The organism is Actinomadura fulvescens (assembly GCF_039533225.1).
Classification (GTDB): Bacteria; Actinomycetota; Actinomycetes; order Streptosporangiales; family Streptosporangiaceae; genus Spirillospora; species Spirillospora fulvescens.
Window position 1 is genome coordinate 280911 of record NZ_BAAATD010000008.1, and the last position, 56137, is coordinate 337047.

A 56137-nucleotide genomic window follows, 5' to 3' on the forward strand; every position below is an offset into this window, starting at 1 on the left:
CCGGCGTTGATCGCCGCCTCCGACCCCGGCCTCGGCGCGCTGGCCCGTGCCGTCGCCCAAGGGGAGATCGACAAGGACGCGTTCGAACCCTCCGGCGAGGCGTTCGAGACCCGGCTGCGCTACCGGACCGCAGACGACCGCTGGCACAAGACCGTCCGCCAGCGGGTCAGGATCAACCACAACGGCCTGTCGTTCGCCCGGCTCCGCTTCGAACACCACGACACGGTCGACCTCTCGCTGGCCATCCCCGGCCGCCCGGCGATCGTGCGGGTCGACTGGATCGAGGCCAAGGTCATCGCCGGCGGCCGACGCCAGGAGCGCGTGCTGCGCTGGGACAAGCCGGAGGACTTCATCGGCCTGCACTACGCCGAGTGCCGTTACCTCGGCGGCAATCTGATGGAGTTCGACTCGCCGCACGCGGCGGTCTGGCTTCCCATCGCCCGTCGCGCCGGAGCACCGGTCGTCTCCTCGGGCCAGGTCAGCATCGCGTTCGCCGTGCTGCCCCAGACGATGACCGGCATGGCCCCGCACCTGCCCGTGGACGCCCGGTCCCGCCGGGTGGCCCGTGCCGTGCTGCTGTCGGACCGGCTCAGAGACCAGTACCGGGCGGCCGGTGTCAAGGGAGTCGCGACCACCGCCGGCCAGATGGCCAGGCGCAAGCTCGGCGGCGGTTCGTGAGTGTCGGCGGCGAGATGACCGGGTCGCGGGAGGATCCCCACGGCCAGAGCCGAGCGGCCCGTGAACTCCCGCTGCTCCTGCACTCGATGTCGCTCTTCCACGAGCTGTTCGAACGGGTCTTCGCCGCCCGGGAGATCGCCACGGTCGTGGAGGTCGGGGTGGAGTCGGGCCAGGTCAGCTCCGTCTACGCCGACCTGGGAGCGGCGGTGCACTGCGTGGAGCCCGCTCCCAGCAACGACCTGCGGGCCTTCGTCGAAGCGGATCCGAGGCTCACCCTGGTGGAGGGCCGCTCCCCCGATGTGCTGGGGAAGCTGCCGGTGGCCGATCTCTACGTGCTCGACGGCGACCACAACTACGCGGTCGTCCGGGCGGAGCTCGACTGGATCATGGAGAACGCTCCGGACGCCGTGGTGGCCCTCCATGACGTCCTGTGGCCCTGTGGCCGCCGCGACTCCTACTACCAGCCGTCGCCGCTGCCGCCGGGGGCCGTCCACCCGACCACGGCCGACGGGCCCACGGTGTGGCACGACGAGGTCTCCCCGGCCGGTTTCGTCGGCGGCGAGGCGTTCACGTTCGCGGTCCAGGCCGGCGGTGAGCGCAACGGCGTGCTCACCGCGGTCGAGGACGCGATGGCCGCGGCCGGTGACGACTGGCGGCTGGAGATCGTGCCCGCCGTCTTCGGCTTCGGGCTGCTGATGCGCGAGAGCACGCCGGGCGCCACGGAGATCTTCGAGGCGCTCCGTCCCTACTCCGGTTCGAAGCTTCTCGCGGCCATGGAGAACAACCGGCTCGCGCTGTACACGCACGTACTCCAGCTCCAGTACGAGGCGGAGGCGGTCACCGACGACGCGGACAGGCTGGCCGACACCATCGCCTCCCAGCGTCAGGAGATCGAGCGGCTGCGGACCGAACTGCAGCGGGCCAACGCTGAGATCGCGGCACGACGCGACGCGCAGCAGCGGCTGCGTGACGAGCTCACGCGGGCCACGGCCGTCCAGACGACGGGTGAGGAGCGGGAGCTCGGCGCGGCGCTGTCGCAGCTGGGCCGGGCCATCAACGCCCGGATCCGGAAGTCCCCGGGTTAGCCCCCGTGGCCGAGGTCTCCATGGTCGCGCCGCGCCGAGCCCGCCTGATCACCATCCTGGCCTTCCTGGGCTTCTTCGGGGTCGGCGCCGGCTGGGCCGTCGCCATGCCGTGGGACGGCGCTCCCGACGAGCAGGCTCACATCACCAGGGCGGTCGGCGTGGTCGGCGGCGGTCTCACGGCACCGCCGGCGAACGTCGTCGTCGACGGCCAGCCGCGTCCGCTGTCCGGTGTCTGGCAGACCGTCCCGGCCGGGGCGTTCCGGACCTCGCCGCCGTGCTTCGCGTTCAAGCCCCGGCAGCCCGCGAACTGCCTGAAGCCGTCTCCCGCGAATCCGGAAAGGCCCGTGCAGCGATTCTCCGCCACGGGCCGGTATCAGCCCACGTACGGTGCCGTGGTCGGATGGCCGCTCAAGTGGTGGCCCAACGAGACCGGGCTGGTGCTCGCCAGGCTGGTGAGCGTCGCGCTGGCGGCGGGATTCCTCACCGCCGCCGTCCGGAGCATCCTCATCTGGTCACGGCGGCCGTTCCTCCTGGCAGGCCTCCTCGTCGCGACGACTCCCATGACGATGCACCTGGCCGGGGCCGTCAACCCGAACGGCCTGGAGATCGCGGCGGCGATCGCCATGTGGACGGCGCTCATACCGCTCGTCCTCGGGGCCGGGCCGCCCGATCGGCGGCTGCTCGTCCTGCTCGCGGTCTCCGCCTCGGTGGTCGCGTGCGTGCGGCCCGCGGGACCCATGTTCGTCGCGCTGGCGGGCGGGGTGCTGCTGGCCACCGCGGGGCGGGAGCGTCTCATCCGGCTGGCCCGCGACAAGAGGGTCTGGATCACGACGGCCGAGGTGGCCCTGGCGGGTCTGGCGTCCGGGATCTGGACGCTGGCCATGAAGGCCACGGAACTCGTTCCGGTCCCGGGCGGAGCCGGGCTCGGGCCTGGCGACGCGCTGCGGGTCGTGCTGATCGAGCGGATCCCGTTCTATCTGAAGTCGATGGTCGGCCTCTTCGGCTGGGTGGACGTCGAGATGCCCGGCGGCTTCTACGCCGTCTGGTTCGCGGCCGTCGGCTTCCTCGCCATCGCCGCGTTCGCGGCGGGCGGCAGGGCGGACCGGTGGCGGCTCGCGCTGACCGTGCTGGTCGCCTTCGGCCTGCCGTTCCAGATGGACATCTTCGGGGCCGAGGAGAACGGGATGATGGCCCAGGGCCGGTACATCCTGCCCTCGGCGGTCGGGGCCGCCCTGCTGGCGGCCTACATCATCGACGAACGGGTCGTTCTCACTCCGGCGCTCGTTCGTTCGTCGACGCGCTGGCTGGCCGTTCTCACGTTGCCCCTGCATCTGATCGCCCTGGGGTACACGATGGTGCGGTACCAGCACGGGCTGAACGCCCAGGACCCGGTGCTGAATCCGTTCAGCGGCATCTGGCGGCCATCGATGGGATCGGGGACGGCGCTGCTCGTGACGACCCTGGGGCTGGTCGCGCTCGGGGGCCTGGTCTGGCTCGTCTCACGGAGTCCACTCGCGCCGAAGGTCCCAGCGGCCATACGTCGTCCCGACACGTCGGCGGCACTGCCAGCACCTTGATCGTCCACGGCATTCCGAGGAGAGGTACCTGGAAATGAGCGACTACATCACCACCGTGGCCATGCATCACGACGCGTGGGGGAAATTTCTCGAACCGGACGCCACGCTGGCCGATGTGGAGAACCCTCATGAGGTCCTCGACATCCCGATCCTGAGCGGCCACCACGCCGACCTGAAGTTCTTCGCCGGCCGTAACACGATCTTCGACCGCATCACGGCCCGGATCGAGAACGCGAGCCCGCCGTACGAGGACCAGTGCAGCGCCCATCACTACTTCGACGTCTTCAACCGCGTGGAGCGCAGTCACCAGGAGCTCTCCAGGATGGTCGACGTGGGCGTCTTCATGGGCGGCTCCTCGGCCGTGCTGGCCGGGTGTGTCGAGCCGATGGGCCTCGAACTCGACCTCGTCGACGCCAACCACGCCTATCTCCAGTTCACCTACGAGCGGCTGCGGCGGATCTTCCCGCGCGCCATCTCGCGGGTCCGGATGTTCTACGGAGACCTGCCGACGTACGTGAAGAACGTCCTGCTGAACGAGCCGCAGACCCACGCTCTCGTCCACCACGACGGGGCCCACGACTTCGGCCAGGTCGTCAAGGACCTGAGCTCGGTGTACTTCGCCCGCGAGCAGGTGCACGCCATCGCGTTGCAGGACACGCACCTGCGCGGCGACATCAAGTACTTCAACTTCGTGGACGCCGCGGTGTACGCGATGTTCGGTGTGGACGTGAAGTACGAGGCGCTCGGAGCCAGGTTCCTCCCCGGCGACCCGGTGACGAGCCCTGACCAGTGGGGCGGGAACTACTTCCTCCCTGGCCAGCCCGAAGGCATGTACATCCGCCTCTCGGACGTCGACTGGAAGTACCCGCACCCCACGATGGAGCTGGAGTCCTTCCTGCCCGTCAAAGCCGACCCTGCGCCCTAATTCTGGACGTTCTGGACAACCGCCGACAGGCGTCACGCGTCCCTAGTTCGTGATCAACTCCACCATGAAACGTCCATGGCCGTCGGCGGGATTCGTCCTGCTGCTGCTCTTGGGGCTCGTCGTACCGGGAGCGTGGTCCCCGGCTACCGCCGGCACCGCATCGCCCGCCGTCGCGGCGGCCCCGCCGCCGCTCCGGGTGATGCCTCTAGGCGACTCGATCACCCAGGGCTACGCCCCCGTCGACACTGCCGATGGTGTGCCGCCCGGCACGAACGGCGGGTATCGCACAGATCTGTGGCAGCTGTTCCGCGCCGACGGACGTGCGGTGGACTTCGTAGGCAATGCTGATCCGGTCGGTCCGGAGCGGCTCGGGGACAAGGACCATCAGGGCCACGGCGGCTTCCGGATCGACCAGATCTCGGGCGGCTTGGACAGGCCTTGCGGGGACATGAACAAGGGCGAGAACGTCAGGAAGTGGGTGACCCTGGCCCAGCCGGACGTGGTGTTGCTGCACATCGGTACCAACGACATCAACCTGCAGTGCAACCTCGGCAGCGGTTCGGCCGCCTTGGCCGATCGGCTGGGAGAGCTGATCGGCCACATCAGCCAGGCCGCTCCGAAGGCGGTGGTGTACGTGGCCACCATCGTGCCGATCAACAACGCCACGCATCCCGGTCCGCCACCGGGCGTCCCGCGGCCGCCGAACAACGACTGGAACGCTCAGGCCCGGGCCTACAACGCGCGGATACCAGCGATCGTGCAGGCCAGGGGCGGCAACGTCCGGCTGGTTGACATGAATTCCGCGGTGCCGGTCGGCGATTTTCACGACGGGCTCCACCCCACGACGGGCGGTTACTCGAAGATGGCGGCTCGCTGGCACGCGGCGATGACGTCGGCGCCGATGAGCCGCTGGGAGGCCGAGTCGGGCGTGCTCGGCGGCCTGACCAAGGTCGTGGACACGATCAACGCTTCCGGGCAGAAGAAGGTCGGCCACTTCGACGCGCCGGGCAGCCAGGTCGATCTCACGGTCACCGCGCCCACCGCCGGGCCTTATCGGATCTACACCAGGGGAGCGAACGGGAGCGGATCCACATGCTCGCTTCAGTTGACGGTCAACGGAGGGGCCGGGCAGCGGCTCTCGTATCCATCGATCAACTGGGACCAGTGGGAGATCAAGGCGGCGGAGGTCTGGCTCAAGGCCGGGACCAACACGGTGCGGCTCGCCCATGACACGTGTCACGTCGAGGTCGACTCGATCGATGTCACACCCGGCCTCGCGATGTACCCGCGGGCGATCAGGCTGTCCAACAACAAGATCCTCGCCAGTCTCAACACCAGCTCGACCGGTGGCCTGACGGACATGAGCCGGTTCTACGAGAGCACTGACAACGGCCAGACGTTCCAGCCGGTGGGCGAGGTACGTGATCCGGAGGCGGCGAACGGCAACGGAGCGTGCTGCGGAAGCCTCTTCGAAATGCCGGACGGCACGGGCACGCTGCTCTGGGGAACGACGGTGGGCATGGAGGTCTCCGGAGTGCGCAGGCCTGCCATCCGTGTGTGGAGGAGTACCGACGGCGGACGCAACTGGTCCTATCTGTCCAGCTGTGCCACTGCCGGGAGCGGGACCAATCCTTGGGAGGGTCTCTGGGAGCCGGAGTTCTCGGTGGACGCTCAGGGGTATCTGAACTGCTTCTTCTCCTACGACACTCGCTACGAGTCCGGGGAGAGCACGCAGGTGATCTCGGTGGTGACGTCGAAGGACGCCGGCCGGACCTGGACGGAAAGGCCCGACGTCGTGAATCTCGGCGCGGATCATCGGCCCGGGATGCCGGTCGTGCGCAAGCTCAAGGACGACTCCTACGTGATGTCGTACGAAGTCTGCGGGAAGAACCAGGGAGCGGCGGCCTGCAAGGTCCACTTCCGGAAGTCCACCAACGGGATTGACTGGGGTGACCCCAAGTCGCCCGGTGAGGTCGCCACGACGCCGGACATCGGCGGCGGCCCCACGAAGGTGCAGTACCACGCGCCGACGGTGGCGTGGGGGCCGAGCGCCAGTGCCCATGGGCGGGTCTTCATGGTCGGCGGGCTGGTGAAGGACCAGAACGGGGCCATTCTCCCTGAGAGCGGCAAGAGGATCTTCGTCAACACCGAGAAGGGGGCCGGTAACTGGTACGAGATCGAGGCGCCCGTCCAGGTGTCCTTCACGGCGGCGCCCGGCACGGAAGAACTGGTCTGCAACAACTACAGTTCCGCCTTGCTGCCGTCGGCGGACGGGACCGGTCTGCTGCAGATCGCCACCAAGCGGATCGGTGATCCGAACACCGGTCGCTGTACGGCGGTCTTCGGGTCGGCGTCGGCCCAGGGCACCGGCGGAGACGACAAGATCACCCACAACGCGACGTACAAGGTGCGGAGCCTTCCCGGCGATGACAAGTGCGTCGAGGTCGGCCTCGGATCGGATGTGAGCGTCCCCAACGTGCAGCAGTGGGCCTGCAACAGGCTGCCCCGGCAGGATTGGAAGGTCGAGAAGGTCGGCGAGTACTTCGAGTTCCACAACGTCGCGAGCGGCAAGTGTCTTGAAGTCGCGGGCGGTGCCACCCAGCAGGGGGCCGTCGTCCAACAGGGCTCCTGCGGGAACACCAACGCGAACCTGTGGAAGTTCGTCAACGTGGGACACGACTACTACACGATCAAGGCGAAGCACAGCGGGCTCTGCCTCGATCTGGACAGGGGCTTGGGCGACAACGGGACGAAGATCCAGCAGTGGACCTGCAACGGTCAGGCGCCGCAGATCTGGCGGACGGAGCTCAAGCCGTAACGCAGCGAGGGTCGGTGGCCGGATCCGGCCACCGATCCCTGTGCGCGGTGTCCGATCTTTGGTGCAGGTGAACCGGGTGACCGAATTGGCGACTCAAGTCGGTCATAGGCCCTCGTGTTCGGTGGAATGTGGCGCGTTGTGCCCGGAACGTCTTTACTCTGTGCGGGTAGGAATCCGACCAACCAGCCCCCAGGCGTTTCTCCCCGTCCCGCGACACCCAGGGGTTTGACCACGTGACGGACATGGCGAGCGGATCCGCGATGGCGCGGCTGACGCAGGCCGATCGCGTCTACGTCGGCTGGCGTTACGCGCAGGTGCATCCGGACCCCGGACCGCCTCCCACCCCACCCGAGTCCGCCGGTCCCGAGCCGGCGCCGGGCGGCGTGGCCGGGCGCATGCCCGCCGAGCACCTCGCCGGGCGGCCGCTGCGCATCACCAGCGTCGGCGCCGGGGTCGGCATGACGCTCTTCCTGTTGTGCGGTCTCGCCGGCGTGCTGCCATGGGCGTTCGCGGTGGTGGCGCTGCTGGCGTGCGGGGTCGTGCTCGGCATCACCGGCTCGGCGCTGTGGCGCGACGAGCGCGCCGTCCGTGAGCGCATCGCGCAGGCACGGGCCCTCGATGACCGCGAACGTGAGGCGTGGCGGCGGGCGCGGGACGCGGCCGAGAAGGAGTACGCGGCCGCGCTGGCCGACTGGGAGCGCCGTCAGCGGGCCTACGACGACCAGCGCGAGTGGTACCCGGTGGCCGTCCCGCCCGGCGTCGACCGGGTCGACGTCGTCGGCGGCACCCTCGCCGGCTGGTCGGCGTCCGTGACGACGATGGGCGCGGCACGGCTCGCGGTGGGCGCCCGGGTGACGGTCATCGACCTCTCCGAGGGCGCGGTCGCGCACGACCTGCTGCGGCTCGCGGCCGACCGCGGCGACGACCCGCTGGTCTGGGTGCTGCCGGCCGACCTGTCGCGGCTGGACGCCACGCGCGGGCTCGGGCCCGAGGCGCTCGCCGACGTGCTGTCGCTGGTGGTCAGCGCGGGCGAGGAGCAGAGCAGCACGCGCGACCTGTCGTTCGACAACTCGATCCTGGAACGGCTCATCGAGCTGCTCGGCGACGACGTGACGATCCCGCGGATCACGGCGGCGCTGCGGGTGCTCGCGCAGGTCGGGGACCCGCGGGACGATCTGCGGCGCGGCCTGCTGACCGACGAGCAGCTCGAACGCATCGCCACGCTGTTCGGGCGCGACGCCACCGACCGCATCGTGGTGCGCCGGGCGTGGGCGCTGGAGGCGCAGTTGCGCAAGCTGGAGCGCCTCGCGACCGAGCCGGTGCGGCTGCCGCCGTCACGGCTGCACGTGGTGTCCATGGACCGGCGGGCCGGCGTCCTGACCAACCGCGTGCTCGGCACGTACGTCACGACGGCCCTCACGCACCGCATCCGGGAGGCGCCGCCCGGCGGCAAGTGGGACCACACCCTGTTCCTGTGCGGCGCGGAGAAGCTGCGTGGCGACGTTCTGGACCGGCTGATCGACGCGTGCGAGGCCACGGGCACCGGGCTCGTGCTGATGTACCGGTCGATCCCGCGGCACGTCCGCGAACGGCTCGGGCGGCGCGGGCACGCGGCGGTGGGCTTCATGCGGCTCGGCAACCCCGAGGACGCCCGGATCGCCGCCGAGCACATCGGCGCCGACCATCGCCTGCTGGTCGCCGAGATCACCGATTCGGCCGGGGAGACCCTGTCCGACGTCGTGGGGGAGACCTACGCCAGCACGGTCGCGTTCGCGCGGCGGCGCGGCGACGAGCTCACCGACCCGGTGTGGTCGGCGCTGCCGGCGCCGGTCGCCGACGACACCGCGCTGGTCGAGGGCATCAGCTCGTCCACGGCCTGGGGACGCAGCATCCCGGCCACCGAGACGCGCCAGCGCTTCCGCGAGCTGCTGATCGAGCCGCCGCAGCTCCAGGAGCTCCCTCCGACCGCGATGGTGTTCACCCACGCGGGCGCGACGGGCCGCAGGATTCTGCTGGTGGACGCCAATCCCGGCATCATCACGCTGCCGACAACGCACTCGGTGGAGTTCGAGGAACACCTGCGCGAGCAGGAACGGCTGCGGCAGACGGAGCTGGAACGCGACAGCGCGGAGACCATGACCGAGACGGCGTCCCCGGACGTGACGTCCGAGACCGTGGCCGATTCGGAGCGGCCCGGCGGGAGAGAACGCGCCGTACCGCCTCTGCCTCTGCCTCCACCACGTACGCCGTCTGGCTCGCGAGCCCGGCACGCACTGCCCAGAGGCACCGGCCCGCGGCCACAGCGCATCGTGCCGCCGCTGAAGCCGAACGGACGGCACGCCGCCGACACCCCGCCAAAACCACCTTCCGAGTAGGTGGCGCGAAGATGCGGCCGGGGGTAAGGATGCTGCAGTGACCCCACCCCCGAGTATGCGTCAGCCCCATGGCGCACAGCACCACCATGCCGGTCATCAAGCGGCGGGCAACCAGGGTGGGGCGGACGGCCCCGTCCTGTCCGGACCCTGGTACCGGATTCAGGCGATCCCCGCTCCCGAGCGGAACGCCTCGGCGGAGTGGGACTTCGTGAGCGTGCTCCCCGCCGCGCTGTCGGCGGCGCGGCGGCAGCGCCCGTTCGTCGTGGGGTGGATCTCGCCGGGCGGCGGCGCGCCGCTGGAGCTCATCACGAACGCGGGTCCCGTGAGCCCCGGCCCGGGAGCCGCTGGGCGTGGCCGGGAAGGCGGGGCACAGGGCCTGCTGTTCCCAAGCGGAGGGCGCGGCGTGCCGATCGGCGACGGCTGGCTGCGGCGTGCCGAGCGGATGGTGTGGACGCGGTGCCCCGGCCGACTCGCGCCGCAGGTGAAGACGGCCGACAGCGGCGGCAGCCTCTTCGAGGCGACGCTCATGACGTTGATGGAACGCCCGTTCGGCTGGTTCGTGGTCGCCGACCCCTGCGACGAACGGCTGCTCGACACCGAGATGCGGGACCTGCACCACGAGCTGCGCATGCTGCGGCGCGGGGAGGACGAGCAGGCGCGGCTCGCGGTCGCGCGTGCCGACCAGCGCCTGGCGGAGCTCGACGCGTTCCGGGAGGCGGGGCTCTGGCGGGTCCGGGTGCTCGCGGGCGCGGCGTCCGAGACCGAGCTGAGCCAGATCGCGCCCGTGCTGGTCGGGTCGATGGAGCTCGGCCACCACCCCTACCGGCTGCGCTCCGGGCACGGCAGCGGCACGTTCAGCGAGATCCTGCGGCCTCCGGCGTCGGCTCCCGCGCTCGCCCGCCAGACGGTGGAGTCGGAGCAGCGCTACCCGTTCACGGCGACGGCGGGCGCGCTGGCGGCACTGGCCGGGCTGCCCCGCCGCGAGGTGCCGGGGCTGCGCGTGCTGGACGCCGGCTACTTCGACGTGACGTCCGAGACCGACGACGACGCGCCCGCGCACGCCGGCGAGCCGCGGATCGAGCTGGGCGCGATCCTCGACGGCCAGGACCGGCAGGTCGGGCGGTTCACCGTGCCGCGCTCGACCATCAACCGGCACGTGTTCGTGACCGGCTCCACCGGCGCGGGCAAGTCGCAGACCGTGCGGCACCTGCTCGAACAGCTGACGCGCGCGGGCATCCCCTGGCTGGCGATCGAGCCCGCCAAGTCGGAGTACGCGGCGATGTCCGGGCGCATCGAGGATCTCGGCGGCCCGGTGACCGTCGTCAACCCGTCCGATCCGGCGTCGGTGCCGCTGTCGGTCAACCCGCTGGCACCCGAGCCCGGCTATCCGGTGCAGGCCCACATCGACATGGTGCGCGCGCTGTTCCAGGCCGCGTTCGACGCCGAGGAGCCGTTCCCGCAGATCATGGCGCAGGCGTTGCAGCGGGTGTACGAGTCGAACGGCTGGGACGTGGTGACGGGCGCCGGGGTGCCGGGCTCGCTCATCGAGCCCGCCGTGCCGACGCTCGAACAGCTCCAGAACGCGGCGCTGCAGGTCATCGGCGACGTCGGGTACGGCCGCGAGCTGATGGCCGACGTCCAGGGGTTCGTGGACGTACGGCTGCGGTCGCTGCGCATCGGCTCGGCCGGGCGGTTCTTCGAGGGCGGCCATCCGGCCGACATCGGCGGCATGCTGCGCGAGAACATCGTGCTCGCCATCGAGGACGTCGCCAACGACGAGGACAAGGCGTTCCTCATGGGCACGCTCATCATCCGGGTGGTCGAGCACCTGCGGATGCGGGCACGGTCGGCCGGGGCCGGATCGTCGCCGGGGCTGCGGCACGTGATCGTGATCGAGGAGGCGCACCGGCTGCTGCGCAACCGCGGTCCCGAGCGCACCAGCTCGCACGCGGTCGAGCTGTTCGCGGGCATGCTCGCCGAGATCCGCGCGTACGGCGAGGGCATCATCGTCGCCGAGCAGATCCCCACCAAGCTCGTGCCCGACGTCATCAAGAACACCGCGCTCAAGGTCGTGCACCGGCTCCCCGCCTACGACGACCGGCACCAGGTCGGCTCCGCGATGAACCTCGACACCGAGCAGTCCCGCGAGGTGGTGTCGCTGCGGCCGGGCGTCGCGGCCGTGTTCGCGGACGGCATGGACCGGCCGCTGCGGGTGCGGGTGCCGCTCGGCGAGGGCCGGGAGGCCGTCCAGCCCGGCCCGCCTCCTCCGGTGGACGGCCGGCGCTCGGCCGCGTGCGGCGCGGAGTGCCGCTCGGGCCGCGCGTGCTCGCTCTACGAGCTGCGCGAGGCCGACCTGCTGGCGGGCAACGCGGAATGGGCATGGCTGCGGCTCTGGACCGACACCCTCGTCCTCGCCCACGTCACCAACCGGCCGCTGCCCGCCGTGCCGCCGGAGCTCGGGCGCGCCTGGTCGCGGCTCGTGCCGCGGCTGCGCGAGTGCACCCTGGCGACGCTGGTCGAACGCGCGGTCACGCGGCGGGCGTGGGCGCTGCGCACCGCGTTCGCGCCGGCCGACCTCACCGCGACCGCGGCGACGTCCGCCCAGCAGCTCCTGAGCGGCGCGTACGGGCCGGCGGGGGCGTTGCCCGGGCCCAACTGGGTGATCCCGCAGCTGCGCTGGCTGCACGAGATGGACCGGCTCTTCCCGCTCGGCTCCGGCGCCCCGGACAAGCACGCGCCCGCGCCGCCGCTGGACTACCAGCTGCCGGGGCTGAAGCAGCCCGCCGAACCCAAGCTCGGCCACCGGCTGCGCGCGCTGCGCCGCCATCCGCTGTCGATGGAGCTGGAACGCAACCGGCCCATCGCGATCACCGCGCTGGCCGGTGACGACCACCACGAGAGCTTCGTCCGCGACCTCGCGGTGGTCGGGATCGGGCTGTCGGACGAGGAGCAGCTCACCCACGTCGCCGAGACGATGCGGGTGGGCTCGTGGCTCGATCCGGTGCTGAGCTGGCCGGAACGGTTCATCGCGCCGTTCGAGGACCCGGCCGCCGGGCTGCCCTTCCCGGCCGAGTGAGGCGCGCGGGTCAGATGGCGTCGGCGGAGCGGGCCGGGAGGCCCGCCTGCTCGGCGATCGGTGTCCAGTGGCGGACGAATTCGGCCTTGGCCTTCGAGGCGCGGCTGTCGGCGTCGGTCGCCTGCGACGGGCAGTCGGGCGCCATGTTCAGGTAGTGCTGATTGGACTCGACCGACGCCTGGAGCGCGCGGACGAGCGCGTCCTTCATCTCGGTGCCGCCCTCCAGCGCGCCGACGTCGAGGGCGCGGGCCTTCTCCAGCTGGTCCTGGCGCTGGGTGCGGATCCGCCGCAGGCCCGAGCTCTCGCACTCGCCGTCCCCGGTGACCGAGCCCAGCTCGGAACGGGTCGCGACCATCTCGGTGAGCAGGGCGTCGATCTTGCCGGCCTGTTCGGTCAGCTCGGGACCCGACGTCGCGGCCGTCGGCGTCTGTTCGCCACCGGCCTGGGTCTGCTGGACGTTCCCGCTCTGCTGCGGCACGGGCGGCCCGGCATCGTCGGACGAGCCGTTCGGCCAGAACACGATCGCGGACGCCACCGCGACGAGCAGCACCACGCCCGCGGCGGCGAGGATGAGGGGAAGCGGCCGCTTCCGCCGCCTGCTGGGCGGCGGCTGCCAGATCTCCGGTTCGTCCCAGGGCTCGCGTGACAGCGAGATCTGAGTCTCGCCCGGCGGGGGTTCGTAGGGCGGAGGCGGCGACCACGGCACCGGCTCCTGAGGACCCGGCGACCAGGGCGTGGGCGGGGGCCGGTCGGAGCCGTGCCCGGAGCCGTACCGCGGCCCGCCCGGGTCAGGGGCGGTCGCGTTGTCGCCGAGAGGCGCATCGCACCGTGGGCATGTCGAGAGCGCCGGATCGGCGTCGCTACCGCATCGCGGGCACCGCATACCAAGCCCTTACGTAGGGGGGACCTTCGGTCACAAGATACCTACACGCCGTTCCAGCGTCGCTGTGAATGCCCCGCCTGCTTGGCGATCGGGTTCCAGAGCCGGACGAGCTGCTTCTTGGCCAGCGTCGCCTTGCGTTCCGCGGCCGCGCGGCCGGGGGCCTGCGCGGCGTCCGGCTTGGGCGTGCCGTCGCAGCCTTGCTGGGCCTGCTGCGCCCACGCCATCAGGGCCTGGTCGGCCTCCAGCGAGCCCTGGAACGACTGGCGAAGGGCCGCGCGCAGTTGCTCCCCGCGCTTCAGCCGGTCGAGCTTGAGGCCGGCCGTGCGGCGCAGCTGGTTTTGCCGGCGCTGGGCCACCCGCTGGAAACCCTCCATGGCGGCGGGCAGGTCCTCGCACTTGCGGGTCTTGCCGATCGCCACCGTGAGGACCCGGCGGGTGTCGGCGCTGGCGTTCAGCAACGCGTGCACGGTCGCGGCCTGCTGTTTGGTGGCCACCGGGAGCGGCTTGTCGTCGGACACCTTCTTGTTGGGCGCGTTGGTGGCGGGCGGCTTGGCGGCCGGCGGGTTCTTCTTCTCACCGTCCGGCCACACCACCAGGCCGACGGTGACCAGCGCGACCACGACGAGGACGGCCACGGTGATGATGAGCGGCTTGCTCACGCCGCCCGAGGACCGCGGCGGTGCCTGGCCGCCGTAGGCGGGATCGACCGGCATGCCGCTGGGGCCCATCGGTCCGCCGGGGCCCTGGAAACCGCCGTTCGCCGGAAACCCGCCGGGCTGCATGCCTCCGGGCTGCATGCCTCCGGGCTGCATGCCTCCGTGCATGGAGCCGGGTTGCATCCCGTTGGGATCCATGCCGGATGGGAACGGGGCGTTCGGATGCGGCATGCCCTGGTCGAGCATGGTGGCGTTGCCATCGAACCGCGTCTGGTCCTGGGGCTGCCCCTGGACCACCATCGTCGCGTTCGCGTCGATCTGCTGCTCGTCCGGCGTGCGCGCCGGGGCGAACCAGGAGTCGGGCACGATCGACTCGGCGGGCGGCTCGGTGCCGTAGGGCGACGGCCCGGCGCCGTTACCGGCCCACGAGGGCGGCGGAGGCGGGGGCGGCGAGGGAGACGAGGCCGCGCCGAAACCGGCCGGCGCGCCACCGGCGCCGGGGACGGGACCGTCGTCGTCCTCATCGGGGTCGAACGTCCACGCGGCCGTCGATTCGGGGTCGGCGGGCGGAAGCGCGCCGGACGCGGCCGGGAAGCCGCCCGAGGACGCCGGAGACGGACCGTCGGACGGTGCGGGCGGCGGCGGCAGGCTGCTGGGCGGAGCGGGCGGCAGACCGCCGGGCGCCGCCGGGGGCGGTGCCCAGGCCGGGGTCGGCGGCGGCACCATCATCGTCTTGTCGCCGATCGCTTCGACGTCCGCGGACACCGGGGCGCTCAGGGGAGTCTCCAGCGGTCCTGCGGGCAGGCGCGCGTCGCAGTTGGAACACCTGCCGAGCGTGGCGGGCGTGTTAGTACCGCACGTCGGACACTGCATCGCTCAGATCCTCGCCTTGTCGCCGCTTTCCCCACGAAACAGCAGGGCCCCCGACAAAGTACTGGGTGGCATCGCTCTCGGGCGCGCCGATGGCGATTTTGCGACTCGTTCATCCGATTTGTCGCCGCCATCCGGGGTTGGCACCGAACCACGGCCCGGCGACAACGGTCAAGATCGAGCCAGGTGGTTTACCTGAGATCATGTGACCCTCGTCGCATTTCGCCCGCGCGCCGGGGAGGGCGGAACGGCGTTCTCCTCACGTTGTGGCGAGATCGCCGCTGGTTCCGGCTAGGCTCGGGGCGACCTTCCGAGGCGCCCCAGATGCCCCCGCTCACCAGAGAAGACGGAGTCCATGAGCGATCTTCCACTGCGTTCGCAGCTGGCCGTCGCGCTCGGTCGTACGGCCGCCAAGATGTCCCGGCTCGCCGGCAAGGGGGACGGGTCGGTGATCGGCGGCAAGGTCGGCCTCAAGCTCGACCCGGAGCTGCTCACCCGGCTCGCCAAGGACCGCAAGCTCGTGCTCGTCAGCGCGACCAACGGCAAGACCACCACGACCCGGCTGATCACGTCGGCGATGACCCCCCTGGGCGAGGTCGCGACCAACGCGTTCGGGGCCAACATGCCCACCGGGCACGTGTCGGCGCTCGCCTCCGCGCCCGGCGCGCGCTACGGCGTCCTTGAGTGCGACGAGAAGTACGTGCCCATGGTGCTGAAGGAGACCGGGGCCAACGTCGTCGCCCTGATGAACCTCAGCCGCGACCAGATGGACCGCGCCGCCGAGATCTGGCTGCTCGCCGGCAAGTGGCGCAAGGCCCTGGAGGCGGCGCCGCAGAGCCACGTCATCGCCAACTGCGACGACCCGCTCGTCACCTGGGGCGCCTCCACCGCCAGGAGCGTGACGTGGGTCGCCGCCGGGCAGCACTGGCGCGAGGACTCCTGGTGCTGCCCCGAGTGCGGTGGCCCGCTGGACCGCCAGGACACCGACGAGGACAGCGACTGGCGCTGCCGCGAGTGCCACTTCGCCCGCCCCCGGCCCGACTGGGTGTTGAAGGGCGACCAGGTCACCGCGCCCGACGGCCGGATGTTCCCGCTGTCGCAGCTGTCGCTGCCCGGCCGGGCCAACCGGTCGAACGCGGTGGTCGCGCTCGCGGTGGTCGCGCAGTTCGGCGTGCCGCCGGAGCAGGCGCTGCCGCTCCTCGGCGAGGTCCGGTCCGTGGCCGGCCGCTACACCACCGTCGAGCACGAGGACCGCCACATCCGCCTGCTGCTCTCCAAGAACCCGGCGGGCTGGCTGGAGGCGTTCGACGTGCTGGAGCCCGCGCCCGGCCCGGTCGCGCTCTCGATCAACGCGCAGGGTCCCGACGGCCGTGACACGTCGTGGTTGTGGGACGTCGACTACCGCATCCTGCGCGGCCGCCCGGTCTGGGTGACCGGAGAACGCCGCGTCGACCTCGCCGCGCGCCTGGAGGCCGCCGAGGTCCCGTTCACCATCGTCGACGACATCGAGCAGGCCGTCATGGCGGTACCGCCGGGCCGGCTCGACGTGATCGCCAACTACACCGCCTTCCAGAACATCCGAACGAGGTACGGCCGTGTCGTCTAACCGTCCACTGAAGCTCGTCTGGATCTACCCGGACCTGCTGTCCACGTACGGCGACCAGGGCAACACGATCGTCCTGGAGCGCCGGGCCGCGCTGCGCGGCATCCCGACCGAGACCGTGCACATGCGCTCGGACGAGCCGGTGCCGACCGACGGCGACATCTACCTGCTCGGCGGCGGCGAGGACCGGCCGCAGATCCTGGCGGCGCAGCGGTTGCGCAACGACGGAGGCCTGCGGGTCGCCGCCGAGGGCGGGGCCGTCATCTTCGGGGTCTGCGCCGGTTTCCAGATCCTCGGCCACGAGTTCGGCGGCGAGGAGGGGCAGCTGGTGCCCGGGCTCGGCCTGCTGGACATCCGCAGCTTCCGCGGCGAGCAGCGCGCCGTCGGCGAGGTCGTCGGCGACGTCGCCACCGAGTTGAACGTGCCGCGCATCACCGGCTTCGAGAACCACCAGGGCGCCACCCAGATCGGTCCGAACGCCCGGCCGCTCGCCCGCGTCGTCGCCGGAATCGGCAACGGCGGCGGCGACGGCACGGAGGGGGCCTACGCGGGGCGGATCCTCGGCACGTACATGCACGGTCCGGCGCTGGTGCGCAATCCGGGCCTGGCCGACCTGCTGCTCCGCTGGGCCGTGGGCGCCGAGCTCCAGCCCATCGACGACTCCTGGGCGGGACGGCTGCGCGAGGAACGGCTCAACGCCGTCCTCACCTCCGGCTGAGGGGGCGGGCCCTAGGCGCGGGCGGATTCCTCTTCCTTGCGCTTGCGCTTGCGCAGGGTGGCGGCGCGCGCGCGTTCCTCCGGATGAGCCCTGGACCGCAGCAGGCTGGCGACGGTGGTGACCACCAGGATCAGCAGGATCACCGCCAGCGAGACCGGGGTCGGGATCTCGGGCACGGACTTGCTGACGTCCTCGTGCGCGAACGCGAGGACCAGCTTGACGCCGATGAGCGCCAGGATCAGCGACAGCCCGATCGACAGGTAGACCAGCCGTAGGAGCAGCCCTTCCACCAGGAAGAACAGCGCCCGCAGACCCAGCAGGGCGAAGGCGTTGGCGGCGAACACGATGAACGGTTCCTTGGTGACGCCGTAGACCGCCGGGATCGAGTCCAGCGCGAACAGCACGTCGGTGCTGCCGATCGCGACGAAGACCAGCAGGAGCGGCGTCATCACCCGGTGCCCGTCCTCGCGCGCGAACATCCGGCCGCCGTGGAAGTCGGTGGTCAATGGCATGATCTTGCGGGCCCGGCGGACGAGGAAGTTGTCGTCGACGTCGGGGTCCTCGTTCCGGTGCCGGATCAGCTGGACGGCCGTCCACAGCAGGACCAGGCCGAAGATCAGGAACGTGAACGAGAACATGCTGATCGCCGCGGCGCCGATCGCGATGAAGATCGCCCGCAGGACCAGCGCGGCGCCGATGCCGAACAGCAGCACCTTCTGCTGGTACTCCTCGGGCACGCTGAACCGCGCCAGGATGATCACGAACACGAAGAGGTTGTCGACCGAGAGGCTCTTCTCCACCACCCAGCCGGCGAAGTACTCGGTGCCGGCGGCCGAACCGGCCAGCGGGACGAGCGCGAGCCCGAACAGCAGTGCGATCGCGACGTAGAAGACCGACCAGAACGTGGCCTCGCGCAGCCCGACCGCATGCGGCTTGCGTACGGCGACCAGCAGATCGAACACGAAGAGCGCCACGATCAGGCCGATCGTCGCGCCCCAGAGCCACACCGGGATCTCGATCACGCGGCCTCCCTCGGAACGGGGTCGTCGAGCCGCTTATGTCCGTTCTGCGGAGGATCAATCGGTGTCGCCGACGCCCCTACCCGGCCGTGGGCCCGGCCGTGGCCCCGGCCGTCCGCGCGACGATCAGGAGGTGATCAGTAGACGAGCGCCTGGGCGCCTTCCGTGGTGGCCTCTTCCACGAACGTCGGCGCACCGGCGATGCGGATGCCCTCGATGACGTCGTCCTGGCCGATGTCGCGCCGGGCCGCGCACTGCGTGCAGATCGTCACCCGGCCGCCCTTCAGCACCACCTGGAGCAGGTCGGCGAGCGGCGTGGCGTGCGGCAGCTCGAACTCCTTGGCCCGGCCGGGCAGCGCGTACCACGCGGACTCGCCGGTCAGCCAGAGGGACACCGGCACACCGGCGGCCACGCCGGCCGCCGCGACCGTGAAGGCCTGATTGCACCGCTCGGCGCCGTCGGCCCCCGCCGTCGCCTTGATCACCAGAGATCTCGCCATACCGGCACCCTAACCCCCGCAGGGGATAGGGTCCCCCTTGTGGGCGGCATGGTGAACGCGGGAATCCTGCTCCTGGTGCTCGGGGTGATGGCGGTCGGCGCCATCGTGCTGGTCGTGCGGCTGTCGAGGCTCCGCTAGCACTACGCTCGGTGCACATGGAGTTTGAGCCGCATCCCGACATCGAACCTCTGGCGTTCCTGCTCGGCAGGTGGGAGGGCGCCGGTGTCGGCGACTACCCCACGATCAAGGAGTTCCGTTTCGGGCAGGAGATCTCGTTCAGCCATATCGGGAAGCCGTTCCTGATCTACTCCAGCCGCAGCTGGCTCATCGAGGACGACGGTTCGCTGGGCCGGCCGCTCGGGACCGAGACCGGCTACTGGCGGCCGCAGCCGGGCAACCAGGTCGAGGTGACGCTGGCGCATCCCACGGGGATCGTCGAGATCTACGTCGGCAACGTCGCGTTCAACCGGGTGGAACTGCTCACCGACGTGGTGGCGCGGACCACGACGGCCAAGGAGGTCACCGGCGGCAAGCGCCTGTACGGCCTGATGCCCGAGAAGGACGGCAAGCGGGACCTCGGCTGGGTGTACGAGATGGCCGCCATGGGACAGCCCCTGCAGTCCCACCTGTCCGCTCAGCTCAAGAAGGTCGCCTGAGGCCGCCTGACAAGGCCCGGACATTGAACGATCCCCGGACCTTCCCACCGGGAGGCGGGGGGTGGACAGGACGGGTCCACCGGTCCGGGGATCGGGTAACTGCCTGGTATTCGCCGGTCACCGTCGCGACCGTGCGTGCCGCCGCCGAGACGGCGGCTCCGAGGCGGAACGGCGACTAACGGACAGCCACCTCGCGAGTCCTGGAACTATGCATTCTCTGGACCACCTCCTTTCGCGCGTACCTGGCAAGTTATGCGACCCGGCCGAGGTCAGGCAAGCGAATTTTCCGCGATCTTCGATGGTGACCTCGGGCACACCGGCGGCACATAGACTCTGGGCATGTCCGAGACGTGGCAGGAGGAGCTGAGGGCGAGGGGCTACCGCGTCACCCCGCAGCGGCAGCTCGTCCTTGAGGCGGTGACCGCGCTGGAGCACGGCACGCCCGAGGAGATCTGCGCCGAGGTGCAGCGCACGGCTCGCGGGGTCAACATCTCCACGATCTACCGCACCCTGGAGCTCCTGGAGGAGCTCGGGCTGGTCAAGCACGCCCACCTGGGACACGGCCCGCCCAACTACCACCTGGCCGAGCACGCCGAGCACATCCATCTGGTCTGCCGCGGCTGCGAGACGGTCACCGACGTCGATCCCGCGGTCGCCGCCGGGCTGGCCGGGGTGCTCGAACGCGACTTCGGGTTCGAGACCGACGTGCATCACCTCACGGTCTTCGGCCGCTGCAAGGAGTGCCGGACCAAATAGTCTGGAGGCCATGGAGAGCCCGCTGCTGAAGCTGCCCGGAGCCGTCGCCGCCGATTCGCCCGACCAGGAGGTCGCCGCGCACTACGGCGAGCCCGCGCACGAACAGCGCGCCCTGGAGGCGGGCCGGGCCTTCGTCGACCGGAGCAACCGCGGCGTCGTCCGGATCGAGGGCGCCGACCGGCTGCGCTGGCTGCACAGCCTGCTGAGCCAGCATCTGGAGGGCCTGCGGCCCGGTGAGCCGACCGAGGCGCTGCTGCTCAGCCCGAACGGGCACATCGAGCACCATCTCCACCTGATCGACGACGGCACGGCCGTCTGGGCGCACGTCGAGCCGGGCGCGGCGCCGTCGCTGGTGGAGTTCCTCGACAAGATGCGCTTCATGATGCGGGTCGAGGTGACGGACGTGGGCGACCGGTACGCCGTCGTCACCGGGCCGAGCGGGTTGGGCGGGACTCTGGTCTGGCCGGACGCCGCCGGGACCGAGACGCGGATCGTGTCCCGCGACGCCGAAGCGGAGGCCAACGCCGAGGCCGACGCCGACGCGGACTCCGACGGTCCGGATCTTGCCGGGCTCTCGCTGGCGGCGTTCGCCGATGGCGAACTGCGGCCCGCCGGCATCTGGGCGTACGAGGCCATGCGCATCGCCGACCACAAGCCGCGCATGGGCCTCGACACCGACCACAAGACGATCCCGCACGAGATGGGCTGGATCGACTCCGCCGTCCACCTCACCAAGGGGTGCTACCGCGGCCAGGAGACGGTCGCCCGGGTGCACAACCTGGGACGGCCGCCGCGCCGCCTGGTCTTCCTGCATCTGGACGGCAGCGTCGACACCCTTCCGGTGCACGGTGACGCGGTGGAGATTCCTGGGGGCCGTACGGTGGGCTTCGTGGGCTCGGCGGTCCGGCACCACGAGCTCGGCCCGATCGCGCTCGCGCTGGTCAAGCGGAACGTTCCGGTGGACGCCGATCTCCTGGCGGGCGGGGTCGCCGCGAGCCAGGAGGTCGTGGTTTCCCCGGACACCGGTGCCAACGCGAACATCGACTTGCGGAGGACCGCAGCAAAACGGGCGTAAAGCGCCTACCGGACGGGGAAATCGTCTGTCGTGGACGATGCCCCGATCGGTCGCCGGGACGAGCGGCCGCCGCCCCCCAAGAAAGGCACGCGGGGCCTGCGCCGCAGGCGCCGCCGGGAGTCGGCGCTGGTCTGGTGGTGCGGGTTCGGCGCGCTGCTCGTCGCCGCCTGGTGGGCGGGCTCCTGGCGGCTGGCGCTGCTCGCGCTCCTGTTGTGGTGCCTCTACCAGTTCGTGCTCGTGCCGACGATCTGCCGGGTCATGACGCGGCAGGGCCTCCCGTGCCGGGAGCCCGCTCGCGGGCGGCTGTTCGCGTGCGGTGCGGCGCACCAGGAGGTCAAGAACGACGCCGTGTGGCGCTTGGTCGGCCTCCGCGACCCGTTCCGCAGGCGTCCCGCCGTCGACGCCCCGCGCGAGACCGGTGTGCTGGTCGTCTCGCCGGAGGTCCGGGGCCGCCTCGCGCAGGCCGACCGGAGCCTGATCGTCCTGGCCGCGCTCGGCACCGTCGTGACGGTCGCCGGCATGGTCTACGGCTTCTGAACGCGGGTCGCGCTCACACCTCGACGATCAGGGTGATCGGTCCGTCGTTGACCAGCCCGACCTTCATGTCGGCACCGAAGACCCCGGTCTCCACCTTGGCGCCGAGCGCCCGCAGCTCGGTCACCACCGCCGCCACCAGCGGCTCGGCCACCGGACCCGGCGCGGCGTCGCTCCACCCGGGGCGCCTGCCCTTGCGGGTGTCCCCGTACAGCGTGAACTGGCTGATCACCAGCAGCGGGGCGTTCAGGTCCGAGGCGGAACGCTCGTTCTCCAGGATGCGCAGCCCCCACAGCTTGGCCGCCAGCTTGCGCGCCTTGGCGGGGGTGTCGTCGTGCGTCACCCCGACCAGGACCATGAGGCCCGGCCCTTCGATCGCCCCCACGACGCGGCCGTCCACGGTCACGTCCGCCTGACTCACCCTCTGCACCACAGCGCGCATGCCTCCTGATTGTGCCGGGTGCCTTCAAGCGTTCTGAAAGTGGTCTCCAAGTGGGCGGGTCCAGGGTGGGGGCATGCGAGAGAACAGGGTGCTGACGGTGCGGCCTCGCCGGCCGACCGACCCGCAGGTGGATCTGCGGCTCTACACGATCGCCCACCGGGCGATCCAGCGCGGCGCCCACGACCTCGCCGAGCTCGCCGGGCGGTTGCGGGCCGAGGAGACGGTGCTGACCGAGCGTCGCGCCAAGGCGCTGGACAGGTTCGTCGAGCTGTTCGTCTCCGACATCCGGCACCACCACCGGTACGAGGACGAGATCGGGTTTCCGGTCGTCCGCGCGTCGGCGCTCGGGGCGGTGGACCTCGAACCGCTGACCGTCGACCACGACCGGCTCGACCCGATCCTCGCCGCACTGTGCGCCGCGACCGCGGGCCTGCGGACCGAGCCGACCGACACGCTGGCCCGCAAGGCGCTGGCGGTCGAGTCCGTGCGGCTGCGCGACCTGCTCGACGAGCACATCACCGAGGAGGAGCGCGACATCTTCCCGGCCATCTCCCGGTACGTGTCGGTGGAGGACTTCGACCGCTGGGAACGGGCCGTCACGAAGGCCTACCCCAAGCGGCGCCTGTGGTTCACCGCGTCGTGGTGGGCGGCGGTCACTCCGGAGGACGACACGGTGGCCTGGTCGAAGACCCCGGTGTCGTTCCGATTGGCACTGCGGCTGTGCAGAGGGAGGTACGAGCGTCTGCACGGGACGCTCTTCGGTTGAGGTTCACGGGTCTCGGCGGCGCAGGCGTCCGAGGGCCGTGGTGGCCTCGTGTTCCCAGCGCGGGGCACGGGCATGGCGGGCCAGGTCGAGCGCGGCGTCCCAGTGGCGGGCGGTCACGGCCGCGGGGAGGCCGAGAAGCTCGGCGAGGCGGGCCAGCCGCGCGGCCACGGGTCCGATGTGCAGTCCCATCGTCTCGCCGCCACAGACGAACGCCTCGTAGGGCAGCAGCCGCTCATACAGCGGCCCGGCCAGTTCGCGGGGGCTGGCCGGGCCGTTGGGTCCCTCCACGTCCGACGCGCCGGCCGAGGCCGCAGCCCCGGCCAAGGCCAGCGCGTCGGCGTGGAAACCCTCAAGGAGCAGCCACAGCTGGTCCTTGGGCGGCTCACCGACCTTCGTCAGCAGCGTGAGCGCGGCCTCACCGTCGCCGCTTGCCGCGAGTGCGCAGGCGTGCAACGGGGCGCCCACCGCCACGTCGAACGAGGCGATGAGCCGCGCGTCCTGCTCGGCGGAGGCGAGCTCGCCGGCCGCCTGCCGCGCGCAGATCCGTCCGATCACGCCCGCGCCGGTGACGTCCCACATCTCCCGGCTCGCCGCGGTCTCGGCGAGGGTGGTGAAGGCCTGCGCGGCCGAGTCCAGATCGCCCTGGACGAGCTCGCGGGCCGCGTCGGCCAGCTGTACCTGCATCCGGAACACCGGCAGCTCGTACCGGTCGGCGAGCTCGGCGACGGCGGCGGTGAGAGAGGCGATCTGGTCGTGTTCGCCGCGCACGCCCAGCTCGACGCAGCGGGCCAGGAGCCCCAGGGCCTCGACCCCGGGCATGCGTTCGTCCCGGCCGAGCCGTTCGAGCTCCAGCGCCACCCGGGTGACCTCCGTGTACCGGCCGGGCCGGCGTTCGGCGAAGTAGAGGGCGTTGAGCGCGGCGGCCAGCACCGCCGTGTCACCGGCGCGGCGCGCCCATTCGACCGCGGCGGTGGCGGCCTCGACCGCCCCGTCCGGATCGTGGTGGAGGCCCGCCTCCAGCGCGTACGTCGTCCGCAGCCCCGCCTTGAGCGCGTCCGGCACCGCCGGCAGCGTGCGCCGGATCAGCTTGATCAGCTCGATGTCGATCTGCCCCCGCGGCCGGCTGTACCAGAGCGTCGGGGTGTCGATCGCGACGATCGCGCGGGCGGTGAGCTCGGGATCACCGATCGCCGCGGCCGCGTGGATCGCCTCACCGCGCAGGTCGTGGGCCCAGCGAGGCCGTCCAGCGAGCTGCGCCGCGCGGGCCCGGCCGATGAGCAGCTCGGTGCGGATCCGCGGGTCGCCCGTCGTGCCGTCCCGGTCGAACGCGGTCAGGGCCCGTTCCCACAGATCGAGGGCCGAAGCGTAGGCGAAGGCCTGCTCAGCGGCCTCGGCGGCGGCCCGGCAGTAGTGCACGGCCTTGTCCGCCTCCCCGAGCACCGACGCCTCGGAGAAGTGGTGGGCCAGCTCGGCCAGCGCGCCCGGGATGATCCGTTCGGCCGCGGCGCCCACGTCCGCGTGCAGGCGGGCCCGCCTCAGCCGCAGCAGATCGCCGTACACCGTGTCGCGCACCAGCACGTGGGCGAAGCGCACCCGTCCAGCCGCGGGCTCCTCCAGCAGGCCGCCGACGACGGCCGCCTCCAGCGCGTCGTAGACGTCGTCGGGGTCCTGCCGCTGTGCCGCCACGACCAGCCGGACGTCCGCCTCGCGGCCGATCACGGCCACCACGCGCAGCACGTTGCGGGTGAGCGCGGGCAGGCGGGCGATGCGCAGCCTGATGACTTCGGCGATGCCCGCGGGGACCTCTTCGGTGTCCGGTTCGGTGCCGCCCGCCGGAGCGGGCGCGGGGGTGGGGACGGGGGCCGCCGGCGGCGGGGTGAACGCGTCGTCCGGGGCGCCGACGGGGAGCCGGGCGAGCTCACGCAGGTAGAACGGGTTGCCGCCGGCACGTTCGACGATGCTCGCGACCGCCCCCGGATCGACCCGGTCCGCAGTGCCCTCCTGGGTCTGGACCGCCCGTACGAGAGCGGCGGCGTCGGCGTCGGGCAGCGGCCCGAGCGGAAGCCGCAGCGCCCCCTGACGAGAGAACACCGCGAGCGTGTCGGCGAGAGCGCCGCTCACCTCGGCCGACCTGTAGGTGCCGATGACCACGACAGGCAGGGCCGGCGGCGGGCCGCCCAGCACGTCCCGCAGGACCGCGAGCGTGCCCTCGTCCGCGCTGTGCAGGTCGTCGAGCAGGACGGCCACCGGCCGGTCGTCGGAGGTGCGGGCGAACCGGTCGCTGATCGCCCGCGAGGTCTGGAACCGGTCGGCGGCGCCCGGCGGCTCGCCGACCAGGGTCGTGATGACCTGATGCCAGGGCCACATCGGCGGGGCGCCGCCCGCCTCCGGGCAGCGGCCCCACGCCACCCGCCAGCCGGCGGTGGCGAGCCCGACCGCGAGGACTTCGAGCAGCGCGGTCTTGCCGATGCCGGGCTCGCCGTGGACGAGCGCCGTGCGCAGGCGCCGGCCCGCTTCGGCGGCCTGCGCCGTCCGCGTCAGCCGTTCCAGCTCGGTCGCGCGGCCGAACAGGCCGGTCTCGGGCACGCGCCCCGGCGGCTGGGCGGTCTCAGGCCGGGCCGCCGCCGGCGGTCTCGGCGGTTCGACGAGCTCCAGCGGCGGCATCTGCGGGACGGCGTCCAGCACCGGGTCCTGCGCGAGGATCGCCGTCTCCACGTCCCGCAGGCCCGGCCCGGGATCGACGCCCAGCTCGTCGGCGAGCATCGTGCGAGCCCGCCGCAGCGCGCCGAGGGCCTCGCCCTGGCGGCCCGTCCGGTAGAGCGCGATGGCCAGCAGCCGCCAGGACTCCTCGCGCAGAGGTTCGGCGGCGAGGAAGGCCTCCAGGTCCCCGGCGGCGACGGCGGGCTGGCCCGTCTCCAGGAGACGGCCGGCGCGCCGTTCGACCGCGTGCGCGCGCAGCTCGCCCAGCCGCAGGATCTCCGGCCGCGCCCACTCCTGGTCGGCGACGTCGGCGTACGCGGGCCCGAGCCAGCGGCCCAGTGCCTGGTCGAGCAGGTGCAGCGCCTCGTCCGGGTCCGGGCTCCGGTCGGCGGCGCGCACCTCCTCCTCGAAGAGCCGCGCGTCGACGACCTCGGCGCGCAGCGCGTACCCGGGCGGCGCGCTCACCAGGAGGGTGGCGGGCGCCCGCGGCGGCCGGTCGGGCTCCAGCGCGCGGCGCAGGTGCGACACGTACGACTGGAGGGTGCCGAGCGCGCGGACCGGCTGGTCGCCCGGCCACAGCTCCTCGATGATGCGTTCGGCCGGGACGACCCCGCCGTCCGCGACCAGCAGGCGGGCCAGCACCATCCGCTGGCGGCGCGGGCCCAGCTCGACGGCGCCCCTGTCGGGGTCTCTCGCCGCCAGCGGGCCCAGCACCTGAAACCTCATCGCCGCCCATGATGTCCCGTACGCCTCACTTGCGGGAGGGGCTTGGCAGGACAGATCATTCGGGCATGGGAGCAATGACGCTCATCACGGTGGCGCCCACGGGCGCCGAGTCGGCGAAGGCGGACGTCCCGGCGCTGCCGGTGACGCTCGACGAGCTGGTGGAGACCGCGAAGAACTGCGAGGCCGCGGGCGCCGCGGTCGTCCATGTCCATATCCGCGACGACGCGGCACGGCCCACGCTCGACCTCGCGCGGCTGCGCGACACGGTCCAGGCGTTGCGGGAGTCGACCGGCCTCATCGTCCAGCTGTCGACCGGCGGGGCGGTCACCGACCCGTACGAGGATCGCCTGCGGGTGCTGGAGGCGGGTCCCGACGGGTGCTCGCTGACCTGCGGCACGGTCAACTTCGGCGACGAGGTCTTCATGAACCCGTGGCCGTTCATGGTGGAGCTCTACCGGCGGACGCAGGAGCTGGAGATCGTTCCGGAGTTCGAGCTCTTCGACCTCGGCCAGATCGCGGCACTGCACCGGCTGCTGGACAAGCACGGCGCGCCGTACGGCGGCCGCGTCCACTGCGACCTGGTCATGGGCGTGCCCGGCGGCATGCCGGGCGACACGCGCACGCTCGTCGCGGCGGCCGGCGCGCTGCCCGAAGGGGCCACCTGGTCGGCGACGGGCGTGGGCCGGACGTCGCTGCCCGTGATGTACGCGGCGCTGTCGGCGGGCGGTCACCTGCGGGTCGGCATGGAGGACACGCTGACCTACGCCAGGGGAGAGCCGGTGGTCTCGAACGCCCAGCTCGTCGAACGGGCGGCGGCCGTCGCGCGCTTCGCCCAGCGGCCGCCGATGGACGTCGACGAGGCGCGCCGGTTCCTCGGCGTCAAACCCCGCTGACCTGCGGTGCGCGTGGTCTGGAGTGTTTCCTTACCAATATCCTGTAAGGAACGTCCGGGCTTTTAGAGGTGAACATGCAGGTCAATCCGGTTCTGGTCGAGGTGGAGCGCTCCGGTTTCGTGGAGTCGTGGCACCGCGGGTCGGCGATCGGGCTCGACGCCGGCGGATCGGCGGCCGTCCGCACGGGAACGCCCGACGCACCGATCTTCCCGCGTTCGGCCAACAAGCCGATGCAGGCGGTCGCGATGCTCCGGTCCGGCCTCGATCTCGCGGGGGAGCTGCTGGCCCTGGCGGCGGGCAGCCACTCCGGGGAGGGCTTCCATGTCGAGGGCGCGGAGAAGATCCTCGCCGGGGCCGGGCTGTCCGCCGACCTTCTGCAGTGCCCGGCGCAATGGCCGCTGGAGCCCGAGGTCGGCTTGGACGTGGCCCGCGGCGGAGGCGGCAGGTCACGGCTGCGGATGAACTGCTCGGGCAAGCACGCCGGGATGCTCGCCGCCTGCGTGGTGGCCGGGTGGCCTACCGATTCCTATCTGAATCCCGAGCATCCCCTCCAACTGGCCGTACGGGCCGTCGTGGAAGAGCTGTCCGGTGAGAAGCCCGTGACGGTCGGCGTGGACGGGTGCGGCGCGCCGCTCTTCGCGATCTCGGCGACCGGGGTGGCCCGGGCGTTCCGGGCCCTGGTGCTGGCCGCTCCCGGTACGCCGGAACGCCGGGTGGCCGACGCGATGCGTGACCATCCGGCGTGGACGTCGGGCACGCGGCGCGAGGAACGACGGCTGATGGACGCCGTCCCGGGACTGCTGGTCAAGTGCGGTGCGGAGGGCGTGGACGCGTTCGCCTACGCGGACGGACGGGCCGGGGTGGTGAAGGTCGACGACGGCTCGATGCGTGCGCGGACGCCGGTGACGGTCGCTCTCGTACGGGCACTCGGCATCGATACCGCGCCGGACGTGGACACCGCCGTTCTGGAAGAGCTCGCCACGGTCCCGCTGCACGGGGGCGACGCGACGGTCGGCGCCATCCGTCCGGCCGAAGGGCTTTTCGGCGCTAGAGGCGCATGAGTCCCATGTCCCGTCGGGGTCGGCGAGCGTTCTCTTCGGGCGAATAGCTGTGGGAGTACATTCCCGGCGTGTAACGGTAGAAGCCGCCACCGACCTCGTGCTCCGCCCCGTGATGCTGCTCCGGCACGTTGATCGGGGTCAGGCCCGTCCTCGACGCCCGCCAGGCGGCGTTGGTCTTCCTGAGCCCGAGCGAGGTCATGCCGACAAAGGTGACCAGGGCCAGCGCGACGACGAGCGGCCCGATGATGAGCAAGGGTCCGTCGCCGATCCTGTTCGCGGCGACGATCGTGAGCTCCGGCCCCATGTGACCAGCCCCCGTTGGTAGATGACCCTTTCAAGGCTACAGAGCCGATATGTATCCGGCTGCGGTCAATAACGCCATTTAGGGCAATTTTGACGTTGAGGGTGCCTCCTTTGCCGTCGGTACGGTGACGGCACGGTCGCGGCCGGCGGCCAGGCCAGGAATCGCCAGCCCGGCAACGACCGCGAGCGTCACCAGGATGGGAACGGTCCAACCATGCGTGGCGTCGTGCAACGCCCCGATGGCCAGCGGCCCTGTCGCCGCGATCACATAGCCCACGCCCTGAGCCATCCCCGACAGTTGCGCCGCCACCTGAGCGTTCTGCGCCCGCAGCCCAATGAACGACAGAGCGGTCGCGAACCCCAGCCCCTGTCCAAGACCGAGCACCACCGACCACACCCACACCGACCCGATCGGAGCCCACGCGATCCCGGCGAACCCGAGCAGGCTCGCCACCACGACGGCGCCGACGAGAGGCCGCTGATCCCGCATCCTCCGTTCGAGCAACGGCACGCACAGCGACCCCACGGCCTGCATCAGGCTCGACAGCGCCAGCACGTACCCGGCCGGAGCCTCGGCCATGCCCCGGTCCTGGCAGATGGTGGGCAGCCAGCCGACCACCACGTACGCCAGCAACGACTGGATGCCCATGAAGGCGGTCACCTGCCACGCCAGCGGAGAACGCCAGACGTGCACGGCCAGCGCACGCGACGCGACCGGCGCCGAACGGGCCGCCCGCCGGGCCCTCGGCAGCCACGCCACCGCCGCCAACCCCGCCGGAATGACCAGCAACCCCAGCGGAACCCGCCACGAACTGTCCAGAGCATGCTCGACCGGCACCGCCAACCCCGACGAGACAGCCGCGCCGACCGTCACGGCCACCGTGTAGACCGCCGTCACCGTGGTGATCGAGTCCGGATGGTCGCGCTTGATGATGGCGGGCATCACGATGTTGCCGATGCTGATGGCGATCCCCGCCACCAAGGACCCGGCGAACAAGGCGACCGGAGCACCCGCCAGCCGCAACACCAGCCCCGCCACCAGCAGGACCATGGCCCCGATCAGCAACGACTCGTTGCGCGGCGCTCTCCGCAAGAAAGCCGCCAGCAGCCCGTACACGCCGAAGAAGACCAGCGGCAGCGTGGTCAGAGCCCCCGCCGCCGTTCCTGACAGCTGGAACTCGCCCCTGATCTCGTTCAGCACCGGCCCGACCGCCACGACCGCCGGCCGCAGATTGACCGCCACCAGAACGATCAGCACCAGCTGCCCGACGAGCACCCGCCGCGTCACGGACGCTCCACCAGCGTCTCCAGAGCCGCCAGACTCGGCTCGATGATCGCCGCAGCCGCCCGCCCCGCGGCGTCCTCGTCCTGCCGCGCGATGGCGTCCACCACGGCCTGATGCGCCTCCTGGCTGGCCTCCGGAACCTCCTGGTCGAGCCGCAGCGTGCCCATGGCCTCACTCAGCCGCCGCAGAAAGAAGCGACAAGCCTCGATCAGCACCGCGTTCCCCGTGGCCTCCACGACCCCCAAATGGAACCGCGCGTCCGCGGCCCCGAACTCCTCCGCCCCACTAGCAGCCGCCCGCGCCGCAAGCAGCTCCCGCAACCGAACGAGATCCCCCTCCGTCCTCCGCCGCGCGGCCAGCCGAGCGGCCTGAACGTCATACGCCAGCTGCACCTCGAAGACGTCCCGCAAACTGGCCCGCTCAACCCGCCGCAACATCGGCCGAGGATCAGCCCCGCTCAGCACATAAGTCCCGTCGCCCCGGCGCACCTCCAGCACGCCGACATGCGACAACGCCCGAATCGCCTCCCGCACCGCAGGCCGGCTCACCCCCAACCGCGAGGCCAGCTCCAACTCCCCGGGAATCCGATCACCAACCCGCCAGGCCCCCGCCGAGACCTCCCCCTGAAGCTGCTCCAACACAGCCTCCACAGCCGACCCACCCGGCACCCGCCGAAGCACTACAAGCCCTCCCTAGACGTAAGATGTCAGACATCTTACCTATCAGAAGATCGCCACCTTGGTGCAACAAGGCCCTCGCTCCGCTCGGACAGCCCCATCGGGGCTCCCGCCCCGAACCCCAGGCTGGGGGCAAGCCCCCAGACCCCCACCCCTTCAGTGGTGCATCCCCTCGGGATAGAAGCCTGTGGAAATAGGTCAGGGAAATGTGGGGGTCATCCTGGACACCCCGTCTCGGGCACAGAACACCGGTTCGACGCTAATGGGTGAGTGCGTCGGGAGGGCAAAATCATGAAAAGATTCGCTACAAGTGATGAGCTGCGGCTCTCGTTCTACTGCAAGGATCCCGACTCGACCACCAAGCAGGATTGCGCGACCTTCTACCGGACCAACCACGGAACATGGGTGGTGCAAGGTGATCGACTCGGCCCGGAGACCGAGACCCAGCTCATCGGCCTGGCCGAGCACGAAACGTACGTCGAGGTCCCTGGGCGCTTGATGGAGAGCATGGTGCGCCAGTACGTCAAGGAGAACCATGGAGTTGATCTCGACGGAGCGGCGTAACGAGCTGATCGACTCGGCGAGCCTCATCCTGAAACTCGAGCTCCGGGACGCCTACGCCGTCGACGCCGTGCTTCTCGACGCGTGGCGGGCTGGAGATCCTCAGGGCGTCGTGTCGTCGTTCGTGGAAAGCTGGGCCGACGGTGTTCGGGAGGACTTTGAGCGGGGTCAGCGCACCCGCAGGATCCGAGTGGTATCCGAACCCCTCTCGGAATACCAGCGCTACCTTTTCGACGTCCAGACGCCGGCAGTCGAAGCGGGTGAGGACATACGGTGGCTTCCCCGACGCTTGACATCGTCACTCCTGCTTCCCGGCAACGACATGTTCGTCCTCGATGGAGACTGCTTGGTCTTCAATGTCCTCGGTGGCGACAATCAACGAGCCGAGATTCAGTTCAGCGACGACCCGGCCATGGTCAAGTCGTGCCGCGACGCCTTCGAAGCCGCATGGTCGGTCTCCATCCGCCACCGCGAGTACCGCCCGACTCCGTAGAGCGTTCCTTTGACCAACGACGCCAAGAACGCATGCAAGTCTTTCGGCCTCCGGCTGCGCGACTACCGCTTGGACGCCGGTCACTCCGGCGTCGAGTTCGCTGCGCTCACGGGTATTCACAACACCAAGATCTCCCGCATCGAACATGGGCACCTGGACCCGAGCGAGGACGAGATCCGCAGGTGGATGACGGCCTGCGGGGTGGCCCGTCACATCCCGGAGATGATCGCGATCCGTCGCGAGGTGCTCCAGATGTGGCAGGAGCACCGCCAGGCGCTCAAAGCCGGGCTGAGGCACGTCCAAGCCGAAGGCGACCTCTACGAACGGACTCGGCTGGTGCGGGCATACGAGTCCTGCAGGCTGCCCGGCATCCTGCAACGGCCGGGCTACGTCGAACCCTTGATGGATCTCGTCTCGAACGTCCACGGCCTGCCCGGCGGTGACGACGCCCACGGGGCCGCGGAAGCCCGTCTCTATCGACAACGCCTCCTGACCCAGCCGACAGGCTTGAACAACTACGTCTTCGTCCTCGAGGTCTCCGCCCTCCATCTCGCGATCGTTCCCGACGAGATCATGAGCTCCCAACTCGACTTTCTCGCCGAGGTCACGCGGTATCCCCACGTCTCGCTCGGCATCATCCCGGCCGGTGCCCCTCGGGCCATCTGGGCAGGAGAGGGCTTCTACGTGTTCGACGACAAGCTCGTCCGCAGCGAACTGTGGACCGTCGAGTACCAGACCGACCGCCCCGACGAGGTCGCCGAGTACGTCCGCCTCTTTGAACTGCTGCGCCGCTCAGCCGTGTTCGGCCAGGATGCCCGGCGTCAGATCGAACTGGCGCGAAGACGCATCGCTGAAAAATAGTGAAAACGTCTGGCCTTCAAAATGCCGCTTCCTTAGCGTTCGATATAGGCGGCATCGGCGCGAGGAGGCCGGGTGTTCATCAAATCCAGTAAGTGCGGCGGTCCGTGCAGCGAAGGCTGTGTGAATGTCGCCATCGTCCGCGAAGCAGTCGTCGTAGCCGACGAGCAGGGAAACATCTCGCGGTTCAGCCACCAGGAGTGGGCCGACTTCATTGGCGGGGCCAAAGCGGGTGAGTTCGACCTTCCCGCTGAGTCACCCGCACTTACGACCGCGAGCTAAGGACAAACCCACACCATAGGCAGGCCCCGCCACTCGGGCGGGACCTGCCCGCTGAGAGGACACCCACGTGGGCTCGGGCTTCGACTACGACAGTTGGAAGAGTTCAACACCAGACCACTGGAGGCAGCTCGGTTTGCATTGGCACTGCCACCACTGGCGAGCCACAGGCAACCAGTACCGAGATGACGGCGCACGCCGAGACGTCAATACTGATCTGGCTCCGCTCGTGCTCCGCGACTGGCTCAAGAAGCCGGCACGACTCATACGGCATATTGCCGAGACGCCCGACGAGGGCGCCGCATGGCTGTCCGAGCAGTGGCGTGCGATCAGAGCACAGGTAACCCTGGGCGACACCGTCGATGACGAAACCCGGCTTGGGCGGGCTCTCTACGAACTACGCCTGGGCCAAGATGTCGTCTGGGGTAACTGGCTGACGGGCGGAACCTACTACGTGAGCCTCAGCCTCGTCGGCACTGAGCAGTCCTGCCACTGAACGACCGATCCCGACGGCCGTGCCGAAACTTCTATTGGACAAGTTCGGTCGTCTCGCTTCACATGGACGACGAGGCCAACGAGCCCGTTCAAGTCCGCGACGTCGACACATGCTTGTCCACGACCGCTCCGGCCAGGGCCCGCGCTACCGCTCGAACGATCTCATTGGCTCTCGTCCCAACGGCCAGGCTGGAAGCAAGCCCCAGCCCTTTCAGCGGTACATCCCTTCAGAGGTCTAGTTCGTCCCGCTTCACGCGGGCAATAAGCTCGGCGAAGCCACCGGCCGACAGGTTCAGGTGTCCAGCATCGGGAGCCTTGCTGTCCCGTACTCCAACGAGTCCGTTCAAGGCCGCGACCTCGATGCAGTCTTGACCACCGTCGCCTCCGCCGCCGCTGTAGCTGGACTTGCGCCACTTAGTCATTCGAGCCGCTCCAATGCTTGCTCTATGAGGTCCTGCGAGGCGCCCCGGGGTAGGGCGCTCGCTCCGATTTGAGCCCAACGTACCCCGAAACGCCGGATCTCTGTGTCGCCCTGGATCAGTCGGCCCCCACCTGGTGCCTCAACGAACGCGAGGTCTCCTTTCTCCATGGTGAGTCCGTTGAAGGAACCATCGAGCCCTCGGTAGAAGCCCGTGGACTGTGGCACGATCTGTAGCGTGACGTTTCGCATCTCGCCAGCGTCCCGCAGCAGTGTGAGTTGCTGCCGCATCACGTGCGGCCCGCCGATTGGTCGGTCGAGAACGCTTTCGTCGAGGAGCACCCAGACCAGCGGAGCGTTCTTCCGGGTCAAGACATCGCGCCGCTTCATGCGCTCCTCGACGGCTGCTTCGACATCTTCGACTATGCGAGCGCCTGTAAGCAGAGCGCGAGCGTACTCGGGTGTCTGGAAGAGGCCTGGAACGAGCGAGAGCCGGTAGAAGCGGATCTCCAGTGCCTTGAGCTCATACTTTGTGTACTCGACGAACCAGTCTGGATCGTGGGCGGTCCGTGCATAGCGCACAAGGCGCGCAAAGTGGCCGTTGAGGCGGAAGTGATCGTCCAGTCGACCGGCGTGGTCTTCGTTCATATTCCAGCCGTCGCGGGCATGCTCGACGTTCGACACAGTGTGCCGACTGGCGCCCATGACCAGGCCGAGCTGGGCAAGAGAATGTCCTTCGCGTTCCCGCCAAAAACGCAGGTCAGATGCTATCCAATGCTTGAAGGACGCGTCCGGGTTGAGTGACTCGATGGTGGCCACTGCTCACGCTCCGGTGTGTCGGATGTGTAATCGACACGCGACAAGTTAGCCCCGTGGGGGCACGCTTGTCAGCAGATCCACCAAAAGCGAAGGACCATCGATGAGCATCACGTGGCCACTCGAACGCAATGAAGATCCATTTATCTTCACTGCGGTGCTGAAGCCGGTGAATAGCGCGATCAAGGAAGCTCGTGACATCGCCGCGTTCGCGTGGTCCTACTGGAAGCTCGGGGACGACTACATCGTGCGGCTGGTCACTTCGGAACTGATCACCAATGCCGTGCGGGCATCGAGCCATGATCAGCTTGTCGTTCTCCGCTGCTATCGAGGAGCTGGAGGATGCGCGGTCATCGAAGTGTGGGACCAATCGGCGGAGCCGGTCGTCATGAAGTCCGCTGATCTCACCTCATCGGGCGGACGTGGAATCTTCATCGTGGATCAATTGGTGGACGAATGGACAGTCGAAAGCCTCGCGGAAGGCGGGAAACTCGTCCGTGTCATGATCAATCCAGAGCGGATCGCAGAACTGTGAGGACGAAATGAATAGTGACCTGGGTGGCCAGGCCTTTCGTGAGGCGTGGATCGCCGGGGTGCGCGAGCATTTTCCCGGTGAGCCCAAGCCTGGTTACGTCTCGCCGTGGGATGACATGCCCGACTGGGAGCGGCAGGCCGCGGGGGCGGTCCATCGGCAGGTGAGCGACTTCATTTCGGTGTCGGGCGGAGCGACGGCCAGGCTCACCAGGGAGCAGAAAGGACGCTTCGTCGCCCTCTGCTGGATCGCTCAGATCTACAAGCACATCCCCGAGCCAAAGCCGTCGTATGTGGCCGATTGGGATGCGCTTCCGCAATGGCAGAGGGAGACTGATGCCGACATCTTCGAGGCGATTGAAGCTCGGTCAAGCGCCTAAGGTCGGCAAGCCCAAGTCCCATCCAGAGGCCGCCCCGTTGCCGCTCGGGAACGGGACGGAGGGGATGCACCACTGAAGGGCGGCGTCTGGGGGCGCGCCCCCATCGCACACCCCTACACCTCAGGTGTTGCGACAACCCATTGAACGCGGGCCAAGCTGGGGGCTCCGCCCTCAGACCCCCATCCCTTCAATGGTTCACCCCACCAGTTCCCGCCATAGGTCATTGGACAGTCGGGCACAGGGTTCAGTGGCACGGTTGCTCAATGCCTATGAGGCTGAGGCTCACGAAGTAAGTCTTGCCCGTTAGCCAGTTGCCCCAGACCAAGGAGACGAGCTGGCCCTCTAGCCAGTCCGCCCCCATGGTTGCGGGGAGTTTGGGCTCTCCCGCGCCCCGGGGGCGGGGTGCTCTCGTGGTGGCCAGGGAGTCGCTGGTGCTCAGTCCAGGGGTGGGGTGATGCGGGGGGCTCGGGACTCGATGGTCTGGGCGACGTCGAGGACGAGTTCTTCGGTGAACCTGCCGCCGATGATCTGGACGCTGACCGGGAGTCCGTCGGTGACGGCGGTGGGTACGGAGACGGCGGGGAAACCGAGGACGGGTACGGAGGTCATCGGCCACTGCGCCGCGAACAGGCCGCGGCCGCGGGCCGGGTCCAGGATGTCGGCGTCGTTCTCGAACGGCGGCTCGGCCGAGACCGGGGTCAGCAGGACCGTGTCGGTGCCGAGCAGCTCCTGCAGCCTGGTGATCAGCGTGGCACGGCGGGCCCAGCCCTGGATGTACGCCGTGGTGTCGGGCTTGTCGCCCCAGAGCTCCGCGGCCGCCTCGTACAAGTAGGTCATGTTGAGGCGGGTCGCCTCGTCGCCCATGTCGCGCATGCCGGGCAGCAGCGGCCGTACGTCCTCTGAAAGGAGCAGCAGCCACAGTCGCGCGGCCTCGCCGAGCAGGGGCAGCTCGATCTCCTCCACGACGTGGCCCGCCTCGGCCAGCCATCCGGCCGCGGTGTCCAGGGCGGCGCTCACTGACGGGTGCGGCTTGGCCAGGCCCACGTCGCGTACGACCTTGACATGCAGCGGTCCACCGGCCGACGGGTGTGCGGGCAGCGCCGGAATGCCGAACGGGTCACGCAGGTCCGGGGACGCCATCGCTCTCATGGCGAGGCGCGCGTCGGCCACGGTGCCGGCCAGCGGGCCCTGTACGGCCCAGAGCTGGAAGGTGAGCGGGCCTTCGAGGTCCACCGGTGTCGGCGCGACCCAGTTGGAGACCAATCCGACCGTCGGGCGGATGCCGACCACTCCGCAGCAGGCGGCGGGGTAGCGCACCGAGCCGGCGATGTCGTTGCCCTGGGAGATGGGGGTCATGCCTGCGGCCACCGCGCTGGCCGCGCCTCCGCTGGAGCCGCCCGGGGTGTGTTCGGCGCTCCACGGGTTGAGCGTCCTGCCGTGTGGATCGTTCGAGGTGAACCAGCGCATGGAGAAGGCGGGCGTGTTGCTGCGGCCGACGAAGACCGCCCCGGCGGAACGCAGCGCGGCGATGACGGCGTCGTCGTCCGCGGCTCGCACGCCGGCCAGCGGCGCCAAGCCGTGAGTGGTCAGGCTTCCCCGCTGCGCGGTGTTGATTTTGGTGGAGACGGGCACGCCGTGCAGTGGGCCGAGCGCCGTTCCCGCGGAGACGGCTTCGTCGGCCCGGCGCGCGTCGGCGAGCGCCTCCTCGGGACGTACGTCGAGCAGTGCGTTCAGCCCGGGGTTCACGGCCTCGATCCGGTCCAGACACGACTGGACGGCCTGGACCGCCGAGATCCGCCGATCCCGGATTCCCGCCGCGAGCTCGGTCGCCGGCAAGTGCCACAGCTCCATGTCACTCCTCGTTTAACGGCCCCGCCACCAGGCTGTGAGCCAGATCGCATGGCGAGGAGCGTACGTGATGCAACAGGGATGTACAACGGTGTTGTTTTTCTATATCGGCAGGGTTACGCTGCCGTCCATGCCGATCGAGGTCGATATCACGCAACGCCTGGCCGCCATCGCCGACGCCACCCTGGACATCGTGGCGACCAGCGGGATCGACGGAGTGAGCCTCCGCGCCGTGGCGAAGCGAGTCGGCGGGTCCACGACCCTCATCACCAACTACCTGCCGACCAGGGAGGCGCTCCTGCGCAATGCGGTCGAGCACGCGATCCAGGGGTGGGGAGGGGAGATGGAACAGGTCGCCGACGAGCTCCCGGAGAAGGAGCGGCTGGCCGCGACGGCTCGCTGGGCCTGCACGACCACCGGCAACGACGAGGTGTTGCGCCGCCTCTTCATGGAGATCCTCGGTCGCAGCGGCCGGGAGTCGGAGGCGCTGCAGGTCCTCGCCACGGACGCACGGCGGGGGCGGGCGCAACTGGTGGAGGTCGCCGCCCTCGCGGGCGCGGCCGACGCCGAGTTCGCCGCCGACATCATGCATCTGGTACTGCGCGGTTTCTACGTATCCAGCCTGGAGGACCCCGAACGCTGGAACAGCGAAAGTGTCACGCCGCTCATCGACCGGCTCGTACGCCTTCTGACCACCGGCTCGTCGAGGTAACCACCATGTCAACGCTCGATGTGGCGCCGGACCGCCACCCGGCACGGGCACGTGGACCGCCGGTCGGCACGCACGGCCGACCCTTGAGATCTGGCCGTTCCACACGTCTCCGGTCTCCGCCGCACTGACCGGCTTTCCCGCCTTCACCTGCATCGAGCGCGCATCCGACCACGTCGTTCGACCGATCGCGCTGATGAGCCGTGCCCAGAACCGGGCTGCCCGGACGCGCCGTGCCCGCAAGTGCCAGGCCGGGCGCTTCAAGAGCCACTCGCGTCGCGTCAGCCTGCGACGCCGTCCTACTCGGCCCGTACCCCAGCACCACGAAGGGTCTCTGCCATGTCACGTCCCCTGCGCACCGCACTGACGCTCATCGGTTGTTGCACGCTCGCGGCGTGCTCCAACGGCGGCGGAACGGCCGACGATCAGTCGAGACCCAAGGTTATCACCACCGCCGTCGCAGCCCCGACCAAGGACGTCGACACCGTCACCTGGAACGTCCCCGCCGGCGAACCGCCGACGCTCGACCCCGCCCAGTCCTCCATCGAGTCGGTCAGCACCATCGCCGCGAACCTGTGCGAGGGCCTGTTCACCCTCGGTCCGGACTACCGCCCCCGGCCCGCACTGGCCACCAAGGTCGACCATCCGGACCCGCTCACCTTCGTGATCCACCTGCGCGACGGCGTCACGTTCTGGAACGGCAAGCCGGTCACCCCCGAGGACGTCGTCTACAGCGTCAAGCGCATCCTCGACCCCAAGCTGGGCTCGTCGTGGATCGGCTGGGCCGTCAACCTGCGCGGCATCGAGTCCACCGGTCGTAACACGATCACCGTCAAGCTGAAGAAGCCCGACGCCCTGGTCCCGAACTTCTTCGCCATGCCCGCGTTCTTCGTCGTGGAGAAGGCGTCCGCCGAGGCGGCGGGCAAGGCTTTCGGCACCGCCAGGGCCGGTGTCGTGTGCACCGGCCCGTACAAGACCCAAGCCTGGTCGCAAGGCCAGAACATCACGCTCACCCGCAACGACTCCTGGTGGAACACCGCGGCCAAGCCCAAGGTCAAGAACCTGCGCTTCACGTTCATCAGCGACCCCTCCGCGCAGACCGCGGCGCTGGCCAGCGGCGACGTGGACGGTCAGTTCAACGTTCCGCTGAGCGCGACAGCCCAGCTTTCGGGCAAGGGCCGCCTGCTGTACGGGCAGAGCATGGGCCCCACTTTCCTGTCGGTGCTCAACAAGAACGGCGCCCTGGGCGATCCCGCCGTCCGGCAGGCGCTGCAGTCGCTGATCGATTACAAGGGGATCCTGAAGTCGGTCTACCGGGGCACCGCGCAGCCGCTGCGCGCGCTCGTACCGCCGACGGCGTGGGGGTACGGGCAGGACGTCTACCGCGCCGAGTACGACAAGCTGCCCGAGCCGGTCCAGGACCTCGACAAGGCCCGTGGGCTGGTCAAGGGCTCCGCCAAGGCCAAGGGCAAGATCGTTCTCGGATACACGAGCGCGATCGAGGAGAACGCCCGGACCGCCACGGCGATCGCCGACACCGCCAAGCAGGTGGGCCTGAACATCGAGCTCAAGCCGATGACCGCCGAGCAGTTCGGCGCGGTCTTCAGCTCACCGGCCGCCCGGACCGGCATCGACCTGTTGCTGGCCGGGGGCTACCTCGACTTCCCCGAGCCGTTGTCGTACTACCAGTTCTTCACCGTCGGCAGCTTCTACAACTTCGGCGGTTACGCCAACAAGGAGTACGACCAGGCCATCTTCGCCGCCATGGCTCAGGAGGACCCTGCGGCGCGGGCCCGGCTGGTGGCCAAGGCTCAGGGCATCATGGCCAAGGACCTGGTCAACATCCCCATCGTGACGCAGTACGTCAACGTCTACCACGCCTCCCGTCTGACCGGCCTCGTCCCGCGGCAGAGCTACGTGAACACGCCTTGGGCGGCCACGCTGGGCGGGGCGTGATCATGTCCCGGACACTGGCCGGCCGGCTGGGCAGGCGCGCCATCGGCGCGACACTCACCGTTCTTTTCGCCTCCGTCGTCATCTACGGCGCCCTCCGCCTGGTTCCCGGGGATCCGGTCCTGGCCCTGAGCGCCGGGCGGCGGCTCACCCCCGATCAGATCGAGGCCCTCCGGCACGAGCACGGGCTCGACCAGGGCTTCGTCGAGGGCTACCTCCGCTGGTTCGGCGATGTGCTCCGGCTCGACCTCGGCACGTCGATGAACTACCAGACCAGCGTCACCGCGCTCCTGACGAGCCGGCTCGCGGTGTCCGGGCTGCTGATCCTCTACTCGGCGACCCTGGCGATCGGATTCGGGCTGATGGTGGCGCTGATCTCCGCCGTCAAGGGGGGCCTGGCCAACCGGCTGGCGGGCGTCGCGGCGGGCGTGGCCACGGCGACGCCGCCGTTCGTGGCGGCCATCTGCCTGCTGAGCGTCTTCGCGGTCGGGCTGGGCTGGTTCCCCGCCACGGGCGCCGGCAGCGGTCTCGCCGACCGCCTGTGGCACCTGACGCTGCCCGCGACCGCGATGGCCATCGCCGCCTTCGGGGTGCTGGCCCGGGTCGGTCACGCCGCGTTCACCGACGAGCTGGGCCGCGAGCACGTGGAGGCCGCGCGCAGCCGCGGGGTGAACGGTGCGGCGGTGATCCGCCGGCATGTGGTCCGCAACGCGCTGGCACCGCTGCTCACCATCATGGCGGTGCTGGTGGCCAGCCTGTTCGTGGGCACCGCCGTCGTGGAGACCGCGTTCGGCCTGGACGGCATCGGCGCCCTGCTGGTCAGCTCGGTGTCCCGGCGGGACTTCCCGGTCGTGCAGGGCATCGCCCTGTTCGCCGTGGCGCTGTTCGTGCTGCTCAACACGCTGGTCGACCTGGCGATGCCGCTGGTCGACCCGTGCGTGAGGATCGGGAGGTTGGGCCGATGACCCTGACGATCCCCGCGCTGCGGGCAAGGGGTGCCAAGCAGCGGCGGCGCCGTCCGCTCAGCCTCTGGATCGCGGTCGTGACCTTGTCCGTGATCGCCGGTACGGCGGTCCTGGCCCCGGTCCTGGCACCGCACTCGCCAGAGGCCACCAGCCTGCTGGACTCCCTGGCGCCGCCGGGCACCGAAGGGCACTGGCTGGGCACCGACTCCGTCGGGCGCGACCTGCTGTCGCGGCTGATGTACGGGGCGCGGCTGTCGTTGCTGGCGCCGCTGGCGGTCGTGCTGCTGTCGGGGCTGCTCGGCACCGCGATCGGGCTGCTCGCGGCCCGCGCGGGTGGATGGGTCGATGCCGTCCTGTCCCGCGCCATGGACATCGTCTTCTCGTTTCCCAGCCTGCTGCTGGCGATGCTCGTGGTGGCGGTGTCCGGGCCGGGCCTGCTCGCGCCCATCTGCGCCCTGGCCGTCAGCTACACGCCGTTCATCGGCCGGGTCGTCCGCAGCGTGGCCTTGCAGGAGGGCGCGCGTCCGTACGTGGAGAGCTACCGCGTGATGGGCTTCGGCGAGTGGTGGGTGACGCTGCGCCATCTGCTGCCCAACGTCCTTCCCGTACTCCTCGCCCAAGGCGCGCTCTCGTTCGGCTACGCGCTGATGGATCTGGCCTCGCTCTCCTTTCTGGGGCTCGGCGTCCGGCCGCCCGAGGCGGACTGGGGCTCGATGATCAGCCAGGAACGCGGCGCCATCCTGCAGGGCGAGGTCTGGAGCGGCCTGCTGCCCGGGCTGGCGGTGCTGGTGACCGTCGTCTGCGTCAACCTCGTCGGCGAGCACGTCGGCGCCTCGGTCGGCAGGAAGCAGAGATGACGATGCTCATGAACGAACAGACCGCGATCGGCGACGATGCCCTCGGCATCGAGGGGCTGAGCCTGGCCATCGGAACCGGCGAGGGCGCCGTCCCGCTGCTGGCCGACGTCACCGTCACGGTGGCGCGCGGCGAGACGGTGGGTCTGGTCGGCGAGTCCGGCTCCGGCAAGTCGCTCACGGCGCGGGCGGCGCTGGGCATGGTGCCGCGCGGGTCGCGGGCGACCGGCACGGTCGTGGTCGGGGGCCTCGATGTGCTCGCCGCCGGGCGCCGGGAACTGCGCGAGCTGCGCCGGACCCGGGCCGCCATGATCTTCCAGGACCCGCGGGTGTCGATCAACCCGGTGCGCCGGATCGGCGACTACCTCACCGAGGGCATGCGGGCGCGCGGCGTTCGCGCCAAGGCGGCCACCGCACGCGCCCAGGAGCTGCTCGGCCAGGTCGGCATCCGGGACCCGCGGCGCGCGCTGCGGCAGTACCCGCACGAGTTCTCCGGCGGCATGCTCCAGCGGGTCATGATCGCTGGAGCGCTGTCGGCCGAGCCGGCGCTGCTGCTGGCCGACGAGCCCACCACGGCGCTGGACGTGACCACCCAGGCCGAGGTCATCGCCGTGTTGAAGGACCTGCAACGGGTCCACGGCACCGGCATGCTCTTCGTGACCCACGACCTGGACCTCGCCGCGGCCATCTGCGACCGCGTCTACGTGATGTACGCGGGCCGCATCGTCGAGGAGTCGGCCGGGACATCGTTGTTCCAGGCGCCCGCCCACCCGTACACCAGGGCACTGCTCGAAGCCAGCCCCTCCGTTCACGGCGACCGTGCCGCGATCAAGGCCATCAAGGGCACTCCCAGGGCGCTGGCCGAGACGCCCTCGGGGTGCTCGTTCCGCGATCGCTGCCCGCTCGCCGACGACGTCTGCGCCGCCGAGGTCCCCGCCCCGCGCCCGTACGGCAAGTCGCTGGCCGCATGCCATCATCCGGAAGGAGACGGCGCCCCATGAGCGGTCCCGTTCTCAGCGTCTCCTCGCTGACGAAGACCTTCGGAAACGTCACCGCGGTCGACGACGTCGGCTTCGAGCTCATGCCGGGCGGGGCGCTCGGGATCGTCGGCGAGTCCGGATCGGGCAAGACGACGACCGCGCGCATCCTGGCCGGGCTGGAGCGCCCGACGTCCGGGGCCGTGCTCCTCGACGGCCGGCCCGTCGAGTGGAGTTCCCGCCGTGCCCGGCGCCGGCAGGCCGGGCGACTCCAGCTGATCTTCCAGGATCCGTACGGCTCGTTCGATCCCCGCCAGACCATCGCGCAGTCGATCGCCGAGCCGCTCAGGCTGCATGCCCCCGGCCCGGCCAAGCAGCACCGCGCCCGCGTGGAGGAGCTGCTGGACCAGGTCGGGCTCAGCAGCCGCGTCGCCGGCGCGCTGCCCCGCGACCTGTCCGGCGGCCAGCGGCAGCGCGCGGCCATCGCCCGCGCGCTCGGCATCGCCCCGCGGGTCCTGGTCCTGGACGAGGCGGTCGCGGCACTCGACGTCTCGATCCAGGCACAGATCCTCACCCTGCTCGACCGGCTGCGCAGGGAGTCGGGCATCTCCTACGTCTTCGTCAGCCATGACCTGGCGGTGGTCCGCTACGTCACCGAAACGGCCATCGTGATGCGGCACGGCCGCATCGTCGAACGCGGCGAGACCGAGCAGATCCTGCGCAGTCCGCAACACCCCTACACCCGGCTCCTGCTCGACTCGATCCCCTCACCCGGCTGGGACCTCGACCGCGTGGCCCAGGACCGCCGTGCGCTCGACCTCTCCTGACCGCCCCCCACCTCAACGCGGAGACATCGCATGCCCATAGTCAAAAAGGTCGGACCTGCCTCCGTGCCCGCCGATGCCACGGAACTCACCATCCCCATGCGGGACGGGGTCCGGCTTGCGGCCGATCTGTACCTCGCCTCCTCCGGGCGGCCGGGGGCCGTCATCCTGGTCCGGCTGCCCTACGACAAGGACGGCGTGTACTGCTTCATGCCGCAGATCAGCCGGTACTTCCTGGCCCGCGGGTACCACGTGGTCGTCCAGGACGTCCGCGGCAAATACCGGTCCGAGGGAGCGACCGAGTTCGCCGTGCACGAGGTGGACGACGGACACGACACGATCCAGTGGCTCACCGAGCAGCCCTGGTGCGACGGCGACGTCGTGATGTGGGGCGACTCGTACTACGGCCACACCGCCATCGCGGCCGCGATCAGCGGGCATCCCGCCCTGCGGGCGATCTCGCCGCGGCTGACCGGCTCGCAGCTGTCGATGGTCCTGGAGTACGGCGACGGGTCGCGTGATGTCGAGCAGATCTCCCGCAAGATGTACTTCGCCTCCCACTACGTGGACGCCGACCGGTACGAATGGGAACCCGACTGGAGCAGACGGCCGCTGCGGGCGGCGTTCGAGGACTTCTTCACGGAGATCGGCGAACGGTCGGTCAACTTCGACGCCGAGTTCGCGGGCCGGTCCCCGTTCGTCCCGCGACCCCTGACGGCACTGCTGGCCAGCCCGCCCGTACCGGCGCTGTACACGATCGGGTGGTTCGACAACTGCGCGATCTGGTCCTGGCACGACGTGCGCGCGCTGTCGCGGCACCCTGGCTGGTCCGAGCACCTCTATCTGCGCTTGGAGGCGATCGACCACGAGAACTACCGGCTGAGCGACGCGCCGATCGACCCGTGGAACGACCACGCCGAGGATCCCGAGGCGTTGGACCGTCTGCTGCCGCGCTACCTGGACCCGGCCTTGGAGTTCTTCGACGCCGTGCTGGAACGTGGCGGCGGCGACCTGGCTGATCACCCCCGGGTCCGGTACGAGCTGTGCCATGGCGAGTGGCGGACGAGCGACAGGTGGCCTCCTCCGGAGTCGTCCGAGCTCACTCTCCATCTCTCCGCGGGACCGTCGCCGAGCCTGACCGCTGAGGCGCCGGTGCGCGAAGCGTCGCTGCGGTGGATCCACGATCCCGGCGACCTCGTGCCTTCGGCGGGGGCGAACCCGTTCGCGGCCGTCTTCGACCGGTCGGATCTGGGCCCGGTCGGACAGCGCGAGGACGTGGTCCGTTTCCTGGGCCCCGCGCTGGACGAGCCACTCGATCTCCTCGGCACCGTGACGCTGCGGCTGAGCCTGAACGCACCGGCCGCGGCCCATGTCCACGCGCGGCTGCTGGACGTGGACGCCGGCGGAGCGGCCTACCTGATCACCAAGGCGCAGGTACGCCTGCCCGAGGAGCCGGGGCCCGGAGCGACCGTACTGGACCTTCTCGACGTCGCCTACCGGCTCCGCGCGGGGCACCGCCTCGCCCTCGACCTCATGAGCAGCGAGTTCCCCGACTACATCGCCGAAGCTCCCGCGGGCACCGACCCGTGGACGACCACGCCGGCCTTCCCGAGCCCGCGGGAACTGACCGTCGGCGGTGGCAGTGCCGCCTGCCTGCGGATCGGCGGACGGCAACCCGACCAACTCCGCGACACCCGTCCCACCGTTCACCCCTAAAGGAGCCGACCATGGCCGATACGTTCACTCCCGCGCTGACCTTCGCGTTCGAGATCCACGCCGACCTTTCCCCCACCCTGCACGTCGGGCACGGTGATGGGGAGAGCACCGACTTCACCCCCATCATCGGAGGCACGGTCGAGGGACCCATGCTGCGCGGGAAGGTCCTGCCCAGAGGCGGCGACTGGTCCAGCACCCGCGGCCGGATCTGCCAGCTCGACGCCCGTTACCTGCTGGAGGCCGACGACGGCGCGGTCATCGACATCGTGAACCGGGGCTACTACCACGAGGAAGAGCCCACCAGCCCCGACCAGTACGACGGTGACCTGGAGGTGTCCCGGGCGGGAATCTACTACCGCACGTCTCCCACCTTCCGTACCGACGCCCCAGCCCACCGATGGCTCGCCCAGACCGTCTTCGTCGGTCTCGCCCGGCCCGCCGGCGAAGACGAGCACGCCGTCGCCATCCGCATGTACGCCCTCCTGTGAACCTCGCCTGAGCGCGGCGGGTTTAGGGTTTGCGTTGGCCTGGGTCGCCTTCGATGATGCCGCCTGCTACGGGGCCTCGTTTGGTCGCCTTGCCGTGGACGCGTTCCGGGTGGCGGAGGCGCTTTCGTTTGGCGTACAGGGTCAGGCCCAGCCACGTGATGAGCGCCAGGGCGATGATGATGGGCCCGACGATCAGAAGAATGTTCGCGCCGGTCGGGGATGCTTCTGCCAGCATGCCGTTCACCTCCTGTACCGGGCCCTTACCCGTGAGGAGGAGGTCAACCCTTGAGGGTCAGAGGCCTCTGGACTGGGAGATCGAGCCCGAGGTGGTGAGGGTGAAGGTTCGCATCGACTCGGCGAACTTGGCGAGGTCCCATTCGGCGGGGCCCTCGTACCAGTAGAGGTTGTCGGCGCCCTTGGCCCGCTCGCCCGCGTTCTCGACGGTCTTGGCCCACTTGGGGACCAGGTCGAAGACCACCGCGTAGGGCAGGAAGCGGGAGAAGAGCGCGATGCGCTGGCGGGCGGCCAGCTCGTCCTGCGGGATCTCGCCGCGTTCGAGGAACGCGCGGAAGCCGATGGTGTGCGCCAGGACGGTCGCGCCGCGGGCCGTCTTGGCCGGCATGTACTGGCCGCCGTAGGCGAGGGCGGCGCCCGCGATGATCACGGCCAGGCCGACCAGGGCGAGGTCGGTGAAGAGGGCCAGCGCGATCGTGCCGAGGACGCCGAGGCCGGTCAGCACGAAGCCGGCGATCGTCCAGCGGGAACGCACGGTGTCCGGACGGCGGGCGAACCAGCCCTGCGTGACCACGTCGTCGTACATCGCGGAGCGGACTTTGGCCAGGTCGTTCGCGAAGGTGCCGCCGAGGGCGGACAGCTTCACGGCTGCGCGGGGCGTGCCGTCGGATGCGGAGAAGAGGGAGTCCAGGAGCAGCCGCTCGTAGGGGAGCAGGTCGTCGGACGGGCGTTCCAGGCGCTGCAGCTCCCAGTCGAGGCGGCCGGTGACCTCGCGGTCCTCTTCCTCGATGAGCAGGTAGCCGCGGACGGCCAGGTCGACGATCGTGGCGGTGACGTCGATGACGTCGGCCTGCTCGTCGATCAAGGTGCCGATCTGGCCCGGGCGGACGCCGTCCGGTGGTTCGAATTCGGAGCCCGCGAGGGGTGCGTGGTCGCCTTCGGCCGCCTTCTGGGCGACGACGCGGGCGTCCCGGCCGCGGAGGAGGTAGAGGGCGATGACGCCGCCCAGAAGGAGCAGGAGGAGGCCTGCCAGGGCGCTGCCGGTGATGCCGTTGACGGAGAACGCGGTGGCCACGGTGTGGCGGCGTTCGTAGATGGGTCGGCCTTTGGTGGTTCCGGCGGGGAGGCCGACCACGACCGTGACGTACTCGTCCGCCAGCATCTGGTCCTGCCGGAACTCGCCGCGGGTGCGGGAGTGGTCGGTGAAGAACTGGGTGCAGCCGATCGCGCCTTCGAGGGGGCCGGCGAAGCAGTTGATGTTGCGGATCATCGTCCCGCCGTCCACGGTCACCCGGGCGGCGTCCATCGGCACCTTCCAGCCGCCGAGCGCGGTCCAGCGCAGCTCCTCGGCGTTGCCGAGAGGGGTGGTGATGCCGCGGACGTCGTATTCGAGGACGACGGTCTTGCGGCCGGTCAGCTTGCCGGGGGCTGACACCTTGACGGTCGTACGGGTGCCGGAGGTCGAGGTGGACACGGTCGTCGGGCCGCCGTCGGGGCTGGTGGCCCTGAGGTTCTCGACCTTGTAGACGCGGTCGCGGGTCACGCTGTCGTGGGTACGCGTGACGAAGGTCCGCTTGAGCTCCCGGGTGCCGCCGAACTCGTAGACGATCGTCTCGCGGGCGTGCGTGACACCGCCCGGCCCGACCTTGAGCGTGACCTCGTCCTTGATCACCCGTTCGGCCGCCGCGGTGGTGGCCGCGGCGCCGGTGATCATGGGGACGAGCGCGGCGACGGCCAGCGAGGCGACCAATGGCCGCAGACGACCCAACATGGCCGCAAATCGTAGCGGTACGGCGGGTATGCGGGTCAGGCGCGGTCACTATGGGATGATTTTTTGCTATGGCAGGCCACCACCCCCCTCCGGCGCCCGCGCCGGCACCGCCTTACCGCCTGCCTGCTCAGGGCGTACCGCCGCCGTATCACTACCAGCCGCCGCGCCATCCGGAGCGGCGCACCGCCGGCGGGCTCGTCGTGGGCCTGCTCGGTGTGATCGCCGCGCTCGGCGTTCTGGCGATCGTCGGTTTCTCGGTCGTCTCGTCGCTCGCCGGCGGGGACGGAGACGGGTTCGGGCGCCCGGGCACGCGGGGCGGCGAGCCGGTGACCCGCGCGACGGCCACCGACAACAGGCTCTACCGAACGGGCGCGCTGACGCCGGTCCGGTGCCAGGTGCCGCGGATCCTCCCGGGCGTCGCCTCGATGGACCGGTTCATGAACGCGCTGAGCTCGTGCCTGGACGCCTCGTGGAGCCGCCAGTTCGCGAAGGCCGAGCTGCCGTTCACGCCTCCCAAACGGGTCTTCTGGTCCGGTTCGGGCCGGAGCCCGTGCGGTACCTATCCGAGCCCCGGCGCGTCGGCGTTCTACTGTCCGGCCAACAACACGATGTACGTGGGCCTGCGGCACATCGTCGAGACGTCCGGCGGCGAGCCCCTGTCACACTTCGCCGTCTTCGCCCGGGTGATCGCGCACGAGTACGGCCACCACGTGCAGGATCGTTCGGGGATCTTGCTCTACGGGCATCAGGAGATGGAGCGGTCCGGCATCGCGGGACGGAACGCGGCGAGCCGCCGTATCGAACTCCAGGCGCAGTGCTTCGCCGGGGCGTTCCTCGGGGCCGAACGGCTCACGATCGGGATGACCCGCGAGCAGTACGTCGCGATGATCGTCGACGTGCAGGGGCGCGGCGACGAGCGGCAGCCGGTGGACCGGCGCGACCACGGTTCCGGCCACAACTACGCCGGCTGGGTGGCCAAGGGCTTCCGGGGCCGGCAGCTCGCGGTGTGCAACACGTGGACCGCGCCGGCCTCGTCGGTCGACTGACCACCGTTCGGCCCGGATCCGTAACGCCGCCGACATGCCGGTTCGCGGTGTGTGACGGGACTCACAGGTCAAGTGCTAGCAAACGTGCTTGCAATTGCAAGCATCCTGACGCAGGGTGGAGACATGGCAAGTTCGAAGGTCGGCTCCATTGGGGAGTACATCCGGGAGCAGCGCACGCGGGCGAAGATCTCACTCCGCCAGCTCGCCGAGGTCTCGGGCATCTCCAACCCCTACCTGAGCCAGATCGAGCGCGGCCTGCGCAAGCCGAGCGCCGAGATACTCCAGCAGATCGCCAAGGGTCTGCGGATCTCCGCCGAGGCGCTGTACATCCAGGCCGGCATTCTCGAGGACCGCGAGGCCGACACCGACGTGGAGGCCGCCCTGCGGGCCGACCTGCTCCTGACGGAACGGCAGAAGCAAGTGCTGCTGGACATCTACGTGTCCTTCCGCAAGGAGAACGAAGCTGCCGACGTGCTGACCGGGCACCAACCAGAAGGAAAGGATGAGGTCGGATGACGCTTGCCAGCAACCTCCGCGAGAACAAGGCCGTCTACACGTTCATCGGCGGCGGCGACTTCGCGGCCGAGAAGGTGCGGGAGCTGCCCGAGCAGGTGACCAAGTACCAGGGCGAGCTGCGTGAGACCGTCGGCAAGTATCGCGGCCAGGTCCGCGAGGCGGTCGGGAAGTACCAGGGCGATCTGCGCGGGACCGTCGACAAGTACCGCGACGAGGCCCGTGAGGCCGCCACCAAGCTGCAGGACCGGGTCGAGGTCAAGGACCTGCCGGGCGCCGCGGTCGCGTACGTGACCCACTTCGGCACCCGCACCGTCGAGTTCATCGACGAGCTCGCCGAGCGCGGCAAGAAGGTCGTGCACCGCGAGGCCGAGGAGGTCGCCGAGATCACCGAGGCGAAGCCGGCGCCCAGGACGAGGGCCGCGCAGCAGAAGAAGGCCGCGCAGACCCAGACCAAGGCCGCCGCGACCAAGAAGACCGACGCCTGAGCCGTCGCTCTCCGAGGTCGACATGCGCGAGCTCCGAGACGGACAGGTGCGAGGCCCGGCCGGGATCACCCGGCCGGGCCTCGTCGTTGACTAGTCTGAGGGTAACGAGGTCCAGGACCGCGACGAGAGTGGTGAACGCACGATGACGGCAGGGCTCTCCTACTTCTTTTGGTTTCTCGCGATCGTCGCTTTCGTCTTCGAGGTCATCGCGCTGATCGACGTGCTCCAGGTGCCCGAGGGCGCCTTCCCGGCCGCCGACAAGCAGACCAAGAAGCTGTGGCTGATCCTCCTGGTGGTGGCCAACGTGGTCGGCCTCGGCGGCGCCGTCGGCTTCCTGCCGCTGCTGTCGTTCCTGCCGATCGCCGCCTTCATCGTCGCCGCGATCTACCTCGCCGACGTGAAGCCCGCCGTCAAGCCGTACAAGAACAAGAAGGGCGGCGGCAACTCCAGCTCAGGCCCGTACGGCCCCTGGTGACCGGCGTCCCGCTTCGCCATGAACCCGGCCGGAGTGTGGCTAGGGTGTCGGCATGGGGACACATCACCACGGGCGTACGGCTCGTCTGGAGCTTGACGACCAGTCGCTGCGCGAATGGGACGCGCTCGTACTCTCCTCGGGACCCGAGGGCATCGTCCTCGACCGGTCGGCCTTCTACCCGGGCGGCGGCGGGCAGCCGCCGGACGAGGGCGTGCTGCTCTGGCAGGGCGTGCAGACCCGGATCGCCGGGGTCCGCAAGGGCGATGACCTTGAGCTGATCCCGGTGGAGGGCGACCCGGTCCCACCCGCCGGCACCACCGTGACGGGAGCCGTCGAGGACGCGCGGCGTACGGCGCTGATGCGCACCCACTCGGGCCTGCACCTGCTCTGCGGGGTCGTGTTCCGCGACTACGGTTGCCTCGTGACCGGCGGCAACATGGAGCCGCTGACCGCTCGCATGGACTTCGATCTGCGCGAGGTGCCGCCGGGCTTCAAGCAGGCCGTGGAGGACGCCTGCAACGCCGAGGTGGAGGCCGACCGGCGCATCGACGTCAAGGAACTGCCGCGCGACGAGGCGTTCGAGATCCCCGACATCATCCGGACCGCCACCAACCTGGTCCCGCCCGAGGTCCAGGAGGTACGGATCGTGGACATCGTCGGGCTCGACACCCAGGCGGACGGCGGCACGCACGTCGCGTCCACCAAGCAGATCGGGCGCGTCCAGGTCGCCAAGGTCGAGAACAAGGGCCGCGGCTTCCGCCGCCTCCGCATCAAGATCAACGACTGACCCTCGCCCGCCCGCTACACCCCCCGCCCGGCCGCCTTTTGCGGTTCGGGGTCCGAGCCGCTGGGCGAGGACATCGAGGCCGCGAAAGCCATGGACACCCCCTGCTCGACCAGGGCGAAGGTGCGGTCGAGGGCGTGGCGCATGGCCTCGGGCGAGTAGCCGTGGCGCCGGCAGTGGACGATGACCGACTGCATGCCGCCGATCGCGATGCCCGAGACGGCGACGGCGTCGATCTCGCTGATGCCCGGACACAGGTCGTGCAGCCGCTGCTGTAGTTCCTGCTGGGTGTCGGTCATGCGCTGGAGGGCGCACGCCCGCAGGCCCGGCCGTTCGAGGATGAGCTGCACCTGGACGGCGCCGTACGCGCCGTGCTCGGTGACCAGCGCCTCCATGATGTCGACGATGCTGCGCCGGATGGTCTCCATGGGGGGCTCGCCGGGGGGCCTTTGGGTGAGGCGGTCGGCCACCTCGGCGAGCCGGTCGTCGACCTCGGCGAAGACCACGTCCTCCTTACTCGGGAAGTAGCTGAAGAACGTGCGGGGAGAGACGTCGGCGGCCGCGGCGATGTCGGCGATCGTGGTCTCCTCGTACCCGCGTTCGGCGAAGAGGCGGAGCGCCTCGGAGGCGATCGTCCGGCGGGTGCGCTGCTTCTTCCGCTGCCGCAGGCCTTCGACGTGACCCATGTCACGCACACTAACACGAATGCAAACTTGCAGCTATTGCAAAAATGCACCGCGCGTGTTTTTCTGCGGATCATGGCGCGAACACTGGAGAGACTGGGACGTCTCTGTGTACGGCGACGCCGCGCCGTCTTCGAACTCTGGGTCCTGGTGATGCTCGGGGCGGGAATCCTGGGGTTCGTCCAGGGCGGCATGTTCGTCCAGCAGAGCTCCCTCCCCGGCACCGAGACCCAGCGCGCCGTCGACACCCTGCGCCAGGACTTCCCGGCGATGACCGGTCCCACCGCCACCGTCGTCTTCCATGCCACGGCCGAGGCGAGCCCGGGGGACTGGCGGGTCGCCCTCACCGTGGGCAAGGCCATCGAGAGGCTGACCGCGCTCGACCGCGTCGCGTTCGCCGAGAACCCCTACATCCAGGGCATGGGCGGGATGAAGAGCCACGACGCCGTCGTGATCCGGGTGAACCTCAAGGGCACGATGGGCGACGTCAGCGCCGCCGACCTGGAGAGGTTCGACGAGGCGGTGGAACCGGCCCGGATGGCGGGGCTGGACGTCGAGTTCGGCGGCATCGTCGCGATGATCCTCAACCAGCCGAAGGGCGGCCCGCAGGAGGGCGTGGGGATCATGCTCGCCATGCTGGTGCTGCTGCTGGCGTTCGGCTCGTTCCTGGCCGCCGGCATCCCGATCCTGGTGTCGCTGTGCGGGATGGCCGTCGCGTACTCGCTGATCCATTTCGCGGCGTCGGCGGTGGAGGTGCACCCGACCGCGCCGATGGTCGCCGCCATGCTCGGCATCGGCGCCGGCATCGACTACGCGCTGTTCATCGTGACGCGCTACCGGCAGCAGCTGGCCGACGGCGACGACGTGGAGACGGCCGTCGGCCGCGCCATGGCGCACTCCGGGCACGCGGTGGTGTTCGCCGGGGGAACGGTCGTCTTCGCGATCTGCGGCCTCTTCCTGTCCGGCATCTCGTTCATCGGCCGGATCGGACTCGCCTCCGCGCTGGCGGTCGGCCTCATGGTGCTCGCCGCGCTCACGCTCCTGCCCGCCATCCTGGGCGCGCTGGGTACGCGCATCGACCGCTACAAGCTGCCTCGCGTACGCCCCGACCGCAGCTCGACGCGGTGGATGTCGTGGGGACGCCACGTCGACCGCAACGCCTGGCCGTACGCGATCGTCGCGACGCTCGTGCTCCTCGCGCTCTCCATCCCGACGCTCAGCCTGCGGTTCGGGGTGATGGCCGACAGCATCTCCTCGCCCAAGATGGACTCGCGGCAGGCGTACGACATCGTCGCCAAGGAGTTCGGCGCCGGCCACTACAGCCCGTTCGTCATCGTCGCCAAGGTGCCGGGCAAGGAGGCGCCCGCGAAACCGGCCAAGCGCGAGGTGCCGACCCTCAAGGGACCGGACGGGCTCACGGGACTCACCGGGCCGCAGGGCACGGTGGCGCCCTCTCCCACCGCGCGGAAGCCGTCGATCCCGCTGCCCAAGGGCGCGCCGGACCTGACCAAGAAGCCCGACAAGCGCGCCGTGGTGCTCGGCCAGGCGCTCAAGCAGCGGGTCTCCGAGGTACCGGGGGTGGCGTTCACGGCCGAGCCCGTCATCATCGGCACCACCGCGATGATCCAGGTCATCCCCGCGACCGCGCCGCATGTGGAGGAGACCACCGACCTGGTCCACCGGCTGCGCGGCACCGAGATCCCGGGCGTGCTCGCCGGGCATCCCGGCGCCACCGTCCACCTCGGCGGCGAGAACCCCGCGATCATCGATCTGGCCGACACGGTCGGGGACCGCATGCTGACCGTGGTCGTCGCCGTGGTCGGCGTCGCCCTGGCCCTGCTGGTCATCGCGTTCCGCTCGATCATCGTGCCGATCAAGGCCGCGCTGATGAACCTGCTGTCCATCGGCGCCTCGTTCGGGGTCGTGACCGCCGTCTTCCAGTGGGGCTGGGGCATCCAGCTGTTCGGCGTGGACCAGGCGATCCCGATCATGTCGTTCGTCCCGCTCTTCATGTTCGCCCTGATCTTCGGGCTCTCCATGGACTACGAGGTCTTCCTGCTATCGCGGATCAAGGAGGAGTACGAGCGGTCGGGCGATCCGCACGAGAGCGTGGTGATCGGCATCGGCGCCACCGCCCGGCTCATCACCTCCGCCGCGCTGATCATGATCTTCGTCTTCGCGAGCTTCGTGCCGCAGCCCGATCCGACGGTGAAGATGATGGCGCTCGGGCTCGCGGTGGCGGTCGCGGTGGACGCGACGATCGTCCGGCTGGTCCTGGTCCCCGCGCTGATGAGCCTGCTCGGCCATGCCAACTGGTGGTGGCCCGGCCGCAGCCGTCCCGCCCCGTCCGCCGCAGCCGAGGGCCATGAGCCGACCGCCGAACAACTGGAGCTCGAACTCATCGGCTGAGCATCCGGTCGTACCGCAGCATGCCGACGGTCAGGGCGGGCCGGAGCCCGCCCTGACCGGTCAGCGCCGCGCGGTCGTCAGACCTTGGCCAGCTCCTCCTCCCGCGCCTCGTCGGCGGGCGCCGGGGTGCCGGTCGCGGGCACCCGGCGCAGCAGGGCGATGGCCAGGATCGCGGCCAGCGCGGCCAGGGCCGCGGCCCCGCCCGCGGCGATGTTGAGACCCTCGGCGAACGCGTCGCGGGCCTGGTCGACCAGAGCGGCGGCCTGGTCTGCGGGCAGTGCCTCCGCGGCCGCCAGGGCGCCCGGCAGGGTGTCGGCCGCCGCCGCGGGCACGTCGTCGGGCATCTCGGACCGGTAGATCGCGGCGCCGAGGCTGCCCAGGACGGCGATGCCGAGCGAGACGCCGAGGTCGCTCGCGGTGCTGTTGACGGCGGAGGCGGCGCCCGCCTTCTCCGGCGGGGCGGACCCGATCACCAGGTTGGTGGTGAGCGCCATGGTCGGGGCGATGCCCGGGTAGAGCAGGTAGAAGCCGATGATCAGCATCGGCAGCCCGACCGCCTCGACCTGGGTCAGCACGAGGTAGCCGGCCACCGAGAAGAGCGCGCCGCCGGCCACCACGTAGGCGGGACGCACCCGGCGGGTGAGCTTCGGTGCCAGCATCGACACCGCCACCAGGGCCAATGCCGCGGGCAGGATCCACAGCCCGGACTTCAGCGGCGACTGGCCCGCCACCAGCTGCAGGTACTGGGTGAAGAGCAGGTAGACGCCGCCGAGCGCGATGGCCGAGAAGAGGAAGACCGCGAGCCCTCCGCTGAACGTCCGGTTCGCGAACAGCCGCACGTCCAGCAGCGGGTTGGCCAGCTTGAGCTGACGGCGGACGAACACCACCGACAACAGCAGCCCGAGGGCGGCCGTCGCGATCGCGGTCGTGTTGAGGCCGTGCTTGGCGAACTCCTTGATCCCGTACACGATCGGCAGCAGCGAGGCCATCGACAGCAGCACGCTCGGCACGTCCGGCGAACCCGCCTGCGGCGCCCGGTACTCGGGAACGAGCAGCGGTGCGGCGATCACGACCAGCGCCATGACGGGCACGCCGATCAGCAGCGCGGCGCCCCACCAGAACGACTCCAGCAACAGCCCGCCGACCAGCGGTCCGATCGCGACGCCGACCGAGATCGAGGCCGCCCACAGGCCGATGGCGGTACCGCGCTGGCGTTCGTCGCGGAACATGTTGCTGATCAGTGACAGCGTGGACGGCATGACCGCGGCGGCCCCGACGCCCATCACGGCCCGCGCCGCGATCAGCCAGCCGGCGTCCGGCGCGAAGGCCGCCGCCATCGAGGCGAGCCCGAACGCGACGGCGCCGAACATCAGGATTCGGCGGCGCCCCAGCCGGTCGCCCAGCGTGCCCATCGCGACGAGGAGACCCGCCATGACGAGCCCGTAGATGTCATTGATCCACAGCAGCTGGCCGCTGCTGGGCCCGAGATCGGCGGCGATCTGCGGAGTGGCGAGGAACAACACCGTCATCGCCAGGAACAACAGGACGGTCGGAAGAAGCAGCACGGACAGGCCGAGCCACTCCTTCGCCCCGGCGCGCGCGCCGGGGGTGATGGTGGAAGCAGACATGGTCTTTAACTCCAGGGGGTGTCGGGAATTTCGCGTGCCCGGGAGATGAGCTCGTCGAGCAGCAGATCGGTTCGGCCGGTCCGGTCACGGCCGGTGAAGCGCACGGCTTCACCGACCGTCACCGCCTCGACCGCGCCGAGCAGGGAGCGGACCTCGGCCTCGGCCGGCGGCGACCCGCCGTACCGGACGAGGCCCACGGGCTTGGCCTTCCAGCAGCGGGCGCACCAGGAGACGGCGCGCCGCAGCCGGTCCGGCGGCCTGCCGTGCAGCACGAGCAGGAAGCC

The 56137-nt window shown here is 70.3% G+C and carries 54 protein-coding genes (2 of these 54 only partly in view); 37 read left to right on the top strand and 17 right to left on the bottom strand.

The window, feature by feature from the left end:
• The 7 genes from ABD333_RS29010 to ABD333_RS29040 all read left to right on the top strand — a co-directional run.
• Window positions 1-678, top strand: partial view of an HAD family hydrolase gene (locus ABD333_RS29010; RefSeq protein ID WP_344545687.1) — the 3' end only. Its footprint begins 1959 nt before the window's first position; 678 of the gene's 2637 nt are visible here — the last part of the coding sequence; its start codon lies beyond the left edge, outside the window; it ends in the stop codon at window positions 676-678.
• 14 nt (window positions 679-692) lie between these two features.
• Window positions 693-1763 (top strand): class I SAM-dependent methyltransferase, encoded by a 1071-nt coding sequence (locus ABD333_RS29015; RefSeq protein WP_344545688.1) that lies wholly within the window; start codon window positions 693-695, stop codon window positions 1761-1763.
• 5 nt (window positions 1764-1768) lie between these two features.
• Entirely contained in the window at window positions 1769-3340 is a 1572-nt protein-coding gene (locus ABD333_RS29020) for a DUF2142 domain-containing protein (protein ID WP_344545689.1), read from the top strand.
• A gap of 34 nt (window positions 3341-3374) precedes the next feature.
• Window positions 3375-4265: a class I SAM-dependent methyltransferase gene (locus ABD333_RS29025; protein WP_344545690.1), complete on the top strand. Its 891-nt coding sequence runs from the start codon at window positions 3375-3377 to the stop codon at window positions 4263-4265.
• Between the two features lie 64 nt (window positions 4266-4329).
• Complete coding sequence (locus ABD333_RS29030) at window positions 4330-7083, top strand: RICIN domain-containing protein (protein WP_344545691.1); 2754 nt, start codon at window positions 4330-4332, stop codon at window positions 7081-7083.
• Between the two features lie 242 nt (window positions 7084-7325).
• On the top strand, window positions 7326-9458 hold the full coding sequence (locus tag ABD333_RS29035; RefSeq protein ID WP_344545692.1) for a coiled-coil domain-containing protein: 2133 nt from the start codon (window positions 7326-7328) through the stop codon (window positions 9456-9458).
• Window positions 9459-9513: 55 nt separating this feature from the next.
• Complete coding sequence (locus ABD333_RS29040; RefSeq protein WP_344545693.1) at window positions 9514-12534, top strand: helicase HerA-like domain-containing protein; 3021 nt, start codon at window positions 9514-9516, stop codon at window positions 12532-12534.
• 10 nt (window positions 12535-12544) lie between these two features.
• Here the strand turns inward: ABD333_RS29040 and ABD333_RS29045 are convergent, their stop codons facing one another.
• Together ABD333_RS29045 and ABD333_RS29050 are read right to left on the bottom strand one after the other, a co-directional pair.
• Window positions 12545-13240: a hypothetical protein gene (locus ABD333_RS29045; RefSeq protein WP_344545694.1), complete on the bottom strand. Its 696-nt coding sequence runs from the start codon at window positions 13238-13240 to the stop codon at window positions 12545-12547.
• Between the two features lie 218 nt (window positions 13241-13458).
• A complete protein-coding gene (locus tag ABD333_RS29050) occupies window positions 13459-14946 on the bottom strand; it encodes a hypothetical protein (RefSeq protein WP_344545695.1) in 1488 nt (495 codons plus the stop codon).
• Window positions 14947-15298: 352 nt separating this feature from the next.
• Between ABD333_RS29050 and ABD333_RS29055 the strand changes: the two genes are divergently transcribed.
• Both ABD333_RS29055 and ABD333_RS29060 read left to right on the top strand, forming a co-directional pair.
• A complete protein-coding gene (locus tag ABD333_RS29055) occupies window positions 15299-16549 on the top strand; it encodes a Mur ligase family protein (protein ID WP_344545696.1) in 1251 nt (416 codons plus the stop codon).
• Window positions 16539-17264: a type 1 glutamine amidotransferase gene (locus ABD333_RS29060; RefSeq protein ID WP_344545697.1), complete on the top strand. Its 726-nt coding sequence runs from the start codon at window positions 16539-16541 to the stop codon at window positions 17262-17264. The genes ABD333_RS29055 and ABD333_RS29060 overlap by 11 nt, the downstream gene beginning before the upstream one ends.
• A gap of 11 nt (window positions 17265-17275) precedes the next feature.
• On the opposite strand, the gene ABD333_RS29065 is transcribed toward ABD333_RS29060, so the two are convergent.
• The gene (locus ABD333_RS29065; protein ID WP_344545698.1) at window positions 17276-18286 is read right to left on the bottom strand and encodes a TerC family protein; all 1011 of its coding nucleotides are present in this window, start codon (window positions 18284-18286) and stop codon (window positions 17276-17278) included.
• A gap of 134 nt (window positions 18287-18420) precedes the next feature.
• Window positions 18421-18783 carry a DsrE family protein gene (locus tag ABD333_RS29070; protein WP_344545699.1) on the bottom strand — a complete coding sequence of 121 codons (363 nt, stop codon included), beginning with the start codon at window positions 18781-18783 and terminating at the stop codon, window positions 18421-18423.
• Window positions 18784-18938: 155 nt separating this feature from the next.
• Here ABD333_RS29070 and ABD333_RS29075 point away from each other — a divergent pair, with 155 nt between their 5' ends.
• From ABD333_RS29075 to ABD333_RS29090, 4 genes are all read left to right on the top strand, one after another.
• Window positions 18939-19439, top strand: a complete 501-nt coding sequence (locus ABD333_RS29075) for a heme-binding beta-barrel domain-containing protein (protein ID WP_344545700.1) — start codon at window positions 18939-18941, stop codon at window positions 19437-19439.
• 339 nt (window positions 19440-19778) lie between these two features.
• The gene (locus tag ABD333_RS29080; RefSeq protein ID WP_344545701.1) at window positions 19779-20195 is read left to right on the top strand and encodes a Fur family transcriptional regulator; all 417 of its coding nucleotides are present in this window, start codon (window positions 19779-19781) and stop codon (window positions 20193-20195) included.
• A 10-nt stretch (window positions 20196-20205) separates the two neighbouring features.
• Complete coding sequence (gene ygfZ, locus ABD333_RS29085) at window positions 20206-21270, top strand: CAF17-like 4Fe-4S cluster assembly/insertion protein YgfZ (protein WP_344545702.1); 1065 nt, start codon at window positions 20206-20208, stop codon at window positions 21268-21270.
• Between the two features lie 30 nt (window positions 21271-21300).
• The gene (locus ABD333_RS29090; RefSeq protein WP_344545703.1) at window positions 21301-21807 is read left to right on the top strand and encodes a hypothetical protein; all 507 of its coding nucleotides are present in this window, start codon (window positions 21301-21303) and stop codon (window positions 21805-21807) included.
• Between the two features lie 13 nt (window positions 21808-21820).
• Here the strand turns inward: ABD333_RS29090 and dtd are convergent, their stop codons facing one another.
• Complete coding sequence (dtd, locus tag ABD333_RS29095) at window positions 21821-22246, bottom strand: D-aminoacyl-tRNA deacylase (RefSeq protein WP_344545704.1); 426 nt, start codon at window positions 22244-22246, stop codon at window positions 21821-21823.
• Window positions 22247-22319: 73 nt separating this feature from the next.
• On the opposite strand from dtd, the gene ABD333_RS29100 reads away from it, so the two are divergent.
• Complete coding sequence (locus ABD333_RS29100) at window positions 22320-23012, top strand: hemerythrin domain-containing protein (RefSeq protein WP_344545705.1); 693 nt, start codon at window positions 22320-22322, stop codon at window positions 23010-23012.
• 3 nt (window positions 23013-23015) lie between these two features.
• Here the strand turns inward: ABD333_RS29100 and ABD333_RS29105 are convergent, their stop codons facing one another.
• Window positions 23016-26438 (bottom strand): ATP-binding protein, encoded by a 3423-nt coding sequence (locus ABD333_RS29105; RefSeq protein WP_344545706.1) that lies wholly within the window; start codon window positions 26436-26438, stop codon window positions 23016-23018.
• 65 nt (window positions 26439-26503) lie between these two features.
• Between ABD333_RS29105 and ABD333_RS29110 the strand changes: the two genes are divergently transcribed.
• Both ABD333_RS29110 and ABD333_RS29115 read left to right on the top strand, forming a co-directional pair.
• A complete protein-coding gene (locus tag ABD333_RS29110) occupies window positions 26504-27331 on the top strand; it encodes a beta-keto acid cleavage family enzyme (RefSeq protein WP_344545707.1) in 828 nt (275 codons plus the stop codon).
• Window positions 27332-27405: 74 nt separating this feature from the next.
• The gene (locus ABD333_RS29115) at window positions 27406-28392 is read left to right on the top strand and encodes an asparaginase (RefSeq protein WP_344545708.1); all 987 of its coding nucleotides are present in this window, start codon (window positions 27406-27408) and stop codon (window positions 28390-28392) included.
• Here the strand turns inward: ABD333_RS29115 and ABD333_RS29120 are convergent.
• The 3 genes from ABD333_RS29120 to ABD333_RS29130 form a co-directional block, all read right to left on the bottom strand.
• Window positions 28379-28696: a hypothetical protein gene (locus ABD333_RS29120; RefSeq protein ID WP_344545709.1), complete on the bottom strand. Its 318-nt coding sequence runs from the start codon at window positions 28694-28696 to the stop codon at window positions 28379-28381. The two genes, ABD333_RS29115 and ABD333_RS29120, sit on opposite strands and share 14 nt — an antisense overlap.
• A gap of 78 nt (window positions 28697-28774) precedes the next feature.
• On the bottom strand, window positions 28775-29983 hold the full coding sequence (locus ABD333_RS29125; protein WP_344545710.1) for a CynX/NimT family MFS transporter: 1209 nt from the start codon (window positions 29981-29983) through the stop codon (window positions 28775-28777).
• Window positions 29980-30618 carry a FadR/GntR family transcriptional regulator gene (locus tag ABD333_RS29130; RefSeq protein WP_344545711.1) on the bottom strand — a complete coding sequence of 213 codons (639 nt, stop codon included), beginning with the start codon at window positions 30616-30618 and terminating at the stop codon, window positions 29980-29982. Before ABD333_RS29130 ends, ABD333_RS29125 begins: the two co-directional genes overlap by 4 nt.
• A gap of 330 nt (window positions 30619-30948) precedes the next feature.
• On the opposite strand from ABD333_RS29130, the gene ABD333_RS29135 reads away from it, so the two are divergent.
• From ABD333_RS29135 to ABD333_RS29155, 5 genes are all read left to right on the top strand, one after another.
• Window positions 30949-31221 (top strand): hypothetical protein, encoded by a 273-nt coding sequence (locus ABD333_RS29135; RefSeq protein ID WP_344545712.1) that lies wholly within the window; start codon window positions 30949-30951, stop codon window positions 31219-31221.
• Window positions 31193-31711 (top strand): DUF6879 family protein, encoded by a 519-nt coding sequence (locus ABD333_RS29140; RefSeq protein WP_344545713.1) that lies wholly within the window; start codon window positions 31193-31195, stop codon window positions 31709-31711. The genes ABD333_RS29135 and ABD333_RS29140 overlap by 29 nt, the downstream gene beginning before the upstream one ends.
• Window positions 31712-31720: 9 nt before the next feature.
• The gene (locus ABD333_RS29145) at window positions 31721-32572 is read left to right on the top strand and encodes a helix-turn-helix domain-containing protein (RefSeq protein ID WP_344545714.1); all 852 of its coding nucleotides are present in this window, start codon (window positions 31721-31723) and stop codon (window positions 32570-32572) included.
• Window positions 32573-32644: 72 nt separating this feature from the next.
• Window positions 32645-32851, top strand: a complete 207-nt coding sequence (locus ABD333_RS29150) for a DUF397 domain-containing protein (protein WP_344545715.1) — start codon at window positions 32645-32647, stop codon at window positions 32849-32851.
• Between the two features lie 67 nt (window positions 32852-32918).
• Window positions 32919-33344, top strand: a complete 426-nt coding sequence (locus ABD333_RS29155) for a hypothetical protein (protein ID WP_344545716.1) — start codon at window positions 32919-32921, stop codon at window positions 33342-33344.
• 226 nt (window positions 33345-33570) lie between these two features.
• On the opposite strand, the gene ABD333_RS29160 is transcribed toward ABD333_RS29155, so the two are convergent.
• Window positions 33571-33765, bottom strand: a complete 195-nt coding sequence (locus tag ABD333_RS29160; RefSeq protein WP_344545717.1) for a DUF397 domain-containing protein — start codon at window positions 33763-33765, stop codon at window positions 33571-33573.
• Window positions 33762-34580 (bottom strand): DUF5753 domain-containing protein, encoded by an 819-nt coding sequence (locus tag ABD333_RS29165; protein WP_344545718.1) that lies wholly within the window; start codon window positions 34578-34580, stop codon window positions 33762-33764. Before ABD333_RS29165 ends, ABD333_RS29160 begins: the two co-directional genes overlap by 4 nt.
• Window positions 34581-34680: 100 nt before the next feature.
• On the opposite strand from ABD333_RS29165, the gene ABD333_RS29170 reads away from it, so the two are divergent.
• Entirely contained in the window at window positions 34681-35112 is a 432-nt protein-coding gene (locus tag ABD333_RS29170; protein ID WP_344545719.1) for an ATP-binding protein, read from the top strand.
• Window positions 35113-35119: 7 nt separating this feature from the next.
• The gene (locus tag ABD333_RS29175; RefSeq protein WP_344545720.1) at window positions 35120-35488 is read left to right on the top strand and encodes a hypothetical protein; all 369 of its coding nucleotides are present in this window, start codon (window positions 35120-35122) and stop codon (window positions 35486-35488) included.
• 435 nt (window positions 35489-35923) lie between these two features.
• On the opposite strand, the gene ABD333_RS29180 is transcribed toward ABD333_RS29175, so the two are convergent.
• Window positions 35924-37339 (bottom strand): amidase, encoded by a 1416-nt coding sequence (locus tag ABD333_RS29180; RefSeq protein ID WP_344545721.1) that lies wholly within the window; start codon window positions 37337-37339, stop codon window positions 35924-35926.
• Between the two features lie 127 nt (window positions 37340-37466).
• Between ABD333_RS29180 and ABD333_RS29185 the strand changes: the two genes are divergently transcribed.
• From ABD333_RS29185 to ABD333_RS29220, 8 genes are all read left to right on the top strand, one after another.
• The gene (locus ABD333_RS29185; protein WP_344545722.1) at window positions 37467-38048 is read left to right on the top strand and encodes a TetR/AcrR family transcriptional regulator; all 582 of its coding nucleotides are present in this window, start codon (window positions 37467-37469) and stop codon (window positions 38046-38048) included.
• A gap of 336 nt (window positions 38049-38384) precedes the next feature.
• A complete protein-coding gene (locus ABD333_RS29190; RefSeq protein WP_344545723.1) occupies window positions 38385-40001 on the top strand; it encodes an ABC transporter substrate-binding protein in 1617 nt (538 codons plus the stop codon).
• A gap of 2 nt (window positions 40002-40003) precedes the next feature.
• Window positions 40004-40963 (top strand): ABC transporter permease, encoded by a 960-nt coding sequence (locus ABD333_RS29195; RefSeq protein WP_344545724.1) that lies wholly within the window; start codon window positions 40004-40006, stop codon window positions 40961-40963.
• Entirely contained in the window at window positions 40960-41820 is an 861-nt protein-coding gene (locus tag ABD333_RS29200; RefSeq protein WP_344545725.1) for an ABC transporter permease, read from the top strand. The genes ABD333_RS29195 and ABD333_RS29200 overlap by 4 nt, the downstream gene beginning before the upstream one ends.
• Window positions 41817-42818 carry an ABC transporter ATP-binding protein gene (locus tag ABD333_RS29205; RefSeq protein ID WP_344545726.1) on the top strand — a complete coding sequence of 334 codons (1002 nt, stop codon included), beginning with the start codon at window positions 41817-41819 and terminating at the stop codon, window positions 42816-42818. The genes ABD333_RS29200 and ABD333_RS29205 overlap by 4 nt, the downstream gene beginning before the upstream one ends.
• Complete coding sequence (locus tag ABD333_RS29210) at window positions 42815-43621, top strand: ABC transporter ATP-binding protein (RefSeq protein ID WP_344545727.1); 807 nt, start codon at window positions 42815-42817, stop codon at window positions 43619-43621. The genes ABD333_RS29205 and ABD333_RS29210 overlap by 4 nt, the downstream gene beginning before the upstream one ends.
• 30 nt (window positions 43622-43651) lie before the next feature.
• Window positions 43652-45334: a CocE/NonD family hydrolase gene (locus ABD333_RS29215; protein WP_344545728.1), complete on the top strand. Its 1683-nt coding sequence runs from the start codon at window positions 43652-43654 to the stop codon at window positions 45332-45334.
• An 11-nt stretch (window positions 45335-45345) separates the two neighbouring features.
• Window positions 45346-45822 (top strand): DUF3237 domain-containing protein, encoded by a 477-nt coding sequence (locus tag ABD333_RS29220; protein WP_344545729.1) that lies wholly within the window; start codon window positions 45346-45348, stop codon window positions 45820-45822.
• A 22-nt stretch (window positions 45823-45844) separates the two neighbouring features.
• On the opposite strand, the gene ABD333_RS29225 is transcribed toward ABD333_RS29220, so the two are convergent.
• Together ABD333_RS29225 and ABD333_RS29230 are read right to left on the bottom strand one after the other, a co-directional pair.
• Window positions 45845-46066, bottom strand: a complete 222-nt coding sequence (locus tag ABD333_RS29225) for a hypothetical protein (RefSeq protein WP_344545730.1) — start codon at window positions 46064-46066, stop codon at window positions 45845-45847.
• A gap of 48 nt (window positions 46067-46114) precedes the next feature.
• Window positions 46115-47827, bottom strand: a complete 1713-nt coding sequence (locus ABD333_RS29230) for a DUF2207 domain-containing protein (RefSeq protein ID WP_344545731.1) — start codon at window positions 47825-47827, stop codon at window positions 46115-46117.
• A gap of 68 nt (window positions 47828-47895) precedes the next feature.
• Between ABD333_RS29230 and ABD333_RS29235 the strand changes: the two genes are divergently transcribed.
• The 5 genes from ABD333_RS29235 to ABD333_RS29255 all read left to right on the top strand — a co-directional run bounded on the left by ABD333_RS29235 (window position 47896) and on the right by ABD333_RS29255 (window position 51136).
• Window positions 47896-48873 carry a neutral zinc metallopeptidase gene (locus ABD333_RS29235; protein WP_344545732.1) on the top strand — a complete coding sequence of 326 codons (978 nt, stop codon included), beginning with the start codon at window positions 47896-47898 and terminating at the stop codon, window positions 48871-48873.
• 123 nt (window positions 48874-48996) lie between these two features.
• Window positions 48997-49389, top strand: coding sequence for a helix-turn-helix domain-containing protein (locus ABD333_RS29240; protein ID WP_344545733.1), 393 nt, complete (start codon window positions 48997-48999; stop codon window positions 49387-49389).
• Window positions 49386-49874 (top strand): hypothetical protein, encoded by a 489-nt coding sequence (locus ABD333_RS29245; protein ID WP_344545734.1) that lies wholly within the window; start codon window positions 49386-49388, stop codon window positions 49872-49874. Before ABD333_RS29240 ends, ABD333_RS29245 begins: the two co-directional genes overlap by 4 nt.
• A 142-nt stretch (window positions 49875-50016) precedes the next feature.
• Entirely contained in the window at window positions 50017-50349 is a 333-nt protein-coding gene (locus tag ABD333_RS29250; RefSeq protein ID WP_344545735.1) for a DUF2516 family protein, read from the top strand.
• Window positions 50350-50401: 52 nt separating this feature from the next.
• A complete protein-coding gene (locus tag ABD333_RS29255) occupies window positions 50402-51136 on the top strand; it encodes an alanyl-tRNA editing protein (RefSeq protein ID WP_344545736.1) in 735 nt (244 codons plus the stop codon).
• 14 nt (window positions 51137-51150) lie between these two features.
• On the opposite strand, the gene ABD333_RS29260 is transcribed toward ABD333_RS29255, so the two are convergent.
• Window positions 51151-51819 carry a TetR family transcriptional regulator gene (locus ABD333_RS29260; RefSeq protein ID WP_344545737.1) on the bottom strand — a complete coding sequence of 223 codons (669 nt, stop codon included), beginning with the start codon at window positions 51817-51819 and terminating at the stop codon, window positions 51151-51153.
• Window positions 51820-51891: 72 nt separating this feature from the next.
• On the opposite strand from ABD333_RS29260, the gene ABD333_RS29265 reads away from it, so the two are divergent.
• Window positions 51892-54225 (top strand): MMPL family transporter, encoded by a 2334-nt coding sequence (locus tag ABD333_RS29265; protein WP_344545738.1) that lies wholly within the window; start codon window positions 51892-51894, stop codon window positions 54223-54225.
• A gap of 77 nt (window positions 54226-54302) precedes the next feature.
• Here the strand turns inward: ABD333_RS29265 and ABD333_RS29270 are convergent, their stop codons facing one another.
• A complete protein-coding gene (locus tag ABD333_RS29270; protein ID WP_344545739.1) occupies window positions 54303-55853 on the bottom strand; it encodes an MFS transporter in 1551 nt (516 codons plus the stop codon).
• A gap of 5 nt (window positions 55854-55858) precedes the next feature.
• Window positions 55859-56137 carry the 3' portion of an NADPH-dependent FMN reductase gene (locus tag ABD333_RS29275; RefSeq protein WP_344545740.1) on the bottom strand. Its footprint extends 213 nt past the window's final position, so the window shows 279 of its 492 coding nt (coding positions 214-492); the start codon falls outside the window, past its right edge; its stop codon occupies window positions 55859-55861.

Coding starts and splice junctions, on each gene's coding strand:
- ABD333_RS29015 (WP_344545688.1), top strand. CDS start 693: ATGACCGGGTCGCGGGAGGATCCCCACGGCCAGAGCCGAGCGGCCCGT.
- ABD333_RS29025 (WP_344545690.1), top strand. CDS start 3,375: ATGAGCGACTACATCACCACCGTGGCCATGCATCACGACGCGTGGGGG.
- ABD333_RS29030 (WP_344545691.1), top strand. CDS start 4,330: ATGAAACGTCCATGGCCGTCGGCGGGATTCGTCCTGCTGCTGCTCTTG.
- ABD333_RS29035 (WP_344545692.1), top strand. CDS start 7,326: ATGGCGAGCGGATCCGCGATGGCGCGGCTGACGCAGGCCGATCGCGTC.
- ABD333_RS29040 (WP_344545693.1), top strand. CDS start 9,514: ATGCGTCAGCCCCATGGCGCACAGCACCACCATGCCGGTCATCAAGCG.
- ABD333_RS29050 (WP_344545695.1), bottom strand. CDS start 14,946: ATGCAGTGTCCGACGTGCGGTACTAACACGCCCGCCACGCTCGGCAGG.
- ABD333_RS29055 (WP_344545696.1), top strand. CDS start 15,299: ATGAGCGATCTTCCACTGCGTTCGCAGCTGGCCGTCGCGCTCGGTCGT.
- ABD333_RS29070 (WP_344545699.1), bottom strand. CDS start 18,783: ATGGCGAGATCTCTGGTGATCAAGGCGACGGCGGGGGCCGACGGCGCC.
- ABD333_RS29075 (WP_344545700.1), top strand. CDS start 18,939: ATGGAGTTTGAGCCGCATCCCGACATCGAACCTCTGGCGTTCCTGCTC.
- ABD333_RS29080 (WP_344545701.1), top strand. CDS start 19,779: ATGTCCGAGACGTGGCAGGAGGAGCTGAGGGCGAGGGGCTACCGCGTC.
- ygfZ (WP_344545702.1), top strand. CDS start 20,206: ATGGAGAGCCCGCTGCTGAAGCTGCCCGGAGCCGTCGCCGCCGATTCG.
- dtd (WP_344545704.1), bottom strand. CDS start 22,246: ATGCGCGCTGTGGTGCAGAGGGTGAGTCAGGCGGACGTGACCGTGGAC.
- ABD333_RS29100 (WP_344545705.1), top strand. CDS start 22,320: ATGCGAGAGAACAGGGTGCTGACGGTGCGGCCTCGCCGGCCGACCGAC.
- ABD333_RS29105 (WP_344545706.1), bottom strand. CDS start 26,438: ATGAGGTTTCAGGTGCTGGGCCCGCTGGCGGCGAGAGACCCCGACAGG.
- ABD333_RS29110 (WP_344545707.1), top strand. CDS start 26,504: ATGGGAGCAATGACGCTCATCACGGTGGCGCCCACGGGCGCCGAGTCG.
- ABD333_RS29115 (WP_344545708.1), top strand. CDS start 27,406: ATGCAGGTCAATCCGGTTCTGGTCGAGGTGGAGCGCTCCGGTTTCGTG.
- ABD333_RS29120 (WP_344545709.1), bottom strand. CDS start 28,696: ATGGGGCCGGAGCTCACGATCGTCGCCGCGAACAGGATCGGCGACGGA.
- ABD333_RS29135 (WP_344545712.1), top strand. CDS start 30,949: ATGAAAAGATTCGCTACAAGTGATGAGCTGCGGCTCTCGTTCTACTGC.
- ABD333_RS29140 (WP_344545713.1), top strand. CDS start 31,193: ATGGAGTTGATCTCGACGGAGCGGCGTAACGAGCTGATCGACTCGGCG.
- ABD333_RS29160 (WP_344545717.1), bottom strand. CDS start 33,765: ATGACTAAGTGGCGCAAGTCCAGCTACAGCGGCGGCGGAGGCGACGGT.
- ABD333_RS29170 (WP_344545719.1), top strand. CDS start 34,681: ATGAGCATCACGTGGCCACTCGAACGCAATGAAGATCCATTTATCTTC.
- ABD333_RS29175 (WP_344545720.1), top strand. CDS start 35,120: ATGAATAGTGACCTGGGTGGCCAGGCCTTTCGTGAGGCGTGGATCGCC.
- ABD333_RS29180 (WP_344545721.1), bottom strand. CDS start 37,339: ATGGAGCTGTGGCACTTGCCGGCGACCGAGCTCGCGGCGGGAATCCGG.
- ABD333_RS29185 (WP_344545722.1), top strand. CDS start 37,467: ATGCCGATCGAGGTCGATATCACGCAACGCCTGGCCGCCATCGCCGAC.
- ABD333_RS29190 (WP_344545723.1), top strand. CDS start 38,385: ATGTCACGTCCCCTGCGCACCGCACTGACGCTCATCGGTTGTTGCACG.
- ABD333_RS29195 (WP_344545724.1), top strand. CDS start 40,004: ATGTCCCGGACACTGGCCGGCCGGCTGGGCAGGCGCGCCATCGGCGCG.
- ABD333_RS29200 (WP_344545725.1), top strand. CDS start 40,960: ATGACCCTGACGATCCCCGCGCTGCGGGCAAGGGGTGCCAAGCAGCGG.
- ABD333_RS29205 (WP_344545726.1), top strand. CDS start 41,817: ATGACGATGCTCATGAACGAACAGACCGCGATCGGCGACGATGCCCTC.
- ABD333_RS29210 (WP_344545727.1), top strand. CDS start 42,815: ATGAGCGGTCCCGTTCTCAGCGTCTCCTCGCTGACGAAGACCTTCGGA.
- ABD333_RS29215 (WP_344545728.1), top strand. CDS start 43,652: ATGCCCATAGTCAAAAAGGTCGGACCTGCCTCCGTGCCCGCCGATGCC.
- ABD333_RS29220 (WP_344545729.1), top strand. CDS start 45,346: ATGGCCGATACGTTCACTCCCGCGCTGACCTTCGCGTTCGAGATCCAC.
- ABD333_RS29230 (WP_344545731.1), bottom strand. CDS start 47,827: ATGTTGGGTCGTCTGCGGCCATTGGTCGCCTCGCTGGCCGTCGCCGCG.
- ABD333_RS29235 (WP_344545732.1), top strand. CDS start 47,896: ATGGCAGGCCACCACCCCCCTCCGGCGCCCGCGCCGGCACCGCCTTAC.
- ABD333_RS29240 (WP_344545733.1), top strand. CDS start 48,997: ATGGCAAGTTCGAAGGTCGGCTCCATTGGGGAGTACATCCGGGAGCAG.
- ABD333_RS29245 (WP_344545734.1), top strand. CDS start 49,386: ATGACGCTTGCCAGCAACCTCCGCGAGAACAAGGCCGTCTACACGTTC.
- ABD333_RS29250 (WP_344545735.1), top strand. CDS start 50,017: ATGACGGCAGGGCTCTCCTACTTCTTTTGGTTTCTCGCGATCGTCGCT.
- ABD333_RS29255 (WP_344545736.1), top strand. CDS start 50,402: ATGGGGACACATCACCACGGGCGTACGGCTCGTCTGGAGCTTGACGAC.
- ABD333_RS29260 (WP_344545737.1), bottom strand. CDS start 51,819: ATGGGTCACGTCGAAGGCCTGCGGCAGCGGAAGAAGCAGCGCACCCGC.
- ABD333_RS29265 (WP_344545738.1), top strand. CDS start 51,892: ATGGCGCGAACACTGGAGAGACTGGGACGTCTCTGTGTACGGCGACGC.
- ABD333_RS29270 (WP_344545739.1), bottom strand. CDS start 55,853: ATGTCTGCTTCCACCATCACCCCCGGCGCGCGCGCCGGGGCGAAGGAG.